General features: G+C 64.4%; 52 protein-coding genes and 1 tRNA gene (2 of these 53 cut by a window edge). 41 read left to right on the top strand and 12 right to left on the bottom strand.

Annotated features, from left to right (window positions below):
• The 3 genes in view from ACIPPQ_RS13575 to ACIPPQ_RS13565 are tightly spaced (at most 4 nt apart) and all read left to right on the top strand, a layout consistent with a single transcriptional unit that may run on beyond the window.
• Positions 1–403: the end of a thiamine pyrophosphate-dependent enzyme gene (locus tag ACIPPQ_RS13575; RefSeq protein ID WP_446544596.1), read on the top strand. It extends 908 nt beyond the left edge of the window; 403 of the gene's 1,311 nt are visible here — the last part of the coding sequence; its start codon lies off the left edge, out of view; the stop codon is at positions 401–403.
• On the top strand, positions 403–1,425 hold the full coding sequence (locus ACIPPQ_RS13570) for an alpha-ketoacid dehydrogenase subunit beta (RefSeq protein WP_446544595.1): 1,023 nt from the start codon (positions 403–405) through the stop codon (positions 1,423–1,425). Before ACIPPQ_RS13575 ends, ACIPPQ_RS13570 begins: the two co-directional genes overlap by 1 nt.
• Before the next feature lie 4 nt (positions 1,426–1,429).
• A complete protein-coding gene (locus ACIPPQ_RS13565) occupies positions 1,430–2,734 on the top strand; it encodes a dihydrolipoamide acetyltransferase family protein (protein ID WP_446544594.1) in 1,305 nt (434 codons plus the stop codon).
• 66 nt (positions 2,735–2,800) lie between these two features.
• Here the strand turns inward: ACIPPQ_RS13565 and ACIPPQ_RS13560 are convergent, their stop codons facing one another.
• From ACIPPQ_RS13560 to ACIPPQ_RS13545, 4 genes are all read right to left on the bottom strand, one after another.
• Positions 2,801–7,891, bottom strand: a complete 5,091-nt coding sequence (locus ACIPPQ_RS13560) for a hypothetical protein (RefSeq protein WP_446544593.1) — start codon at positions 7,889–7,891, stop codon at positions 2,801–2,803.
• Between the two features lie 67 nt (positions 7,892–7,958).
• Positions 7,959–9,041, bottom strand: a complete 1,083-nt coding sequence (locus tag ACIPPQ_RS13555) for a hypothetical protein (RefSeq protein ID WP_446544592.1) — start codon at positions 9,039–9,041, stop codon at positions 7,959–7,961.
• 75 nt (positions 9,042–9,116) lie between these two features.
• Entirely contained in the window at positions 9,117–9,581 is a 465-nt protein-coding gene (locus tag ACIPPQ_RS13550; protein ID WP_446544591.1) for a hypothetical protein, read from the bottom strand.
• Between the two features lie 11 nt (positions 9,582–9,592).
• Positions 9,593–10,594 (bottom strand): hypothetical protein, encoded by a 1,002-nt coding sequence (locus ACIPPQ_RS13545; RefSeq protein ID WP_446544590.1) that lies wholly within the window; start codon positions 10,592–10,594, stop codon positions 9,593–9,595.
• 196 nt (positions 10,595–10,790) lie between these two features.
• Between ACIPPQ_RS13545 and ACIPPQ_RS13540 the strand changes: the two genes are divergently transcribed.
• Together ACIPPQ_RS13540 and ACIPPQ_RS13535 are read left to right on the top strand one after the other, a co-directional pair.
• Positions 10,791–11,990, top strand: coding sequence for an AI-2E family transporter (locus ACIPPQ_RS13540; RefSeq protein ID WP_446544589.1), 1,200 nt, complete (start codon positions 10,791–10,793; stop codon positions 11,988–11,990).
• A gap of 43 nt (positions 11,991–12,033) precedes the next feature.
• Positions 12,034–12,110, top strand: a tRNA-Asp gene (locus ACIPPQ_RS13535).
• A 79-nt stretch (positions 12,111–12,189) separates the two neighbouring features.
• Here the strand turns inward: ACIPPQ_RS13535 and ACIPPQ_RS13530 are convergent.
• From ACIPPQ_RS13530 to ACIPPQ_RS13515, 4 genes are all read right to left on the bottom strand, one after another.
• Positions 12,190–12,420, bottom strand: coding sequence for a DUF2842 domain-containing protein (locus ACIPPQ_RS13530; protein WP_446544588.1), 231 nt, complete (start codon positions 12,418–12,420; stop codon positions 12,190–12,192).
• Positions 12,417–13,010 carry a 5-formyltetrahydrofolate cyclo-ligase gene (locus ACIPPQ_RS13525; protein ID WP_446544587.1) on the bottom strand — a complete coding sequence of 198 codons (594 nt, stop codon included), beginning with the start codon at positions 13,008–13,010 and terminating at the stop codon, positions 12,417–12,419. Before ACIPPQ_RS13525 ends, ACIPPQ_RS13530 begins: the two co-directional genes overlap by 4 nt.
• Before the next feature lie 233 nt (positions 13,011–13,243).
• Positions 13,244–13,690 carry a cell division protein ZapA gene (locus tag ACIPPQ_RS13520; protein WP_446544586.1) on the bottom strand — a complete coding sequence of 149 codons (447 nt, stop codon included), beginning with the start codon at positions 13,688–13,690 and terminating at the stop codon, positions 13,244–13,246.
• Complete coding sequence (locus ACIPPQ_RS13515) at positions 13,683–13,889, bottom strand: hypothetical protein (protein WP_327454983.1); 207 nt, start codon at positions 13,887–13,889, stop codon at positions 13,683–13,685. Before ACIPPQ_RS13515 ends, ACIPPQ_RS13520 begins: the two co-directional genes overlap by 8 nt.
• A gap of 168 nt (positions 13,890–14,057) precedes the next feature.
• Here ACIPPQ_RS13515 and tkt point away from each other — a divergent pair, with 168 nt between their 5' ends.
• The 5 genes from tkt (at position 14,058) to ACIPPQ_RS13490 (ending at position 19,914) form a co-directional block, all read left to right on the top strand.
• Entirely contained in the window at positions 14,058–16,025 is a 1,968-nt protein-coding gene (gene tkt / locus ACIPPQ_RS13510; RefSeq protein ID WP_446544585.1) for a transketolase, read from the top strand.
• A gap of 37 nt (positions 16,026–16,062) precedes the next feature.
• Positions 16,063–17,070 carry a type I glyceraldehyde-3-phosphate dehydrogenase gene (gap, locus tag ACIPPQ_RS13505; protein WP_327454979.1) on the top strand — a complete coding sequence of 336 codons (1,008 nt, stop codon included), beginning with the start codon at positions 16,063–16,065 and terminating at the stop codon, positions 17,068–17,070.
• Between the two features lie 17 nt (positions 17,071–17,087).
• Complete coding sequence (locus ACIPPQ_RS13500) at positions 17,088–18,284, top strand: phosphoglycerate kinase (RefSeq protein WP_446544584.1); 1,197 nt, start codon at positions 17,088–17,090, stop codon at positions 18,282–18,284.
• 100 nt (positions 18,285–18,384) lie between these two features.
• Positions 18,385–19,254 carry a fructose bisphosphate aldolase gene (locus ACIPPQ_RS13495; protein WP_446544718.1) on the top strand — a complete coding sequence of 290 codons (870 nt, stop codon included), beginning with the start codon at positions 18,385–18,387 and terminating at the stop codon, positions 19,252–19,254.
• A 3-nt stretch (positions 19,255–19,257) separates the two neighbouring features.
• Entirely contained in the window at positions 19,258–19,914 is a 657-nt protein-coding gene (locus tag ACIPPQ_RS13490; protein ID WP_446544583.1) for an O-methyltransferase, read from the top strand.
• On the opposite strand, the gene ACIPPQ_RS13485 is transcribed toward ACIPPQ_RS13490, so the two are convergent.
• The gene (locus ACIPPQ_RS13485) at positions 19,911–20,309 is read right to left on the bottom strand and encodes a hypothetical protein (protein WP_446544582.1); all 399 of its coding nucleotides are present in this window, start codon (positions 20,307–20,309) and stop codon (positions 19,911–19,913) included. The genes ACIPPQ_RS13490 and ACIPPQ_RS13485 overlap by 4 nt on opposite strands.
• Before the next feature lie 35 nt (positions 20,310–20,344).
• On the opposite strand from ACIPPQ_RS13485, the gene thiE reads away from it, so the two are divergent.
• From thiE to ACIPPQ_RS13465, 4 genes are all read left to right on the top strand, one after another.
• The gene (gene thiE / locus ACIPPQ_RS13480; protein ID WP_446544581.1) at positions 20,345–20,983 is read left to right on the top strand and encodes a thiamine phosphate synthase; all 639 of its coding nucleotides are present in this window, start codon (positions 20,345–20,347) and stop codon (positions 20,981–20,983) included.
• 324 nt (positions 20,984–21,307) lie between these two features.
• The gene (locus ACIPPQ_RS13475) at positions 21,308–23,266 is read left to right on the top strand and encodes an OPT family oligopeptide transporter (protein WP_446544580.1); all 1,959 of its coding nucleotides are present in this window, start codon (positions 21,308–21,310) and stop codon (positions 23,264–23,266) included.
• Positions 23,267–23,374: 108 nt separating this feature from the next.
• Entirely contained in the window at positions 23,375–23,938 is a 564-nt protein-coding gene (gene efp, locus ACIPPQ_RS13470; RefSeq protein WP_237837476.1) for an elongation factor P, read from the top strand.
• A 42-nt stretch (positions 23,939–23,980) separates the two neighbouring features.
• Positions 23,981–24,799 carry an inositol monophosphatase family protein gene (locus tag ACIPPQ_RS13465; protein ID WP_446544579.1) on the top strand — a complete coding sequence of 273 codons (819 nt, stop codon included), beginning with the start codon at positions 23,981–23,983 and terminating at the stop codon, positions 24,797–24,799.
• A 150-nt stretch (positions 24,800–24,949) separates the two neighbouring features.
• Here the strand turns inward: ACIPPQ_RS13465 and ACIPPQ_RS13460 are convergent, their stop codons facing one another.
• A complete protein-coding gene (locus tag ACIPPQ_RS13460) occupies positions 24,950–25,432 on the bottom strand; it encodes a YbjN domain-containing protein (RefSeq protein ID WP_446544578.1) in 483 nt (160 codons plus the stop codon).
• Between the two features lie 228 nt (positions 25,433–25,660).
• On the opposite strand from ACIPPQ_RS13460, the gene ACIPPQ_RS13455 reads away from it, so the two are divergent.
• The 21 genes from ACIPPQ_RS13455 to ACIPPQ_RS13355 are packed head-to-tail and all read left to right on the top strand — an operon-like array spanning position 25,661 to position 44,440.
• Positions 25,661–26,035 carry an NADH-quinone oxidoreductase subunit A gene (locus tag ACIPPQ_RS13455; protein WP_327454957.1) on the top strand — a complete coding sequence of 125 codons (375 nt, stop codon included), beginning with the start codon at positions 25,661–25,663 and terminating at the stop codon, positions 26,033–26,035.
• Positions 26,032–26,586, top strand: a complete 555-nt coding sequence (locus ACIPPQ_RS13450; protein ID WP_037510811.1) for a NuoB/complex I 20 kDa subunit family protein — start codon at positions 26,032–26,034, stop codon at positions 26,584–26,586. The genes ACIPPQ_RS13455 and ACIPPQ_RS13450 overlap by 4 nt, the downstream gene beginning before the upstream one ends.
• Complete coding sequence (locus tag ACIPPQ_RS13445; RefSeq protein ID WP_446544577.1) at positions 26,586–27,491, top strand: NADH-quinone oxidoreductase subunit C; 906 nt, start codon at positions 26,586–26,588, stop codon at positions 27,489–27,491. Before ACIPPQ_RS13450 ends, ACIPPQ_RS13445 begins: the two co-directional genes overlap by 1 nt.
• Positions 27,492–27,526: 35 nt before the next feature.
• Positions 27,527–28,744, top strand: coding sequence for an NADH-quinone oxidoreductase subunit D (locus ACIPPQ_RS13440; protein ID WP_446544717.1), 1,218 nt, complete (start codon positions 27,527–27,529; stop codon positions 28,742–28,744).
• Entirely contained in the window at positions 28,741–28,920 is a 180-nt protein-coding gene (locus tag ACIPPQ_RS13435; protein ID WP_327454952.1) for a hypothetical protein, read from the top strand. The genes ACIPPQ_RS13440 and ACIPPQ_RS13435 overlap by 4 nt, the downstream gene beginning before the upstream one ends.
• On the top strand, positions 28,913–29,581 hold the full coding sequence (locus tag ACIPPQ_RS13430; RefSeq protein WP_446544576.1) for a complex I 24 kDa subunit family protein: 669 nt from the start codon (positions 28,913–28,915) through the stop codon (positions 29,579–29,581). Before ACIPPQ_RS13435 ends, ACIPPQ_RS13430 begins: the two co-directional genes overlap by 8 nt.
• 3 nt (positions 29,582–29,584) lie before the next feature.
• Entirely contained in the window at positions 29,585–30,874 is a 1,290-nt protein-coding gene (gene nuoF, locus ACIPPQ_RS13425) for an NADH-quinone oxidoreductase subunit NuoF (protein ID WP_446544575.1), read from the top strand.
• Positions 30,874–32,886: an NADH-quinone oxidoreductase subunit NuoG gene (gene nuoG / locus ACIPPQ_RS13420; RefSeq protein ID WP_446544574.1), complete on the top strand. Its 2,013-nt coding sequence runs from the start codon at positions 30,874–30,876 to the stop codon at positions 32,884–32,886. Before nuoF ends, nuoG begins: the two co-directional genes overlap by 1 nt.
• Complete coding sequence (locus ACIPPQ_RS13415; RefSeq protein ID WP_156419661.1) at positions 32,883–33,020, top strand: hypothetical protein; 138 nt, start codon at positions 32,883–32,885, stop codon at positions 33,018–33,020. Before nuoG ends, ACIPPQ_RS13415 begins: the two co-directional genes overlap by 4 nt.
• A complete protein-coding gene (gene nuoH, locus ACIPPQ_RS13410; RefSeq protein ID WP_446544573.1) occupies positions 33,017–34,060 on the top strand; it encodes an NADH-quinone oxidoreductase subunit NuoH in 1,044 nt (347 codons plus the stop codon). Before ACIPPQ_RS13415 ends, nuoH begins: the two co-directional genes overlap by 4 nt.
• Positions 34,060–34,569, top strand: coding sequence for a hypothetical protein (locus ACIPPQ_RS13405; protein WP_446544572.1), 510 nt, complete (start codon positions 34,060–34,062; stop codon positions 34,567–34,569). Before nuoH ends, ACIPPQ_RS13405 begins: the two co-directional genes overlap by 1 nt.
• On the top strand, positions 34,566–35,054 hold the full coding sequence (gene nuoI, locus ACIPPQ_RS13400) for an NADH-quinone oxidoreductase subunit NuoI (protein ID WP_327470313.1): 489 nt from the start codon (positions 34,566–34,568) through the stop codon (positions 35,052–35,054). Before ACIPPQ_RS13405 ends, nuoI begins: the two co-directional genes overlap by 4 nt.
• Positions 35,055–35,066: 12 nt before the next feature.
• Positions 35,067–35,678, top strand: a complete 612-nt coding sequence (locus tag ACIPPQ_RS13395) for an NADH-quinone oxidoreductase subunit J (RefSeq protein WP_446544571.1) — start codon at positions 35,067–35,069, stop codon at positions 35,676–35,678.
• Entirely contained in the window at positions 35,675–35,980 is a 306-nt protein-coding gene (gene nuoK / locus ACIPPQ_RS13390) for an NADH-quinone oxidoreductase subunit NuoK (RefSeq protein WP_003051614.1), read from the top strand. The genes ACIPPQ_RS13395 and nuoK overlap by 4 nt, the downstream gene beginning before the upstream one ends.
• A gap of 4 nt (positions 35,981–35,984) precedes the next feature.
• On the top strand, positions 35,985–38,039 hold the full coding sequence (nuoL, locus tag ACIPPQ_RS13385; protein ID WP_446544570.1) for an NADH-quinone oxidoreductase subunit L: 2,055 nt from the start codon (positions 35,985–35,987) through the stop codon (positions 38,037–38,039).
• Complete coding sequence (locus ACIPPQ_RS13380; protein ID WP_446544569.1) at positions 38,036–39,589, top strand: NADH-quinone oxidoreductase subunit M; 1,554 nt, start codon at positions 38,036–38,038, stop codon at positions 39,587–39,589. The genes nuoL and ACIPPQ_RS13380 overlap by 4 nt, the downstream gene beginning before the upstream one ends.
• Positions 39,586–41,019, top strand: a complete 1,434-nt coding sequence (gene nuoN / locus ACIPPQ_RS13375) for an NADH-quinone oxidoreductase subunit NuoN (RefSeq protein ID WP_446544568.1) — start codon at positions 39,586–39,588, stop codon at positions 41,017–41,019. The genes ACIPPQ_RS13380 and nuoN overlap by 4 nt, the downstream gene beginning before the upstream one ends.
• Positions 40,941–41,744, top strand: a complete 804-nt coding sequence (locus ACIPPQ_RS13370; protein WP_446544567.1) for a biotin--[acetyl-CoA-carboxylase] ligase — start codon at positions 40,941–40,943, stop codon at positions 41,742–41,744. The genes nuoN and ACIPPQ_RS13370 overlap by 79 nt, the downstream gene beginning before the upstream one ends.
• Positions 41,745–41,746: 2 nt before the next feature.
• Positions 41,747–42,532: a type III pantothenate kinase gene (locus ACIPPQ_RS13365; RefSeq protein ID WP_446544716.1), complete on the top strand. Its 786-nt coding sequence runs from the start codon at positions 41,747–41,749 to the stop codon at positions 42,530–42,532.
• Positions 42,529–44,163: a ribonuclease J gene (locus ACIPPQ_RS13360; protein WP_446544566.1), complete on the top strand. Its 1,635-nt coding sequence runs from the start codon at positions 42,529–42,531 to the stop codon at positions 44,161–44,163. Before ACIPPQ_RS13365 ends, ACIPPQ_RS13360 begins: the two co-directional genes overlap by 4 nt.
• 16 nt (positions 44,164–44,179) lie before the next feature.
• Positions 44,180–44,440, top strand: coding sequence for a DUF1467 family protein (locus ACIPPQ_RS13355; protein WP_446544565.1), 261 nt, complete (start codon positions 44,180–44,182; stop codon positions 44,438–44,440).
• Positions 44,441–44,452: 12 nt separating this feature from the next.
• Here ACIPPQ_RS13355 and ACIPPQ_RS13350 read toward each other — a convergent pair whose 3' ends face one another.
• The gene (locus ACIPPQ_RS13350; protein WP_446544564.1) at positions 44,453–45,220 is read right to left on the bottom strand and encodes a cyclase family protein; all 768 of its coding nucleotides are present in this window, start codon (positions 45,218–45,220) and stop codon (positions 44,453–44,455) included.
• Between the two features lie 115 nt (positions 45,221–45,335).
• Between ACIPPQ_RS13350 and ACIPPQ_RS13345 the strand changes: the two genes are divergently transcribed.
• Together ACIPPQ_RS13345 and alr are read left to right on the top strand one after the other, a co-directional pair.
• Positions 45,336–46,976 carry an MFS transporter gene (locus tag ACIPPQ_RS13345; RefSeq protein ID WP_446544563.1) on the top strand — a complete coding sequence of 547 codons (1,641 nt, stop codon included), beginning with the start codon at positions 45,336–45,338 and terminating at the stop codon, positions 46,974–46,976.
• A 44-nt stretch (positions 46,977–47,020) separates the two neighbouring features.
• Positions 47,021–48,070, top strand: a complete 1,050-nt coding sequence (gene alr, locus ACIPPQ_RS13340) for an alanine racemase (RefSeq protein ID WP_446544562.1) — start codon at positions 47,021–47,023, stop codon at positions 48,068–48,070.
• Positions 48,071–48,176: 106 nt separating this feature from the next.
• Here alr and ACIPPQ_RS13335 read toward each other — a convergent pair whose 3' ends face one another.
• The gene (locus ACIPPQ_RS13335) at positions 48,177–51,545 is read right to left on the bottom strand and encodes a TonB-dependent receptor domain-containing protein (protein ID WP_446544561.1); all 3,369 of its coding nucleotides are present in this window, start codon (positions 51,543–51,545) and stop codon (positions 48,177–48,179) included.
• Between the two features lie 359 nt (positions 51,546–51,904).
• Here ACIPPQ_RS13335 and phaR point away from each other — a divergent pair, with 359 nt between their 5' ends.
• The 4 genes from phaR to ACIPPQ_RS13315 form a co-directional block, all read left to right on the top strand.
• Entirely contained in the window at positions 51,905–52,444 is a 540-nt protein-coding gene (gene phaR / locus ACIPPQ_RS13330; RefSeq protein ID WP_446544560.1) for a polyhydroxyalkanoate synthesis repressor PhaR, read from the top strand.
• Between the two features lie 43 nt (positions 52,445–52,487).
• On the top strand, positions 52,488–54,014 hold the full coding sequence (proS, locus tag ACIPPQ_RS13325) for a proline--tRNA ligase (RefSeq protein WP_446544559.1): 1,527 nt from the start codon (positions 52,488–52,490) through the stop codon (positions 54,012–54,014).
• 143 nt (positions 54,015–54,157) lie between these two features.
• Positions 54,158–54,886, top strand: a complete 729-nt coding sequence (locus ACIPPQ_RS13320; protein ID WP_446544558.1) for a hypothetical protein — start codon at positions 54,158–54,160, stop codon at positions 54,884–54,886.
• A 46-nt stretch (positions 54,887–54,932) separates the two neighbouring features.
• Positions 54,933–56,257: the 5' portion of a ribonuclease R family protein gene (locus ACIPPQ_RS13315; protein WP_446544557.1), read on the top strand. 994 nt of this gene lie beyond the right edge of the window; the window shows 1,325 of its 2,319 coding nt (coding positions 1–1,325); it begins with the start codon at positions 54,933–54,935; its stop codon lies off the right edge, out of view.

The following is a 56,257-nucleotide window of genomic DNA, read 5'->3' as shown; positions in this document are numbered from 1 at the left end:
GGATCGCGCGCGCACCAACAATGGCCCGACGTTGATCGAGCATTTCACGTACCGCAGCGAAGGTCATAGCACGTCGGACGACCCGAGCGCCTATCGCCCGGCCGACGAGGCGACCGCGTGGCCGCTCGGCGATCCGATCGCACGGCTGCGCCAGCATCTCGAAGTGCTTGGCGAATGGGATGCAGAGCGTCACGAGACCCAGGCGAAGGAGCTCGACGATCTGGTCAAGACGACCCAGAAGCAGTCGGAAAAGCTCGGTATTTTGGGCCACGGTATGCACCAGCCCTTCGAAACGATGTTCCAGGACGTGTTCGAAGAGATGCCCTGGCACCTCAAGGAACAATGCGATCAGATGCTCGCCGAGCAAGAGGCCAAGTTCGGCCCCAACTGGAAGCCCGAATAATGGCTGAAACCAAAACCATGAACATGATCGAGGCGATCAACAGCGCCATGGACGTCATGCTCGCGCGCGACCCGAACATGGTCGTGATGGGCGAGGACGTCGGCTTTTTCGGCGGCGTGTTCCGCGCGACCGCGGGCCTGCAGAAAAAGCATGGCAAGACGCGCGTGTTCGACACGCCGATCAACGAATGCGGCATCATCGGCGTCGCGGTCGGAATGGGGGCCTATGGCCTGCGCCCGGTCCCCGAAATCCAGTTCGCCGACTATATCTATCCGGGGCTCGACCAGCTCGTCAGCGAGGCGGCGCGCCTGCGCTACCGTTCGGCGAATGATTTCATCTGCCCGATGACGGTGCGTACACCCTTCGGCGGCGGCATTTTCGGCGGCCAGACGCACAGCCAGTCGCCCGAAAGCATCATGACGCATATCTGCGGCGTGAAGACGGTGATCCCCTCGAACCCCTATGACGCCAAGGGCCTGCTGATCGCGGCGATCGAGGATAATGATCCTGTTGTCTTCCTCGAACCCAAGCGCATCTACAACGGTCCGTTCAGCGGCTATTACGACCGCCCGGTCGAGCCCTGGTCGAAGCATGACGCGAGCGCGGTTCCCGAGGATTATTACCGCATCGAACTCGGCAAGGCCGCGACGGTGCGTTCGGGCGAAGCGCTCACCATCCTTGCCTATGGCACGATGGTCCATGTGACGAAGACGATCGTCGAGGAAATGGGCATCGATGCAGAAATCATCGATCTGCGCACGCTGCTCCCGCTCGATATCGACGCGATCGAGACGTCGGTCAAAAAGACCGGCCGCTGCCTGATCATCCACGAAGCGACGCGCACCTCGGGCTTCGGCGCCGAACTCGCCGCGCTGGTGCAGGAACGCTGCTTCTATCACCTCGAGGCGCCGGTCGAGCGCGTCACCGGTTTCGACACGCCTTATCCGCATAGCCTCGAATGGGCCTATTTCCCCGGCCCGGTGCGCATCGCGACCGCGCTGACCAAGATTTTGAAGGACTGACGCCATGGCCCGTTATTCATTCCGTCTGCCCGACATCGGCGAAGGCATCGCCGAGGCCGAAATCGTCGCCTGGCACGTCAAGATCGGTGAGCGCGTCGAGGAAGACGCGCAGCTTGCCGATATGATGACCGACAAGGCGACCGTCGAAATGGAATCGCCCGTTTCGGGGATCGTCGTCGAACTGGCGGGCGAGGTCGGCGACCTGATCCCGATCGGCTCGACGCTGGCGGTGATTGAAACCGACGGTGACGGTGACGTCGAAGCACCGCCGGCCGACACGCCGGTCGAACAGGAAATCGTCGCGGAAACGCCGGGCGCCGAAGAAATCTCGGTAGCGGAGGCGGCGCCAACCCCCGAAGCCGTTCGTGCTGAGCCTGTCGAAGCACCGTCCTTGCCTTCGGAAGAGAAGAGCAGCCCTTCGACAAGCTCAGGGCAAACGGGACATGGGAAGCAGGTTCTGGCTTCACCGGCCGTTCGTGCGCGCGCCAAGGACCTCGGTGTCGACCTGTCGCAAATTCAGGCCGAGGGCGACCGTATCCGCCACGCCGATCTCGACGCCTTCCTCCGCTACAGCGGCGGGCAGGGCTATCACGCCCCCGGCGCGAGCCGCGCGCGCGCCGACGAGCCGATCAAGGTCATCGGGATGCGCCGCAAGATCGCCGAGAATATGGCGGCATCGAAGCGCGCGATCCCGCACTTCACCTATGTCGAGGAAATGGATGTCACCGCGCTCGAAGAGATGCGTGCTGATTTGAACGCCAATCGCGGCGGCCGTCCGAAGCTGACGATGCTGCCCTTCCTGATCGTCGCGATCTGCCGCACCATTCCGCAATTCCCGATGCTCAACGCGCGCTACGACGATGAAGGCGGCGTGGTGACGCGCTATGGCGCGGTGCATCTCGGCATGGCCACGCAGACCGACGCGGGCCTGATGGTCCCCGTGATCCGCGACGCGCAGGACAAGAATGTGTGGCAACTCGCGAGCGAGATCACGCGCCTCGCCGAAGCCGCGCGTACCGGCAAGGCGAAGGTCGAGGAACTCACGGGCGGTACGCTGACCGTCACCTCGCTCGGCCCGCTCGGCGGCATCGCGACGACCCCGGTGATCAACCGGCCCGAGGTCGCGATCATCGGGCCGAACAAGATCGTCGAGCGTCCCGTCTTCGACGGCGACGAAATCCGCCGCGCGAAGCTGATGAACCTGTCGATCAGCTGCGACCACCGCGTCGTCGATGGCTGGGACGCTGCAAGCTATGTGCAGGCGCTCAAGAAGCTGATCGAAACGCCGGTTCTGCTGTTCGCCGATTGATAGGCACGAAGCAATCCGGGGCAGTGGACGCGCGCCCCGGATTGCTTCGCTACGCGCAGGGCAGGTCTACAGCCCGAGCCCCGCGAAACTCGTCTGGTCGAACTTCAGCTTGAAGGTCACATAGGCGCCCGAACGCGAGTAGCGCGCATCTTCGAAATCGCGATCGTGGAAGCCGGCGAAATTATAGCCGAAGGTGATGTTCGCATTCTTCATCGGTGCGAGAGTCAACGTCGGGCCGCCGGCCCAGCTCACGGTATCGGCGTCGGTCCCGATGCGCACCGTGCCCGACGCGCCGACATCGACATGCTCGCCGAGATTGAAGCGGAAGTCGGCGCCGATCAGGTTCGACCATCCCTTGACGTCGTCGGCGCCGAAGCGGTTGAAATTATAGCGCGTACCCCAGAAGACGCCGATTTCGGCGCGCTCGTACCACATGCCATCCGCGCCGCGCTCGCCGAGCGGGGTCCAGTTGACCGACAGGCTGTTGAGCAGGCGGCGGCTCGTCGCGTCGCCGTCGATCGTCAGCGCGCCGCCGCCGATCGGGCCCGGCTGACCAGCGACGGCATCGCGGACCTTGTCCGAACGGAATTCGCTCTTGTTGAGCCATGAGACCCGCGAATCTGCGGGGCGGTGCGCCCAGCTCATTTCGAAGTTGATCACTTCGGTCGTCGGCGTCGTGCCGCTGCCGCTCGCCTTGGCATAAGTGAACAGCGCGCCGAGTGCGCGACCTTCGCCGAGCTGGCGGAGGCCGCCGAGCGTCAGGCCGTAGCGATTGGCCAGTTCGCCATCGCGATATTCGGCGCGGCCGGTGAGTGTCCAGCGGTCGGCGCGATAGGTGGCGCCGGTGCTGATCGCGAGGAAATCTTCGGTCAATGTCCCATTGCCGCCGAGAAAGCCGCCCGATGCGACCGGATGCTCGGCGTTGAGCACATCCTTCGCGCGAATCCCGCCGATCGTGCGATTGCCGTCGACCGACACATCGACCGACCAGCGTGTCCCGAGCTTCAGGGACTGCGACAACCCATATGCCGCGAAGCTGCGCGGGCCATATTCGCCAATTTCCTGCTGGTTTGCGGTCGCGAGCAGCCGTGCGCCCGACCAGGGCGTCAGATCGAAGCCCAGTCGCGCGGTGCGCGCCTTGATCGTGTCGCCATCGGCAATTTCATAGCTGCCGACGAGGTTGACGTCGCGGTTGATCGCAAAGCGCGCGCCGAGGCGATGACGCGTCGGAAAATCGACGCTCGCGTCCTTGCCGCCGAGGGCAAATTCGGTCTGCGCGTCGAGTTCGAGCCGCTTGCCCATCAGGCGTTGCGTCGCGCCGAGCTGGACGATGTTCGAGCGATTGCGCGTGCCATCGGTCAGGCGATCGTCGGCGTGTGTCAGCCCGGCGCGCGCGACGCTGGTGCCATTGTCATATTCGATCAGCGCGCGGGCGGCGCGGCGACGTGCGCTCGTTTCGAGATAATCCTCCTGCCATGCGCTGCCGGTGACCGACAGCGTACGGCTGGTTTTCACGCGCGCGTCGAAGCCGAATTTGCGCGTGCCATTCTCGCCGCTGTTAAGCTGGCCGGTACCGAAGCCCGCCTCGCGCTCGCGGACATAGGCGAGGAAGTCGGCGTTGCTGCTGTGATGCTCGGCCTCGATCAGCCATGCCTTTGCGGTGCCGTTGGCGGTCGCACCGCCATTGCTGGCCTTGGCATCGCTGACCGCAAGTTCGGCGCGAACCTCGGTTTCGAGCGAAGGCCGATAGCGTGCATCGACCCCGCCGAGATTGGTTTTGGCATTCCCATCTTCGTCGTGGATGAAGGTCGCACCCACGCGCAGTTTCTCGTCGCTTGATTGATAACTGACGCGGCCGCCGGCGTTGAGCACGCGCTGGCCGATACCGTCGACTTCATATTCGGCGACGATGAATTGCGGATCGAGGTTCGATGAGCGGCTGAGCACCGGCTCGCGGAAACGAAGCGTGCCCGACAGATAGTCGATGTCGTAATCGACGTGACGCGACAGGTTCACGCGGTCGACGATGCGCTCGCTATGCAGCCGGTCGCGCGTTTCGATGACGATCCGCTCACTGTTCGGCAGGATATCCTTCGCACCAAGCTGGTACGGGCCGGTCAGGCCGTTACCCTGAATCTCGTCGCGGCGGAAACGGTACGGCGTGTCCGCGACGAAGGCGGTCGCCGCGACATTGCGGCCGCGATACTCGGCTTTGCCACCATTCAGAGCGCGCTGGTAGCGGGCGAGCTCGGGTTCCGAAATGCCGGTCTCGATATCGCCGAACATCGCATAGAATTGCGGGCGCTCGAGGCGGAGATAGAGTTTGCGCACCGACGCTGCGTCGTAACGCGTCTCGTTGCGGTCGGCATAGATGGTGTAATAGGCGCGCGGGTCGATCACGCCGCCGAACCGCGCGTCATCCTTGTCCCTGTCGCTGTCATAGGCGAGCGTCATCAGCCATTTGCCGCGCACGCGGCCCTTGGCATAGAGCGCGAGGCGCGCGTCGGCGTTGAGATCGTCGAGATCCTGCGCCACCGGCTCCATCCGGTCGTCGAGCGTATTGTAGCCGAGTGTGCCCGCGGCAAAGCCGACGACGGTCCACGGGCGGTTACCCGGATCGAGCCAGGTTTCGATCGTCTGCTGGCGCGTCACCCTGTCGTCGCGGAAGGTGAATTCCATCGCGAGCGTGCCCGACGCCGTCGTCGGTTCGAGTTCGATGTAAGCGATGCCGTCGTCGCCATCGATCTTCCACACCGGCTGTGCGCGTTCGAGGCCCGCGAGCTGGCGCGCCTGCTGCGCATCGGCTTCGACGGCGGGATAATAGGGCGCGGGGACGCTGAAATCGCCAGTCAGCCCGGCGCGGATCGGCTTGCCGTCGCGATCGGTCAGGCGCACCGCGATCACCGGGCGCGTCACGCCGTCGGCGACGAGCACCGACTTTTCGCGGATCAGCGACGCCCGCATCGGGGTGATCGAATAATGGACCGTGCGTTCAAGCGTTTCGACCGTCACGCCGTTCGCGTCCGTCACGTCGGCAACCAGGCGGTTTTCGCCCTCGCGGATTTCGAGCCCGCGCCACAGGCTGACCGCGACGCTGCCGTCGGCCGATTTGCTCACGCCTTCGAATGTGAGCGCGTCGGCGGGCTTGCCGTTGACGCGGAGCGTCACTTTCTGGCCCGGCGCGTGCTTGATCGCGGCGCGGATCGCTTTCGCGCGCGGGTTGTGGTCTGCGTCGGGGAAGAGCCAGCCGATGCCCGGCGTCTGACCCGCGGGCCAGTCACGACCGGCACCCGCGGCTTCGGGATCGCTCAGCACCTTCGGCGCTTCGATGGCCGCCTTGACCGGTGCGACGCGCGGTGCGCTCGCGACGGCGCGGAAGTCGGCACGCTTCAGGGCGCCGCCACGGCCTTCGACGAAGCGCGATATCGCGCTGCCGGCGCTCTGCGTCGAGCGCGCGCAGTCGATCGCTTCACGGTCGAGCGGCAGCGTCGATGGATCGATCTGTACGACGTGCAGGCCGGGGCGGACGCCCTCGAAGTGATAGCGGCCGTCTTCGTCGGTTACGGTATAGCTGCCGTCCTGCAGCATCACGCGCACGCCCATGATGCCATCGGCCTTGCCCGGATTTACGGCGCAGCCGCCGTCGGTAATCCGGCCGATGATCGTCATCCGGTCGCCGAGCTGGTCACGTTTGATCGAAATCGTCGCTTCGGCGACGTTACTCGTCGAACCGCGGTTATCGGTCGCGGTGGCGCGATTGAGGGCGTTGCCGGGCTGCGCCGACACGATGACCTCGGCCAGATAGGTGAGCAGGACCGAGCGCGACGCCGCAATACCGGGCAGGGTGACGGCAAACTCGCGGCCGTTGGCTTCGACCACGGGGGCAGCAAGGATGCCGTCGACACGCACCGTATCGGCGCGCAGGCGCATGCCCGCGGGCAGGACGTCGCGTACGGTCACCGCGCCGGTGCTGCGGCGTGTGTCGCGGTTCGCGACCTCGATGCGATACTGGATCACGTCGCCGGGCACCGCGACCTGCGTCGAGGTCGTCTTGCGCAGGATCAGCGGCAGTCCCGGCTGGTCGACGGGAATGTCGACACGCACGGGGGCGGGGCTGCTCAGCGTGAAGGGGTTGCCGTAGCTCGCACCCGTGATTTCGAACGGCTGTCCGTCATCGGGACGGCGCAGGCTGGCGAGCGCTGCTGGGCTGGACGTCGACGGCGCAGTATAAGGAGCCGGGGGGGCGACAATCAGGCGATACGTGCCCGGCGCGACAAAGGGGAAACGATAGTCGCCCGGCGGGAAATTATAGGTCGTGCCGCCAGCGTCGGTGACGCTCTGCCCGGTCACGACGCTCGACGGATAGGCCGAGACGCCATCGTCGCCGAACACCTGGGCAGGCTGGCCGGTCGCGGCATCGACGATTGTCACGCGGCTGCCGGGGACGGGCGCGCCGTCGCCGCTGTCGAACACGATGCCGAAGGGATCGACAAGGAAGTTGATCGTCGCGAGCGCGACGAGATTGGCCGTCGCCTGGTCGGTGACCCGCAGCGCGAGCGGCGCGCCGGGATTGACCGAAAGGCGGCAATCGCCTTGCGCGACCGCGGGCGGGACGCCGACGGTGTTTATGAAGCCGACGAATTCGCCGCTGTTATTCGCCGTTTCGGTCAGGGTGATCGACTCGCGGTCGCCATTTTCCAGCTCAAGGACGACGGGCAGGGTGTCGCGCTGCTGCGGATCGGCATTCGCCGATGCCAGCGTGACCCCGACGACCAGCACTTCGCCGGCACGGAAATTGTCGGTGCTTTGCAGCGATGCCGGGGCGGTCGAAATGCCTTCGTAAACGCCGCCGAGCGGGATTGTGCTGGTGGCGCTGCGCGCGGCTGGACGGTTGCACTGGGTCGGTGCGAGCGGCACCGATTTGTCGCCGCCGCCGCTCGTCAGGCGATAGGTTGCGATTGTCGGCGGCGGCGCCGGACGCGGCGTCACCGTCACGTCGACGCGGTTCGACAGCGCCTGACCGGGTTGCCCGTCATGCGTCCACTGCGCCGAAGCCGTGTTCGTGATCACCTGCGCGCGCGCCGGGGGTATCGCGGGCAGCAGGGCTGCCGCGACCAGCGCGGTCACAAGGCCGGAAAATGTCGAGCGGAGTGCCATGCAAGCCCCGAAAGGAGCAGCGGAAGGCGGTTTTTGGGCCGTACCCGCTGCTCCGTTCGTTACCCGATCAGTTGACGGTCGCGCGGAAGACGAGCGTGCTGGCGCCGCCGGCGGCGATCGAGGCGATCGTTCCCGATACGTTGGGCGCAGCATAGCTGCCGCCCGCGGCACCGTTGAAATCGCACGTTCCGCTGGTGACCGTGCCGCCCAGCAAAATTGTCCCCGCATTGAACGTCAGCTGGCCCGGAACCGGGTCGTTGATCACCACCGATGTCGCCGCGGCGCTGCCGGTGTTGGCGACCGCGATGCAATATTCGATGACCGCACCGGGAATCAGTTTCGGATTCGTCGTCGAATTGATCGGGTCCGAGATGATGCGGCTGGACTTGGTGACCGCCAGTGTCGCCGTCTGCACCGTATAGTCGTCGTTATCGCTGTGCGACCCGTCGCGCGCAGCATCGCCCGCGACGCCGGGGGTGACGTCGGCGAAAACCGTGTCCTTCACGGCGGTGTTCGCCCCCGTCGTTTCGGTGATCGCAGCGCCTTGCGTACCCGCAAGCCCGCCTTCGCGCGCGGTTGCGCGAAGCGTCACCCCGGCGACCGCGCCGTTGACGACAGCAGGAACGGTGCCCGTCGTCGGGATGTCGGCGACGACGAACAGGCGGATCGCCGTATCGACGACAAGTTCGTCGATATAGTTGGTGATCAGCGTATCGCCGGCGTCCCAACTGCCCACCGTGCCCGTCACCGTATTATCGCGATAGATACGGATATTGTTGACGTTGAACGTGTCGGTCCCGCCATGCGCAGCGGTGCCGCCCACGATCTGCGATGCCACGAGCGCGAAGTCGAGCGTCTCGTTCGAGCTGTTCGTCAGCTGGAACGTGGTGACGGCATTCGCCTGGCCCGGCACGACGGCGGTCGTGACGGTGCCGACTTCTTCGACGAGCAGGTTGATCTTGCGGTCGACGATGAAACTGTTCGCCGCCTGCTGCTGTCCCTGCGCGACGCCTCCGACCTGATAGTCGACGGTGGCGGTATTGGTGATCGTGGTGCCTGCGGTCGTCCCGGCGGCAAAAGCCGGCGCGGCAGCGACGCTCGAAAGCGCCGCCAGACCGATGGCACCCATATATGTCAGCTTGCTGGTCATAGCTGAGCTCCTGGGCTTTATGCTGGTTGCCGTTTCCCCACCGCTGGCAACCGTTAAGCGGCTTTATTCATTCAGTTATTTTACGACTCCCCGGAACATGAGCTTGCCAGTACCCCCGACCGGGATCGGGTTCTGGAAAGCCCAGCGGATGTGCGTGACGTCGGCCGCCTGCGCCGCGCGGCGCGTGCCGTCGGTCATCGGGACCGAGAGGTCGGCAAGCAGTCCCCACTGCTTGCCGCCATCGACCGAAACCTGCGGCCGGGTGTCGCCGGCGTCGGCGAAACGGACTGCGGCGGGCAGCGGGTTGGTGATCACGAACTTGTCCGCCGGTTGCGCACCGGCGTTGCGATAGTTCAGCACGAAAACGAGCCGGTCGCCGGGAACGACGACTTTCGGTTCTTCGAGCAGGATCCGCTGCTTGCCTTGTGCGTCGGTCGATACGCGTTCGACGAACACATGGTTGTCGAGTGCGACCTGGTTCGCGGCGAGCGCCTGCCCCGGCATCAGCGCGGCAAGCAAAAGGAAAAATAGGGTGCGCATGCGGATCTCCATCAATCGATCAGCGTCTGGAAGGTGACGGTGCGGGTCTGGCCGCCGGCAACCGTGCCGAGCGCGACGTTGATCCGCGTGCCGTTGTAATCGCCGGCATCGGCGTCGGCGGCGTCGGACAGCGTGCTGCCACCGAGCCGGATCGAGCCGGGAACATAGCTGGTGTCCGCCGGGATATTGTCGGTGATGGCGAGGCCGCTGACCGAACCGCTGCCTGCGACGGTCGCGACGATCGTATAGGTAATCGTCGCGCCGGGGATCGGATCGGCCGTGCCAAGCGAATTGGTAACGACCGCCGATTTGACGAGCGTCACCGTCGCGGCGGAAACGATGAACGCCCCCGCATCCTGCCCGTCGGCGCCGGTCGAGCCTACGACGGCGTCCCCGCCGCCTTCGCCCTGTCCCGCGAAGCTGTCGCCCGGATCGCCGGTTCCGGTTTTTGCCGCGGCGACGAGGCTGACGATGCCGCGATTGCCGTCGACGACCGTTCCCGGCGTCGTTGCGAGGACGAAGACGGTGATGCTCTGGTCGGGATTGAGCGACGGATCGTTCGCGCCCGGCGTATAAAGCGTGTCGGTACTGGCGTCGAAAAGGCCGTCGCCATTGTCGAGATAGATCTGGGTGACGGCGGGATCGTAATTGTCGCCGCCGGCATTGGCGATCGTGCTGAGCCCGAAGGCTTCGACGCCATTGCCGTTATTGGTGACCGAGAAGGTCAGCACCTGCCCCGTCGCGCCCGGCGTGGTCGGCACGTCGGCGGGATTGCTCGAATCGACCGTGACGTCGAGCAATTCATCGACGAGCAGGTCGACGCGGTTCGAATCGACCGTCGTCGTGCCGCCGCCCGTATCGAAGCTCGCGCTTGCGGTATTGCTGATTGTCGAGCCGGCGCGTGTACCGGCGGCATGAGCCTGCATCGGCAGCGCGAGCGCGGCCAGCAAGGCGATGGTCGAACAAGAGGGAAGAAGCCGATGCTTCGCGCCCCCCACAGGCGCTATCATCATCACTTTGACTCCGAATAGGTTGGTCCTTGGAGCCTTCAGTCGCCGATAAAGGGTAATTTCTGGTTAAAAAGCAGGTAGAAAGACGTGTTTTGCTCCAAATGGGGACAGGGAAGGGTATCGGTTCGTCGCAAAATGGGGCGGCTGGCGCGGCACGCCAAGCGCGCGTAAGGTGCGGCGACTGACGAGGAGAACAGGGGTGGCGGAGGACAGGGGCAGCAAGGAGGGTCGGCCGCCGCGCGTCAATCCGCTGCACCAGATCGAGATCGACGATTTCCGCCGCGACCGCCTTCTTGCGGCGCTGGCGCTTATCTTCGGCGCCGCCTTCTGTCTCGGCCTGCCTTTTGCCCTGCAGGCGGGGGCTGAATTCTTCCTGCCGCTCACCGCCGCGATCGTCATCGCGATCGCGCTCGTCCCGCTGCTCGAATGGCTCGAACGGCGGGGCGTGCCGTCGGCGCTCGCCGCCTTCCTGTCGCTCGCGGTGTTCCTTGCCATCATCAATGCCGCGCTGGCGATCATCGTCGTGCCCGCCACGGGCTGGTTCGCGCGGCTGCCCGATTCGATCCCGCGCATCCAGAGCAACCTGGCGCCGCTGATCGATTTCTATTCGACGCTGCAACGTTTCGTCGACCGGACATTGATGTCGGTGGCAAGCGGGACCGAAGCGACGGCGCAGGCGGTGGCGGCGACTGCGCCGACCTCGGTCGTCGACTATTTCATCACGTCGGCGCCCTCGGCAGCGATCCAGCTCTTCTTCGCCGTGCTCGTCATCTTCTTCTTCCTGTCCGGCTGGACGCGGCTGCGCAAAGGCACGATTCGGCGGCGCGGCAGCTTCGACGGCGCGATGCAGACCGCGCGCGTGATCCAGAATGTCGTCGATGCGACCGCCGACTATCTGGCGACGATCACGATGATCAACGCGATTCTCGGCCTGACGGTGTCGCTCCTGCTCTGGGCGCTCGGCATGCCGTCACCCTTCATGTGGGGCGGGATCGTCAGCATCTGCAATTTCGTGCCCTATCTGGGACCGATCGTCGCGGCGGTGCTGCTCGGGCTCGGCGGGCTGATGACCTTCGATGCGGTCGGGCTCGCGCTCTTGCCCGCGCTGATCTTCATCGGCGTCCATCTGGTCGAGGCGAATCTGATCACCCCGCTGGTGCTGGGCAAGCGCCTGACGATCAACCCGCTGCTGATTCTCGTGTCGCTGAGCTTCTGGGGATGGGTGTGGGGGACGCCGGGCGCCTTGCTGGCGGTGCCGTTGCTGCTGATCCTGCAGACCGTACTCGCGTCGACCGGAACGCCCGATCTCGCGGGTTTCCTTTTCGAACATGGCACGCTGACGACCACCGACGAGGTGCGCGATCGATTAAATCGCACGCAGGATGAAAGCGACGGTTGACAGGTCGGGGCGGGGGCCATATTGGCGCGGCTCCCAAGCACACGCGGGTGTAGCTCAGTTGGTTAGAGTGCCGGCCTGTCACGCCGGAGGTCGCGGGTTCGAGCCCCGTCACTCGCGCCATTCCTTCCATTTTCGGACGGAATGGCCACCGCGTCTTGGGACCTTCCATCACTGGAAATCGGGAATATGGCGCGGCGCTTCAGCCGCGCCATTTCCCCAATTCCATCCAGCGCAGCAGCGGCTTCAGCGGCAGGATCCAGACGATCCCTGCGGCAAGATAGAAGATCGCCTGCACCAGCACCGGCCAGGAACCGACCCATGGCGAGACGCCGACGACGATAGCCGTCCACACCGCGATCAGCGCGAGGATCAGGAACATGCCGGCGGGCTTGCGCCAGCTCGGCTGGGGCCCGGGGGGTATTTGGCTCACAAACGGTCTCCACAGAGGATGAATTCTTGTTCGGTCAGGATCGCATCGAGCGCGATGTCGGTCGATTCGCGCGGCGTCGCATCGATTTCCTGTACCGACCAGCCGACGCCGATTCGCAGCGCGGTGGGGTGCGCGGCAAAATAACGGTCATAGTGGCCGCCGCCCTGGCCGATCCGGCCGCCCCTGCGGTCGAATCCGACCAGCGGGCAGAAAATGAGGTTCGGGGTTGCGGTTACGGCATCATCGGCAGGTTGCCGGGTGCTCCATGGCCCCTTCGCCAGCGATTCGCCCGGCCGCCAGCGGCGAAAGGTCATGTCATCGACCCGCCCGGCATGGTGCGGCAGCGCGAGCGCGCCCGCTTCGGCGAGGCTCGCGAACATCGGCATGATATCGGGTTCGTCGCCCCACGCGGCATAGGCGCCGACAATGGCGTGATCGGCGAGAAGGTCGGAAAGTGGCGCGGGCAGGGCGCGAAACGCCGCGAGTTGCGCCATCCCGTCGAGATTCGCGGCGAAATGCTTGCGCCGAAAGCGCAGTTTTTCGCGCAGTTTCTGCTTTTGCTGGACGAGGTCGGCGGACAAGTCGGTCATCGCCTCCCCCGTGAGACCTGGGATATGGACTGGCTATAGGGTTGGCGGGACCGCCGAGGTCGTTTGCTGGAAGATCCTCTGACGCCAGTAACGTCAGGTGGGAACCATGTACGTCGGACCAGGGTCCGGGCAGGGACAGCTCCCTAGGATGATGTATCGCCTCAGGGATTTTCGCAAAAGCTCGTGCCGGGCAGTACCCGCCGACCCCTATGTAGGGGCGCGGGCGTGCTTGCTCAAGGGAGTTGCTCGACTTTCGCGGCCAGCGCCTCGATCCGGTCGGCAATTTGCAGCAGCGCGCGATCGTGCGCGGGCTTTGCGGAAGGCGCCGCGGCCGAGCTTGCCTGCCGCGCCGCCTCCAGTTCCTTGAGCGCGGCCTGTTCACGCGTCATCGCGGCGCGCAGTTCGTCGCGTGCCGCGGCCTCGCGGCTTTCGGCGAGCGCAACCGCCGCGCGCAGCGAATCGGATTGCGGCTCGGATTTCTCGATCTTGCCTTTCGCGTCCTGCGCATCGTCGGCCAGCATCAGCGCAGCGAAAAGAAGCTGGCGAACCTCGGTTCCCCCCGCCATCGCGCGCGCCTTTTCGTCGACGACGGCCGCGAGCTGGAGGAGCTGCGATTCCTGCCCGTCTTCGCAATGGAGGTCATAGGGGCGTCCCGCGATGGTCAGTTTGACGTCAGCCACGGTCGGCCTCCGCGATAAGCCGGTCGAGCTCGCCGATCACTGCGGCAACCTCGGCCTTGAGGGCCGACTGGTCGGCTGTCGGGGGCTGGACGGCTGCTGCGGGCCGGTTCGCGCGGTCGGTCAGGGCTTTTTCGATACGGCTCAATGCGCGTTCGATACGGCCGATGGCCAGACTGGATTCGTCGAGATCGAGTTCCATCCCCAAGGGTTAGCAGCGGCGGGGAGGCCGTGCAATTGCCCTCTCTGCCGAAAATGCGCGGATTTTCCGCTACGGGCGGTTGACTCCTGCCCCCGCCGCCGCAAAGGGCTGTCCGCATCCAGTCCGGGCGATGTGCCCGGCACCAGCCCAGCCATTTCCGGGGGACAAATGACACTGCCCGAACGTCAGCTCGCCAATGCCATCCGCGCGCTCGCGATGGATGCCGTACAGGCCGCAAACAGCGGCCATCCGGGGATGCCGATGGGCATGGCCGACGTCGCGACGGTGCTTTATTCGGACTATCTGAAATATGATGCGACCGACCCGCACTGGGCCGACCGCGACCGATTCGTCCTGTCGGCGGGCCACGGCTCGATGCTCGCTTACGCAACCTTGCACCTCGCCGGCTATGCGCGCCCGACGCTGGAGGATATCCGCAATTTCCGCCAGCTCCACAGCCCGTGCGCCGGCCATCCGGAGAATTTCGAGCTCGCGGGCGTCGAAACGACGACGGGCCCGCTGGGGCAGGGGCTTGCGACGTCGGTCGGCATGGCGATCGCTGAGCGCCACCTCAATGCCCTCTATGGCGACGATCTTGTCGATCATCGCACATGGGTGATCGCGGGCGATGGCTGCCTGATGGAAGGCATCAACCACGAAGCGATCGGGCTTGCCGGCCACCTCGGCCTCGGCCGCCTGACCGTGCTGTGGGACGACAACAAGATCACCATCGACGGGTCGACCGACCTGTCGACGAGCGAAGACATCCCGGCGCGCTATGCGGCGACCGGCTGGCATGTCGAAAGCTGCGACGGCCACGATCCCGCCGACATCCGCCGCGCGATCGACGCCGCGCTCGCCGATCCGCGCCCGTCGCTGATCGCGTGCCGCACGATCATCGGTTTCGGCGCGCCGAACAAGCAGGGTACCTCGGCGACACACGGCGCGCCGCTGGGCGCCGACGAGATCGCCGCCGCGCGTAAGGAACTCGGCTGGACCGCCGAACCCTTCGTCATTCCGGCCGATGTCGCCGATGCGTGGGCCGGCTTTGGCGCACGCGGCAAGGCACTTCATGCCGAATGGAATGATCGCCTTGCAAGCAACGAGAAGAAAAAGGAATTTGAGGATCGCCTGAGCGGCAAAGTAGTTCCGGGCGGTGCCTTCAAGGCCTATCTCGACGGCCTCGTTGCCGAACCGCCGAAGGTGGCAACGCGCAAGGCGTCGGAAAATGCGCTCGGCGCGCTCACGGCCGACATCGCATCGCTGATTGGCGGTAGCGCCGACCTTACGGGTTCGAACAATACCAAAACCTCGTCGACCAAGCCGCTGACTAAAGACGATTATTCGGGCCGTTACATCTATTACGGCATCCGCGAATTCGGAATGGCCGCCGCGATGAACGGCATGGCGCTGCACGGCGGCGTCGTGCCTTATGGCGGCACCTTCCTTGTCTTTGCCGACTATTGCCGCGCCGCGATCCGCCTGTCGGCGCTCCAGCAGCAGCGCGTCGTCTATGTGATGACGCACGACAGCATCGGCCTCGGCGAAGACGGCCCGACACACCAGCCGATCGAGCATCTTCAGTCGCTGCGTGCGATGCCGAACCTGCTCGTTCTGCGCCCCGCGGACGCGGTCGAAACCGCCGAATGCTGGGCGCTCGCGCTGGCGCAGGAAAGCCGGCCGTCGCTGCTCGCGCTCACCCGCCAGAATCTTCCCCCGCTGCGTCATGACGTCACGGAAAATCTTTGCTTGAAAGGCGGTTACCGTCTTCGCGATGCCTCGGCGTCGCGTAAGGTCGTCCTCGTCGCAACGGGCTCCGAAGTGTCGCTCGCGGTCGAAGTCGCGGAAAAGCTCGAGGCCGCCGGCCACGGCGCCGACGTCGTCTCGATGGTTTCGACCGAGCTTTTCGATGAACAGACGGCAGCTTATCAGGCCGATATCCTGCCCGACGATGCGCTGATCGTGTCGATCGAGGCGGGCACGACTTTCGGCTGGGAACGCTATACCGGCCGCCATGGCCTGCGCTTCGGCATCGACAGCTTCGGCGCTTCGGCTCCGATCGAAGACCTATTCAAGCATTTCGGCCTGACCGCAGATGCTATCACCCCCCAGATCCTGGCACGGCTCGGCGCATAAGGACCGACGGCCCACTACGCAGAAAGGTTATTTCGACATGGCAGTGAAAGTCGCAATCAACGGTTTCGGACGCATCGGTCGCAATGTCGCGCGCGCCATCCTGGAGCGCACCGACCATGATCTCGAGCTGGTGTCGATCAACGACCTTGGCGATGCCAAGGCGAATGCCCGCCTGCTCCGCCATGACTCGGTCCACGGCGCGTTCAACGGCACCGTCGAAATCGACGGCAGCGACCTGATCGTCAACGGCAAGCGCATCCAGGTCACCGCCGAGCGCGATCCCGCCGCACTGCCGCACGCCGCGAACGGCATCGACATCGTGATGGAATGCACCGGCTTCTTCACCAACAAGGCCGGCGGCCAGAAGCATCTCGACGCCGGCGCGAAGCGCGTGCTGATCTCCGCCCCCGCGAAGGAAGTCGACCTGACCGTCGTTTACGGCGTCAACGACGACCAGATCACCGCCGATCATCTGATCATCTCGAACGCGTCGTGCACGACCAACTGCCTCGCGCCCTTTGCCAAGGTGCTGCACGAGGCGTTCGGTATCGAGCGCGGCCTGATGACCACGATCCACGCCTATACCAACGACCAGAAGATCCTCGACCAGATCCACGACGATCCGCGCCGCGCGCGCGCCGCCGCGATGTCGATGATCCCGACCTCGACCGGTGCAGCGGTGGCCGTCGGCCTCGTCCTGCCCGAACTCAAGGGCAAGCTCGATGGCTCGTCGATCCGCGTTCCGACCCCGAATGTCTCGGTTGTCGACCTGACTTTCACGCCGCTGCGCGAAACGACGAAGGAAGAGGTCAACGCTGTACTCAAGGCCGCAGCCGAAGGCCCGCTGAAGGGCGTGCTCGGCTATACCGAAGAGCCGCTGGTTTCGATCGACTTCAACCATAATGCGGCCAGCTCGACCATCGACAGCCTCGAAACCGCGGTAATCGACGGCAAGCTGGTGCGCGTGCTCAGCTGGTACGACAATGAATGGGGTTTCTCGAACCGCATGATCGACACCGCGGGTGTGATCGCCAAGTTCCTCTGAGCCAAAGGAAAACGTCGATGACCGCGTTCAAGACCCTCGACGATATCGGTGACGTCACCGGCAAGCGCGTGCTCGTGCGCGTCGACCTCAACGTCCCGATGTTCGAAGGCGCGGTCAGCGACGCGACGCGGATCCAGGCCGCGATGCCGACGATCCGCGAACTGTCGGACAAGGGCGCGATCGTTCTGCTTCTCGCGCACTTCGGACGGCCGAAGGGCGCGAAGAACCCGACCCAGTCGCTCAGCCTCGTGATGGGCGGGGTCGAGGACGTGCTCGGCCATTCGGTCATGTTCATCCCCGAAGCCATCGGCGAGGGCGCGAAGGCGGGCATCGCGGTGCTCGCCGCGGGCGATGTCGCGGTGCTCGAAAACACGCGCTTCTATCCCGGTGAGGAAAAGAACGATCCGGCCTTTGCCGACGCATTGGCCGAGATCGGCGATCTTTACGTCAATGACGCCTTTTCTGCGGCGCACCGCGCGCACGGTTCGACCGAGGGCGTTGCGCGCCGCCTGCCGGCCTATGCGGGCCGCGCGATGGAAGCCGAACTCAAGGCGCTCGACGCCGCGCTCGGCAATCCCGCGCATCCGGTGGCGGCGGTCGTCGGCGGTGCCAAGGTGTCGTCCAAGATCGACGTGCTGCGCAACCTCGTCGGCAAGGTCGATCATCTGATCATCGGCGGCGGCATGGCGAACACCTTCCTCGCCGCGCGCGGGGTCGATGTCGGCAAGTCATTGTGCGAGCACGACCTCGTCGATACCGCCAACGCGATCTTCGACGCCGCCGATGCCGCAGGCTGCACGATCCATCTGCCCTATGACGTCGTGGTGGCAAAGGAGTTCGCGCCGAACCCGCCGACGCGCACCGTCAACGTGCATGAAGTCGCCGCCGACGAAATGATCCTCGACGTCGGCCCCGCCGCGGTCGAGGCGCTTGCCGATGTGCTCAAGAACTGCCGCACGCTCGTGTGGAACGGTCCGCTCGGCGCATTCGAGACCCCGCCGTTCGACACTGCGACCGTCGCGCTCGCCAAGACCGCGGCGGCGCTGACGCGCGAAGGCTCGCTGATCTCCGTCGCGGGCGGCGGCGATACCGTCGCGGCACTTAACCATGCCGGGGTTGCGGGCGACTTCACCTTCGTTTCGACCGCCGGCGGCGCCTTCCTCGAATGGATGGAAGGCAAGCCGCTTCCCGGCGTGGACGCGCTCAAAGCCTGATTTTTCTCGCACATTTGCATCCCGCTCAAGGGGTCGCTATGCGCACCGCAACATACGTATGCAAACCACCGGAGATCCTATGACCACCGCCAATGCCGCCATGCTCGACCAGATCAAATCGGGACAGGGCTTCATCGCCGCGCTCGACCAGAGCGGCGGTTCGACGCCCAAGGCATTGAAGGGCTATGGCATCGAAGCCGACGCTTTCTCGAACGACGAGGAAATGTTCGGTCTGATCCACGACATGCGCAGCCGCATCGTTACCGCGCCCTGCTTCAACGGCGACAAGGTGATCGGCGCGATTCTGTTCGAGCGCACGATGGACGGCGAAGCCGGCGGCAAGCCGGTACCGGCATTGCTTTGGGAGCGCGGCGTCGTTCCGTTCCTGAAGGTCGACAAGGGGCTCGAAGACGAAGCCGACGGCGTCCAGCTGATGAAGGCCAACCCTGGCCTCGATGACTTGTGCGCGCGCGCGGTAGCCATGGGCGTGTTCGGCACCAAGATGCGCAGCGTCGTCAACCTTGCCAACCCGGCGGGCGTCAAGGCGATCGTCGAACAGCAGTTCGCCGAAGCCGCGCGCATCGCGGCGCATGGCCTCGTCCCGATCATCGAACCCGAAGTGAACATCAAGAGCGCCGAGCGCGATGCCGCCGACCGCCTGCTGCTGAACGAACTGCTCGCGGCGCTCGACGCGTGGACCGGCGCGCCGGTGATGCTGAAGCTGTCGCTGCCGACCGAAGCGGGCCTGTTCCAGCCGCTCGTCGATCATCCGAAGGTGCTGCGCGTCGTCGCACTGTCGGGCGGCTTCGCGCGTCCCGAAGCCTGCGTCGAGCTGGCGAAGAACCCGGGCATCATCGCGAGCTTCAGCCGCGCCTTGCTTGAGGACCTGCGCCACCAGATGAGCGACGACGAGTTCAACAGCTCGCTCGGCGGCGCGATCAACGAAATTCACGCGGCCTCCGTGGCCTAGGTGATGGGAGAGCGGTGGCAAGCCGTCGACGATTATATCGCCGCCAGACTGCTTGGTGACGATGACGCGCTTGCCACCACCCTCGCGAACAATGCCGAACAGGGGCTGCCGCCGATCGATGTGTCGGCCGCGCAGGGCAAGATGCTCTCCCTGCTCGCGCAGATAGCCGGCGCGAAACGCATCCTCGAAATCGGGACGCTCGGCGGCTATTCGACAATCTGGCTGGCGCGCGCGTTGCCCGAAGACGGCGCGCTCGTAACGCTCGAACTCGAAGCGCATCATGCGCGCGTCGCGCGAACGAATCTGGAAAACGCCGGGCTGGGAGCCAAAGTCGATATCCGTATCGGGCCGGCGGTCGACAGCCTTGCCGCGATGACCGGCGAAGCGCCCTTCGATTTCGTCTTCATCGATGCCGACAAGCAAAGTAACGCCGCCTATGTCGAAGCGGCGATCCGGCTGGGGCGCCCCGGCACGACGATCATCGTCGACAACGTCGTGCGCGAAGGCGGCGTGCTCGATGCCGATAGCGCCGATGAACGCATCGTCGGCACACGCGCGCTGTTCGACATGCTTGGTGCGAACCCTGGCCTCGACGCAACCGCGATCCAGACCGTCGGCGCCAAGGGCTGGGACGGGTTCGTCCTCGCGCGGGTGCTCTAGAACCCGCCCGCGAAGCGGAGCGAGAAGCGATAGTCCCCCGGCTTGATCGTCACATCGGTGCGCTTCTCGGGACGGACAGATTCGAGCGTGAAATGCCCGTCGGCAAGCTGGACGGGTTGACCCAGCGTCGCCTCGAACGGCTGCTTCTCGCCATTGCCGCGAATCCAGATCATCTTCACCCGCACGCGTCCCGCCCAGACGCAGCGCGCGTTCATCGGGCAGCGGCTGTCCTCCAGCACTTCGACCGGCCGGACAATCGGGCCGTCGACATAGGCCTTCTGGCCGAGCGCGACATCGCTGCCGTCGGGAAGCGGCGTGCCGCGCGCCGTCGCGCAGGCGGAAAGAGCCACGGCGGCGGGAAGGGCGAAGATCGCGAGGCGGCATATGTTCTGCATTTGCCCGTCTGTGACCTCGCCGCTATGAACGCGCCATGAAAGCACCAACCTGCCAACTTTACCTGATTTCACCGCTCGATGTCGGCGGCGATTTTCCGGCCCGGCTCGCCAAAGCGCTGGGCGCCGGCCCCGTTGCGGCGTTCCAGTTTCGCGTCAAGGGTCTCGACCAGCACGAGGCGGTACGGCTCGCCGAACCGCTACAGGCGATCTGCGCCGCGCACGACGTGGCGTTCATCGTCAACGACGATGTGGCGCTCGCGAAGCGTCTCGACGCCGACGGCGTGCATCTGGGGCAGGGCGACGGCGATCCCAAGGAAGCGCGGCGCATCCTCGGCCCCGATATGCAGATCGGCGTGACCTGCCATGCGAGTCGCCACCTTGCGATGGAAGCCGGAGAAGCGGGCGCGGATTATGTCGCCTTCGGCGCCTTTTTCCCGACGACGACCAAGGCGGTCGAGCATCAGGCCGATCCGGAGATTCTCACATGGTGGCAGGGTATGTTCGAACTGCCCTGCGTCGCGATCGGCGGGATCACCGTTGATAACGCGCCGGCGCTGATCGAAGCCGGCGCCGACTTCCTGGCGGTATCCGCCGGGGTCTGGGCGCACCCCGAAGGGCCGGGCGCGGCGGTGCGCGCCTTTGCCTCGCTCCTGGGCGATCAGCCCGCGGGGTAATCGCGCGCCGGCAACTTGGGCGCATTTTGGGGCGCGCGCGGTTCCGCCGCCGCATCCTTGCGCCAGCCAAAAAGGCCGGCGCAAGGCGCCCTGCGCGACGAAGGTGCTGCGTTGCCGCGCGGGGGCGGCGGGGTAAGGTCGGAAAGATCGGTACTCATCATGGGCGCCGATTTCGCATCGATGCCGCGTCATATATTGGATCGATACGTCAAAAGGATATCGGCTCGTCGCTTTTGGCGTTTCGGTCCAACGGGCCTCGGTCCATGGCTTTTTGCTTGCGCTCGGCGCGGCGCCCCGCAAGACAGCGGGCGGGGAGATGTTTTGATGACCGACACGACGAAGGCTACGCCCCGCGGGCGCGAACTCACCATCCGCGCGATCCTGCTTGGCGGCTTGCTGACTTTGATGTTCACCGCGGCGAACGTCTATCTGGGGCTGAAGGTCGGGCTGACCTTTGCGACCTCGATCCCGGCGGCGGTGATCTCGATGGCGTTGCTGCGCTATATGGCCGGCTCGACGATCCTCGAGAATAATATCGTCCAGACGATCGCGAGCGCCGCGGGCACGCTGGCGGCGATCATCTTCGTGCTCCCGGGCCTCGTCATGGTCGGTTACTGGCAGGGCTTCCCGCTGCTCGAAACCACCGCGATCACAATGCTCGGCGGCATATTGGGCGTGCTCTTTTCGGTGCCGCTGCGCCGCGCACTCGTGGTCGATTCGGACCTGCCCTATCCCGAAGGGCGCGCCGCCGCCGAAGTGCTGCAGGTCGGCGCGGCGAGCGCCGAGGGGGCCGTCGAAAACAAGGCGGGCCTGTCGGCGCTGCTGTGGAACAGCCTTGTCGCTGCGGGCTTTACCCTCCTCACGCAAATGAAGCTCGCGGGCGCAGAGGTCGCGCGCTGGTTCACGGTCGGCAGCGGCGCGACCGGGATCTCGGGCGGGCTTGCCTTCGCCCTGTTCGGGGTCGGGCATCTCGTGGGTCTGTCGGTCGGCATGGCGCAACTCGTCGGCATGGTCACGGGCTGGTGGGTGCTCCTGCCGATCCTGACGCAAGGCGGGGCGGGCGATGCCGAGACGCTGGCGAATACGGTATTTCGCGCCGACGTTCGTTTCTTTGGCGCGGGCGTGATCGCCATCGCCGCCATCTGGACGCTGATCAAGATTGCCGGCCCCGTGCTCGGCGGCATCCGCTCGGCGATGGCGGCAAGCCGCGCGCGGCAGGGTGGGCAGGCGCTCGCCATCGAAGAACAGGATATGTCGATCAACTGGGTGTTCGGCGGGTCGCTTGCGCTCATGCTGCCGATCGGCTGGCTGCTCTGGTCCGAGCTTGCCGGCGGCCCCCTCGCGGGCGCATCGTTCGCGCTGGTCGCTGGCGCGATCCTCTTCATCATCATCGCCGGGCTGATGATCGCCTCGGTCACCGGCTATATGGCGGGCCTGATCGGCGCATCGAACTCGCCGGTATCGGGCATCGGCATCCTCGCGATCATTGCATCGTCGCTGCTTCTTCTCGGTCTGCTCGGCCGCGGCGGGGGTGAGGCCGAAATCAATGCGATGGTCGCCTATGCGCTGATCGTCACGGGGCTCGTCTTCGGGATCGCGACGATCTCGAACGACAATTTGCAGGACCTGAAGACCGGCCAGCTCGTCGGTGCGACGCCGTGGAAGCAGCAGGTCGCGCTGATCATCGGCGTGATCTTCGGCTCGCTCGTCGTTCCGCCGGTACTCAATGTGCTCAACGAAACGCTCGGCTTCGTCGGCGCACCGGGGGCGGGACCGAACGCACTTGCGGCGCCGCAGGCGGGGCTGATCTCGTCGCTCGCGCAGGGCGTGCTCGGCGGCGACCTTAACTGGACGATGCTGACCTATGGCGCGCTCGCGGGCATCGGTTTCATCATCGTCGACGCACTGCTTGGCCGCGCAGGCAAGCTGCGCCTCCCACCGCTCGCGATCGGCATCGGCATCTACCTGCCGATGGCGGTGATCCTGCCGGTGGTGATCGGCGCGGTCGGCGGCTGGTTCTATGACCGTTGGGCGGCGAAGCGCCCGAACGCGAGCTTTGCGCACCGCATGGGCGTGCTCACCGCGACGGGCATGATCGTCGGCGAAAGCCTGTTCGGAGTGCTCTATGCGGGCATCGTCGCGGGCAGCGGCAGCGATGCGCCGCTGGCCGTGGTCGGCGAGGGCTATGCGCCCTATGCGCCGTGGATCGGCCTGATCCTGTTCGTCGGGCTCGTCTGGCTCAGCTACAAGCGCACGCGCGCGATGGTCGTCGCGACGCCCTGACACGCGGCTTGCCCTTCGGCGCTGGCGCGGCTAAAGGCGCGCACCTGATAGCTGTGCCCCGGAGGGCGCCGCTTTGCTCTTTCCATCCTTGAACTGTGAGTGTGCGCGATGAAGATCACCGGCGTTGAAATCCGTCCCGGCAATATTATCGAATATGAAGGTGGCATCTGGAAGGTCACCAAGATTCAGCACACCCAGCCGGGCAAGGGCGGCGCCTATATGCAGGTCGAAGCCAAGAACCTGATCGACGGGCGCAAGCTCAACAACCGTTTCCGCAGCGCCGATACGGTCGAAAAGGTCCGCCTCGACACCAAGGATTTCCAGTTCCTCTACGCCGAGGGCGATGACCTCGTGTTCATGGATAAGGATACGTTCGAGCAGATCAACATCTCGAAGGACGTTGTCGGCGACGCGCACGAGTTCCTGCAGGACGGCATGGAGGTCGTGCTCGAACTTTGGGAAGAACGCCCGATTTCGGTCGAACTCCCCGAAACGATCGAAGCGACGATCGTCGAGGCCGACGCGGTGGTGAAGGGCCAGACGGCATCGTCGTCTTACAAGCCCGCGATCCTCGACAATGGCGTGCGCGTGATGGTGCCGCCGCACATCACGAGCGGAACGAAGATCGTCGTGCATGTGTACGACCGCGAATATGTCCGCCGCGCCGACTAACTGATATCACCGCCCGCACGATCGGGCGGGTGGAGATTTGATATGGCCGTATCCGGCATCATTACCGTCATGGAACGCGCCGCGCGCAAGGCCGGCACGAAGCTGCGCCGCGACTTCGGCGAGATCGAGCATCTGCAGGTCTCGCAGAAGGGGCCGGCGGACTTCGTATCGAAAGCCGACCAGGCGGCCGAGCGCACGCTGTATGACGAACTCGGCCGCGACCGTCCGGGCTGGGGCTTTGTGCTCGAAGAAGGTGGGATCATCGAAGGCGAGCCCGGCAAGCCGCGCTTCATCATCGATCCGCTCGACGGCACCTCGAACTTCCTCCACGCGATCCCGCATTTCGCGATTTCGATCGCGGTGCAGGAACCCAAGCCCGGCGGCGGCTGGGGCGACGTCACCGCTGCGCTCGTCTACCAGCCGGTCACCGACGAAAGCTATTGGGCCGAGCGCGGCCGTGGAGCCTGGCTGCACGACCGTCGCCTGCGCGTCGCGTCGCGCCGCCACCTCAACGAGTGCCTGATCTCGACCGGCATTCCGTACATGGGCCACGGCAATATGGCGCAGTGGAGCCGCATTTTCGGTGCGGTTGCGCCCGAAGTCGCCGGCATCCGCCGCTTCGGCGCCGCCAGCCTCGACCTCGCATGGGTCGCGGCGGGCCGCTACGACGGTTTCTGGGAAAGCGACCTGCAGGTCTGGGATGTCGCTGCGGGCATGTTGCTCGTTCGCGAAGCGGGCGGCTTCGTCAGCGACTTCCGCGGCGGCGACCGCGCGATCGAACGCAGCGAATTCATCGCCGGCAGCGCCGCGGTCCATTCGAAGCTTCAGAAGCTCGTCGCAGGCGCGCTGCGCAACGCCTGATTTACTTGCCCTCCCCCTTGATGGGGGAGGGTTTGGGTGGGGGTGAGTTCGCCTGCGTAAATGCACGCCAGCTAACTCACCCCCACCGCTGCGACTAGGCGGCAAGCCGCCAAGCCTCGCTGCCTCCCCGCGCAGGGGAGGGCGGCAACCTCATTTCTCGAAAACATACTCGCGAAAGCTGTCCATCAGCGACGACCAGGTGTTGAAGGTTTCGCCGACATTCTCGCGCGGGATGCCCGCGAAATCGAGGTCGACGTCCATTTCGAGTACCGGATCGCCCTCGTCATCCTTGTAGGCGCGGGCGAAGCGCTTGTCCTTGTTCCACTTGTTGAGCTTGTCGAGCGTGACGCCCTTCGCGTCGCTGAACCCCATATAATATTGCAGCGTCTTGCACTTCTTGCCCTCGTCGCAGTTCATGAACAGGACGAGGAACTTCAGGCCGTTGCGATTGCTCTCGATATAGGGGTCATCGCCATCCTTCGCCACGATCGTCGCGGGCCAGCCCTGCGACTCGACGATCGCCTTGATCGTTGCGGGATTCGTCGCGTTGATCAGTTCGGCGTGCGCCGGAGTCGCCGAAAAAAGCGCAGCGGCTCCCAACGCCAGCGCGGCGCGAACGGTAATTGGTCCCATATATGCTCCCTTCGTCGAAACTGCGCCCGAAAAGCGCGGCACTGCGGCCCTTTTCCGGTGGCGTATCACAGCGATAGGCCCGCTCGCCAGCGCGCATTATGCTTTTGGTCACACGGGATACGAAAATCCTGCCCGCAGTGCTTGCGAGGCGCGGCTTGCTGGCCTAAAGCGCCCGCAACAAAGGGTGCAAGACACCCCAAAATATGAACCACTCAACTGCGAGCTCCCATGGTCGATCTGACGCAATATTTGCCGATTCTGATCTTTCTGGTCATCGCCGTCGGCCTGTCTTCCGCCTTCGTATTCCTTCCGATGGGCGTCGCGCGGCTGACCGGGGCGCATAAGCCCGATCCGGCGAAGCTGACCGAATATGAATGCGGCTTTCCGGCATTCGAAGACGCGCGCAGCCAGTTCGACGTGCGCTTCTACCTCGTCGCCATTCTCTTCATCATCTTCGATCTCGAAGCCGCCTTCCTCTTTCCCTGGGCCGTGAGCCTCGAGAATATCGGTTGGGCCGGCTGGGCGACGATGATGGTTTTCCTTGCCGAGCTGACGCTCGGCCTTGTGTATGCGTGGAAGAAAGGGGCGTTGGACTGGGAATGAGCACTTCCAGCATCATCATGCCCGGCCAGATGCCGGTCGCCCCGGGGACGAACCCGGACCAGAGCTTTTTCGACGACCTCAACAGCGAAGTCGGCGACAAGGGCTTTCTCGTCACCTCGACCGAGGATCTGTTCAACTGGGCGCGCACGGGCTCGCTCTGGTGGATGACCTTCGGCCTCGCGTGCTGCGCGGTCGAGATGATCCACGTCAACATGCCGCGTTATGACATGGAGCGTTTCGGCGCCGCGCCGCGCGCGTCCCCGCGCCAGTCGGACGTGATGATCGTCGCGGGTACGCTCTGCAACAAGATGGCCCCGGCGCTGCGCCGCGTCTACGACCAGATGTCGAACCCGAAGTACGTCATCTCGATGGGTAGCTGCGCCAATGGCGGCGGCTATTATCACTACAGCTATTCGGTCGTGCGCGGCTGCGATCGCATCGTGCCCGTCGACATCTATGTGCCGGGTTGCCCGCCGACCGCCGAGGCCTTGCTTTATGGCGTGATGCAATTGCAGCGGAAGATCCGCCGCACGGGGACGATCGAACGCTGATGGCCAGTCCTGCTCCCCTCGTTGCGCCGCAGCCGGCGCTGGCGGCCGCGCTCAAGAAATTGATCGGTACCGACCTTCTCGCGCACGACTTCCTCGTCGGCGAAGACAGCATCACCGTGACGCGCGAAGCGGTCGCCGGGGTGATGGTCAGCCTGCGCGACAACCTTGAATATCAGCAGTTGATGGAGATCGCCGGGGTCGATTATCCCGACAGCGCCGAGCGGTTCGAGGTCGTCTATCACCTGCTCAGCGTGACGAAGAATCATCGCCTGCGCGTGCGCGTCTCGACCGACGAGGCGACGCCGGTGCCGACGATCGTTCCGGTCTGGCCGAACGCCGGCTGGCTCGAACGCGAAGTGTTCGACATGTACGGCGTGCTGTTCGCCGGAAATACCGACCTGCGCCGCATCCTGACCGACTATGGTTTCCAGGGGCATCCGCAGCGCAAGGACTTCCCGCTGACCGGTTATACCGAGCTGCGGTACAGCGAAGAAGACAAGCGCGTCGTCTATGAACCCGTGCGGCTCGCACAGGATTTCCGCAATTTCGACTTCCTCAGCCCGTGGGAAGGCGCCGATTATGTGCTGCCCGGCGACGAAAAGGCCGGCGGAACGGGCGAAGGCCCGGGCAAGGGCGCGCCGTCGCCGATGACCGCGGAAGCAGTCAAGAAGGCCGACGACAAGGCCGCGAAGGACAAGGCGCCGCCGCCGCCGACCCCGAAGACGACCGAAAAGCCCGAGCAGACCGGCGCGGGCGCCAAGGCCAATATCAAGGCCGCCAAGACGAGCCGCGACGGCGCGAAGGCGACCGCGACCGCAAAGGCGAAAACGCCCGCGACAAAGAAGGCCGAAAAGGCTCCGGCCAAACCGCGCGCGCCGCGCAAGCCTAAAGGAGGCGACGCATGACCGACTCCCCCCAGGTCAAGCACCATGGCAGCGACATGTTCGAAGGCTATCCGGTCGACACCGCCGATACCGCGGGCGATCAGGTCGTCACCAACTATACGATCAACTTCGGTCCGCAGCATCCCGCGGCGCACGGCGTGCTCCGCATGGTGATGGAGCTTGACGGCGAAATCATCGAGCGCGTCGATCCGCACGTCGGGCTGCTCCACCGCGGAACTGAAAAGCTGATCGAGTATAAGACCTATCTGCAGGCTTTGCCCTATTTCGACCGGCTCGACTATTGCTCGCCGCTCGGCATGGAGCACAGCTATGTCCTCGCGATCGAGAAGCTTCTCGACCTCGAAGTCCCGGCGCGCGCGCAGTACCTCCGTACGCTGTTCGCCGAGCTGACGCGCATCTGCAATCACATGCTCAACATCGGGTCGCACGTCATGGACGTCGGCGCGATGACGCCGAATCTCTGGGTGTTCGAGCTGCGCGAGGATTGCCTGAACTTCTTCGAGCGCGCTTCGGGTGCGCGGATGCACAGCGCCTATTTCCGCCCCGGCGGCGTCCATCAGGATGTCCCCGAACGGCTGCTCTACGACATCGGCGAATGGTGCGAAAAGCGCCTGCCGAAGCTGTTCGGCGACGCGATGAGCCTTGTCATCGACAACCGCATCTTCAAGCAGCGCAACGTCGACATCGCGACGGTGTCGAAGGAAGACGCGCTGGCATGGGGCTTTTCGGGCCCGATGATCCGCGGCAGCGGCATCGCATGGGATCTGCGCAAGTCGCAGCCCTATGACGCCTACGCATCGATGGACTTCGACATTCCGGTCGGCACGCGCGGCGACTGCTACGACCGCTTCATGGTCCGCGTGCAGGAAGTCTATCAGTCGGCGCGCATCATCCTCCAGTGCCTGCGCGACATGCCCACCGGCCCGATCGCGAGCCTCGACCGCAAGGTCGTCCCGCCGAAGCGCGGCGAGATGAAGCAGTCGATGGAATCGCTGATCCATCACTTCAAGCTCTACACCGAGGGCTTCCACGTCCCGGCGGGCGAAGTCTATGTGGCGACCGAAAGCCCCAAGGGCGAATTCGGCGTCTATCTGGTCAGCGACGGCACCAACAAGCCGTACCGCTGCAAGATCCGCCCGACGGCGTTCAGCCACCTCCAGGCGATGGATATGATGTCGAAGGGCCATATGCTCGCCGATACCACCGCGATTATCGGCGCGATCGACGTCGTGTTCGGGGAGTGCGACCGGTGATGCGGGAGCTTGCAATTCTCATACTCGCGCTCGCGGGATTTGCGTCCGCCGTCGCGGCCTATCTTGCTGCTTTTCATGGCGAAGCGCCGATAAAGGAAATCGTCTCTACGGCCGTCGCGGCGACGCTCGGCATGTATGTCGGACGATATATTGAACGAGGTTTGGCCCGTGGCTGACGCACCCCAAATTCCCGACGAAGCCGAAACCCGCGCGCGCTGGGGCGCTTTTGCGTGGACGAAAGAAAATGCAGAGAAGGCGAAGCAGGTCATCGCGCGCTACCCCGCGGGACGCCAGCGTTCGGCGGTGATGCCGTTGCTCGACCTCGCGCAGCGCCAGGTCGGTGCCGAGACGCAGACGCAGGGCTGGCTGCCCGTGCCGGTGATCGAATATGTGGCGGCTGAGCTCGATATGCCCTTCATCCGCGCCTATGAGGTCGCGACCTTCTACACCATGTACAACCTCGTCCCTGTCGGCCGCTATCATGTGCAGGTCTGCGGCACGACGCCGTGCCTGCTGCGCGGGTCGGACGACGTCATGGCCGCGTGCAAGAACCGCGGCATGGTGAAGGGCAAGACCACCCCCGACGGGCTGTTCACGCTGACCGAGGTCGAGTGCATGGGCACCTGCACCAACGCGCCGATGGTCCAGATCAACGACGATAATTACGAAGACCTCGATTACGACAGCACGGTCCGCCTGCTCGACGATCTCGCCGCGGGCAAGTCGCCCAAGGCGGGCACCCAGAACCCGAAGCGCCACACGAGCGAGCCCGAGGGCGGCCCGACGACGCTGAAGGAAATGGTCAAGGCCAACCACGACTATCGGAAGGAGTGGTAAGCCATGCTCGCCGATAAGGATCGCATCTTTACCAACATCTACGGCTTCCAGCCGTGGAACCTCAAATCGGCGCAAATGCGCGGCGATTGGGACAATACCAAGGATCTGATGAAGCGCGGCCAGGACGCAATCATCGAAGAGATCAAGGCGTCGGGCCTCCGCGGCCGCGGGGGCGCGGGCTTCCCGACGGGCCTCAAATGGTCGTTCATGCCGAAAGAGCCGCGCGCCGACCGCCCGAGCTTCCTCGTCATCAACGCCGACGAATCCGAACCCGGTTCGTGCAAGGACCGCGAGATCATCCGCCACGATCCGCACAAGCTGATCGAAGGCGCGCTGATCGCGGGCTTCGCGATGCGCGCGCGTGCGGCCTATATCTATATCCGCGGCGAGTTCATCCGCGAGGCCGAGACGCTCTTCGCCGCGGTGCAGGAGGCGTATGACGCCGGCCTGCTCGGCAAGAATGCGGCCAAGTCGGGCTATGATTTCGACGTCTTCGTCCATCGCGGCGCCGGCGCGTATATCTGCGGCGAAGAAACCGCGATGATCGAAAGCCTCGAAGGCAAGAAGGGCCAGCCGCGCCTCAAGCCGCCGTTCCCGGCGGGTGCGGGCCTCTATGGCTGCCCGACGACGGTGAACAATGTGGAGTCGATCGCGGTCGTCCCGACGATCCTGCGCCGCGGCGCGCCGTGGTTCTCGTCCTTCGGGCGCGAGAATAACAAAGGCACCAAGCTCTTCCAGATCAGCGGCCATGTGAACACGCCGTGCGTCGTCGAGGAAGAGATGAGCATCCCGTTCCGCGAGTTGATCGACAAGCATTGCGGCGGCATCCGTGGCGGCTGGGACAACCTCCTCGCCGTCATCCCCGGCGGTTCGTCGGTTCCGCTGGTTCCGGCGGCCGAGATCATGGACTGCCCGATGGACTTCGACGGGCTGAAGGCCGTCGGTTCGGGCCTCGGCACCGCCGCCGCCATCGTGATGGACAAGTCGACCGACGTCGTCCAGGCGATCAGCCGCATCAGCTATTTCTACAAGCATGAAAGCTGCGGCCAGTGCACGCCGTGCCGCGAAGGCACCGGCTGGATGTGGCGCGTGATGGAGCGGCTGCGCACCGGCGACGCCGACATCAGCGAGATCGACACGCTGTACGACGTCACGAAGCAGGTCGAAGGCCATACCATCTGCGCGCTCGGCGATGCCGCGGCGTGGCCGATCCAGGGCCTGATCAAGCATTTCCGCCCCGAAATCGAGCGCCGCATCCGCGAGAATGGCGGCGCGCTGGAGGCAGCCGAATAATGCCTAAAGTAACCGTAGATGGCGTAGAACTCGACGTCCCGCAGGGCGCGACCGTTCTGCAGGCGTGTGAGCTGGCGGGGAAGGAAATCCCGCGCTTTTGCTACCACGAACGCCTGTCGATCGCCGGCAATTGCCGCATGTGCCTCGTCGAAGTGTCGCCTGGCCCGCCGAAGCCGCAGGCATCGTGCGCGCTGCCGACCGCTGAAGGGCAGGTGATCAAGACCGACAGCCCGATGGTGAAGAAGGCGCGCGAAGGGGTGATGGAGTTCCTGCTCATCAACCACCCGCTCGACTGCCCGATCTGCGATCAGGGCGGCGAATGCGACCTGCAGGACCAGTCGGTCGCTTATGGCCGCGGCGCGACGCGCTATGACGAAAACAAGCGCGCGGTCACCGAGAAATATATGGGTCCGATCGTCAAGACGGTGATGACCCGCTGCATCCAGTGCACGCGCTGCGTCCGTTTTGCGGAGGAAGTCGCGGGCGTGGAAGACATCGGCGCGATCTATCGCGGCGAGAATATGCAGATCACGTCGTATCTCGAACGCGCCGTCGCGAGCGAGCTGTCGGGCAACGTCGTCGACCTCTGCCCGGTCGGTGCGCTGACGTCGAAGCCCTATGCGTTCGAAGCGCGTCCGTGGGAACTCACCAAGACGCTCGGCATCGACATGATGGACGCCGTCGGCACCAATGTGCGCATCGACGCGCGGGGCCGCCAGGTCCTTCGCGTGCTGCCGCGCGTCAACGATGACGTGAACGAGGAATGGGCGAACGACAAGACGCGCCACCACGTCGACGGCCTCGTCCGTCGCCGCCTCGACCGTCCGTTCGTGCGCAAGGACGGCCAGCTCGTCGAAGCGACATGGGCTGAGGCATTCGCCGCGATCAAGGCGGTGGGCGCCGGTTCGTCGGTCGCGGCGATCGCGGGCGACCTCGCCGATTGCGAAACGATGTTCGCGGCGAAGTCGCTGGTGAACGCGCTCGGCGGGACCCTGCTCGAAGGGCGCCAGACCGGGCTCGACTATGACGTCACCAGCCTGTCGGCGGTCAATTTCAACACCGGCATCGCCGAGGCCGAAAATGCCGACGTGATCCTGCTGGTCGGTACGAACCTGCGCTGGGAAGCGCCGCTGATCAACACGCGCGTCCGGAAGGCGGTGTGGAAGAAGGGCGCGAAGGTTTTCGCCATCGGCCCCGAAACCGACCTGACGTACAAGACCGAGTGGCTCGGTGACGATGCGTCGCTTGTCGCAAAGCTTCCCGCGCATGTGCTCGACGCGCTGAAGGGTGCCGAGCGCCCGATGCTGGTCTTCGGCGGCGGCGCCTTGTCGGTGCCCGGCGTCCACGGCGCGGGCCTCGCGCTCGCCAAGTCGGTGAACGCGGTCAAGGAAGGCTGGAACGGTTTCAACGTCGTGCATTTCTCGGCCGCGCGCATGGGGTCGCTCATGCTCGGCTACGGCCTGCCCGGCGGCATCAAGGATGTCATCGCGGCGAAGCCGAAGCTCGCTTTCTTCCTCGGCGCTGACGAGGTGGATTTCGCCGCGCTGCCCGATACGTTCAAAGTCTATGTCGGCCATCATGGCGACAAGGGCGCGCATGCTGCCGACGTCATCCTGCCCGCCGCGGCATGGACCGAAAAGGACTTCACGACGGTCAACACCGAAGGCCGTGTCCAGCGTAGCGAGAAAGCGGTGTTCGCACCCGGCGACGCGCGCGAGGACTGGAGCATTTTCCGCGCGCTCGCCGACGCGCTCGGCGTCTCGCTCGGTTTCGACAGCTTCGCGCAGTGCCGCGCAGCGATGATCGCGGCGGTGCCGGCGCTCGGCGTCGAAGCGATCGCCGATTATGGCTGGACGGTGCCGAAGCTGCCCGCGAAGCCCGAGGCGCGCGCGATCCCGTCGCCGATCAAGGATTTCTACCTCACCAACGCCATCTGCCGCGCGTCGCCGACGATGCAGCGCTGCTCGGAAGAGCTGATCCATGGCGTGGATTTTGCGGAGGCCGCGGAATGACCCCGGTGCATGCAATTGCCAGCATCCTGCTGGTCGGAATGGGCTATTCGGTGTGGCGCGGTTTCAATCCGCGCAAGTCGGAAAAGCCCGGGCCGCATAACGGCTGGCGCAACCAGGACGGGACCCGGAAATGACCGAGACCTTCATCTCCTGGGGCATGGACCCGAATTGGGCGTGGGGCGTCGCGACGATTTGCGGCATCCTGCTCATCGCGCTGCCGCTGATGCTCGCAGTCGCAATGATCATCTATGCCGACCGCAAGATCTGGGCGGCGATTGCGCTGCGCCGCGGTCCGAACGTCGTCGGTCCCTTCGGCCTGCTGCAGAGCTTTGCCGACGGCCTGAAAGTGTTCCTGCAGGAAACGATCATCCCGTCGGGCGCCAACCGGGGCCTGTTCCTGATCGCGCCGATCATCACCTTCACCGTCGCGCTGCTCGCGTGGGCGGTGATCCCGTTCAATTCGGGCGCGGTGCTCGCCGACATCAACGTCGGATTGCTTTACATCCTCGCGATTTCGTCGCTCGGCGTGTATGGCGTGATCCTGTCGGGCTGGGCGTCGAACTCGAAATATCCCTTCTTCTCGGCGATGCGCGCCTCGGCGCAGATGATCTCCTATGAAGTGTCGATCGGGTTCATCCTGATCGGCGTCGTGCTCTTCGCCGACAGCTTCAATATGAACGAGATCGTGAAAGCGCAGCAGGGCCACGGGCTCGGCATCGTCAACGCCTTCGGCTTCAACCTGCTGCTCTTCCCGCTCGCGGTGATGTTCCTCATCTCGTCGCTCGCCGAAACCGCGCGCGCGCCGTTCGACCTGACCGAGGCGGAATCCGAACTCGTCGCGGGTTACCAGACCGAATATTCGTCGATGAGCTTTGCGCTCTTCTGGCTCGGGGAATATGCCAACGTCCTGCTGATGTGCACGCTCAACGCCGTGCTCTTCTGGGGCGGCTGGCTGCCCCCGATCGACTGGGCGCCGCTCTATGCCGTTCCGGGCATTGTCTGGCTGTTCGCGAAGATCCTCTTCTTCTTCTTCGTCTTCAGCTGGGTCAAGGCGACTGTCCCGCGCTACCGTTATGACCAGCTCATGCGGCTCGGATGGAAGGTCTTCCTGCCGATCTCGCTTCTCTGGATCTTCCTGATCTCCGGCTATCTGATGCTGACGAGGTACGGGTAATGCGGAACACGCTTTTCCTTTTCCTCGGTGCAGCCCTGACAATGCCCATTGTGTCGAATGCGCAGGAACCTATGCCGGCGACAGCCTTCGCTTGCATGTTCGCCAAGCAGGGTCAGAAGAAGCCGGAAATGCCACTGACCGTGCTCCTGAAGAACAATCAGGAGGGCGCACAAATGACCTACGCTTTGTCTGCGAAGGACCCGGCAAATTTGATTGGAAGCCTTCCGTTGAGGTTTTTCGATTTCAAGCTGAACGACAAGACGAAGACACCGATTCTTGCAATGAGGTCGGACGACAAGCTCGGACGCGGCAGCTTGCTCGTCGTATCGTCTTTCGAACCGCGCAAATTCTCCAAGGTTGGCGATGAAAACAAGGAAGTTTTTCAAGCGAATCTTGGTTTTGTGTCCGGCGATAGGGACATGAAATCCGGTTGGTGCGGCGTGTTCGTCGGAGATGGAGCCGACGACTATTACAATAATTACGCGCCTAATGAGGTGACTACCAAATGAGCACCATCGCCCATCTCGTCAAAAGCTTCACCTTGTGGGAGTTTGTGAAGGCGCACGCCCTCACGCTGAAATATTTCTTCAAGCCGAAGGCGACGATCAACTATCCGTTCGAGAAGAACCCGCTGAGCCCGCGTTTCCGCGGCGAGCATGCGCTGCGCCGTTATCCGAACGGCGAGGAACGCTGCATCGCGTGCAAGCTTTGCGAAGCGGTGTGCCCGGCGCAGGCGATCACGATCGAGGCCGAGCCGCGCGAAGATGGTTCGCGCCGCACGACGCGTTACGACATCGATATGACCAAGTGCATTTACTGCGGCTTCTGCCAGGAAGCGTGCCCGGTCGATGCGGTGGTCGAGGGGCCGAACTTCGAATTCGCGACCGAAACGCGCGAGGAACTGCTCTATGACAAGGCCAAGCTGCTCGCCAATGGCGACAAATGGGAACGCGCGATCGCGGCGAATCTTGCCGCCGACGCGCCCTATCGGTAAGGGCGCGCGCACATGATCCAGCTTATCGCCTTTTACCTGTTCGCGACCATCGTCATCGCCTCCGCGGCGATGGTGATCTTCGCGCGCAACCCCGTCCACAGCGTCATGTGGCTGATCCTCGCGTTCTTCAACGCGGCGGGTCTGATGCTGCTCGCGGGCGCCGAATTCATCGCGATGCTGCTTGTCATCGTCTATGTCGGCGCGGTCGCGGTGCTGTTCCTCTTCGTTGTGATGATGCTCGACATCGATTTCGCCGAACTCCGCGCCGGTTTCGTGCGCTACTTGCCGCTCGGCGCGCTCGTTGCGATCATCCTTGCCGCTGAACTGGTGTTCGCGGTCGGCGCATGGAGCGCAGGCGGGGTCGACCTTGCGGCGCGTGCGGCTCCGGTCGTCAGCGACAAGAGCAATATCCAGCAGATCGGCGAGCTGCTCTACACGAAGTATATCTTCCTGTTCGAAGCGGCAGGCATCGTCCTCCTCGTCGCGATGATCGGCGCGATCGTGCTGACGCATCGCAAGCGCGGCGGGGTGCGCACCCAGAATATCTCGGCGCAGAACCGGCGCCGTCCCGAGGATGCGACGCGTCTCGTCGATCCGGGCGTCGGGCAGGGGATGGAACTGTGATTTCGGTCGGCCATTATCTCGCCGTTTCGGCGGTGCTCTTCACGCTCGGCGTGCTCGGCATCTTCATCAACCGCAAGAATATCATCGTCATCCTGATGGCGATCGAATTGATCTTGCTGGCGGTGAACATCAACCTTGTCGCGTTCAGCGCCGCGCTCGGCGATCTCGTCGGGCAGGTCTTCTCGATGTTCGTGCTGACCGTCGCTGCGGGTGAGGCCGCGATCGGTCTTGCCATTCTCGTTATCTACTTCCGCGGCCGCGGCACCATTGCCGTCGACGATGCCAACCGGATGAAGGGGTGAACCGGTGATCCAGGCGATCGTTTTCCTGCCGCTCTTGGCGGCGCTTGTCGCAGGCCTCGGGCAGCGCGTGATCGGCAATGTGCCGTCGAAAATCATAACCACGGGCGCGCTGTTCATCAGCTGCGCGCTCAGCTGGCCGATCTTCCTGTCTTTCGTGACGGGCAGCGGCGAAGCGAGCGTTGTGCCCGTACTGCACTGGGTTTCGTCGGGCGCGCTCCAGTTCAACTGGGAACTGCGCGTCGATACGCTGACCGCGGTGATGCTCGTCGTGATCACGACGGTGTCGGCGCTCGTCCACCTCTATAGCTGGGGCTATATGGAGGAAGACCCGGACCAGCCGCGCTTCTTCGCTTATCTCTCGCTCTTCACCTTCGCGATGCTGATGCTCGTGACCGCGAACAACCTCGTCCAGATGTTCTTCGGCTGGGAAGGCGTCGGTCTCGCGTCGTACCTGCTCATCGGTTTCTGGTACAAGAAGCCGAGCGCCAATGCCGCAGCGATCAAGGCGTTCGTCGTCAACCGCGTCGGCGATCTGGGCTTCATGCTCGGCATCTTCGGCACCTTCCTTGTCTTCGGCACGGTCTCGATCCCCGAGATCCTCGCCGCCGCACCGGGCATGGCGGGCAGCAGCATTACCTTCATGGGGATGCGCCTCGACACGATGACGATCCTCTGCCTGCTGCTGTTCATCGGCGCGATGGGCAAGTCGGCGCAGCTTGGCCTGCACACTTGGCTTCCCGACGCGATGGAAGGCCCGACCCCGGTGTCGGCGCTGATCCACGCCGCGACGATGGTCACCGCGGGCGTCTTCATGGTGTGCCGCCTGTCGCCGATGTTCGAAACCTCGGACGTCGCGCAGGGTGTCGTGATGTTCGTCGGCGCCGCGACCTGCTTCTTCGCCGCGACCGTCGCGACGACGCAGTGGGACATCAAGCGCGTCATCGCCTATTCGACCTGCTCGCAGCTCGGTTACATGTTCTTCGCCGCCGGCGCGGGGGCTTATGGCGCCGCGATGTTCCACCTGTTCACGCACGCCTTCTTCAAGGCTTTGCTGTTCCTCGGTGCCGGTTCGGTCATGCACGCGATGCACCATGAACAGGACATGCGTTATTACGGCAATCTGCGGAAATCGATCCCGATCACCTATTGGGCGATGATGCTCGGCACGCTGGCGATCACCGGTGTCGGTATTGCGGGCGTTGCAGGCTTTGCCGGCTTCTATTCGAAGGACGGCATCCTCGAGGCCGCTTATGCGAGCGGCGGCGGCGGCGTGATTGCTTTCTGGGTCGGCATCTTCGTCGCCTTCCTCACCAGCTTCTATTCGTGGCGCCTCGTCTTCCTGACCTTCTATGGCAAGCCGCGCTGGGAACAGAGCGAGCATATCCAGCACGCGGTCCACGACGATCACGGCCACGGCCATGACGATCATGCGCACGCCGCGCACGACGATCACCACCACCACCATCACGATGCGCACAGCGACGGCACCGCGGGCTATCACCCGCACGAAAGCCCGCTCTCGATGCTCATCCCGCTGGTCGTGCTGTCGATCGGTGCGGTGTTCGCGGGCATCGCGTTCCACCACCAGTTCATCTACCCCGAAGAGGGCATGGCGTTCTGGAACGGCAGCCTCGCGTTCGACGAGCATCTGATGCACGCCGCGCACGAAGTCCCGCTGTGGGTGAAGTGGACGCCGTTCACGGTGATGGCGATCGGCCTGTTCCTCGCGTGGAACAGCTATATCCGCAACACCACGCTGCCGGCGCGCTTCGTGGCGCAGTTCAAGCTGCTCCACCAGTTCCTGTACAACAAATGGTATTTCGACGAGCTCTACAACATCGTCTTCGTGAAGCCCGCCTTCGCGATCGGCCGCTTCTTCTGGAAGCGCGGCGATGAACAGACCATCGACCGCTTCGGTCCCGATGGTGCGGCAGCGCTCGTCGCTGGGGGGACCCGTCTCGCGGTCCGGCTGCAATCGGGTTATGTTTATGGATATGCGTTTGTGATGCTGCTCGGTCTTGTCGGCCTTGCCAGCTGGGCCATGGTGAATTTCCTGTGAGCGGCTTTCCGATCCTTTCGCTGATGCTGGCGGTCCCCGCGGTCGCCTCCATCCTCTGCCTGTTTACCGGCGACAAGACGGCGCGCTGGGTTGCGCTCGGCGCGACGTTGGTGACCTTTGTCCTCGGCTGTGTCCTGTGGGCGAATTTCGACATCGGCGGCGCGCAGTGGCAGTTCACCGAGCGGGCCGACCTGTTCGGGCGTTTCCAGTGGGCGCTCGGCATCGACGGCATGGCGCTCATGCTGATCATGCTCAGCGTCTTCCTGATGCCGCTGTGCATCCTCGCGAGCTGGGAATCGATCAAGCAGCGCGTCGGCCTCTACATGTCGATGTTCCTGATCATGGAAGTCGTGATGATCGGCGTCTTCATGGCGCAGGATCTGCTGCTCTTTTACATCTTCTTCGAAGCAGGCCTGATCCCGATGTACTTCATCATCGGCATCTGGGGCGGCGCGAACCGCAAATATGCAGCGTTCAAATTCTTCCTCTACACGTTGCTCGGATCGGTGCTGATGCTGATCGCGATGATCGCGATGATCGCAGAGGCCGGAACGACCGACATCCCGACGTTGCTGGTCTATAATTTCCCGCCGGAAATGCAGACCTGGCTGTGGCTCGCCTTCTTCGCCAGCCTTGCGGTCAAGATGCCGATGTGGCCCGTCCACACATGGCTTCCCGACGCGCACGTGCAGGCGCCGACCGCGGGCTCGATGATCCTGGCGGGCGTGCTGCTGAAGCTCGGCGCCTATGGCTTCATCCGCTTCATGATGCCGATGTTCCCCGATGCCTCGGCGCAGCTGATGTGGATCGTGTTCGGCCTGTCGATGATCGCGGTGGTCTACACCAGCCTCGTCGCGCTGGCGCAGAGCGACATGAAGAAGCTGATCGCTTACTCGTCGGTCGCGCACATGGCGATCGTCACCGCGGGCCTCTTCGCGTTCAACCAGCAGGGCATCGAAGGCGCGCTGATCATCATGCTCAGCCATGGTGTCGTCTCGGCCGCGCTCTTCTTCTGCGTCGGCGTGATCTATGACCGGCTCCACACGCGCGAGATCGACCGTTACGGCGGGCTCGCAGTGAACATGCCGGCCTATGCGCTCTTCTTCATGTTGTTCACCATGGCGTCGATCGGCCTTCCGGGGACCAGCGGCTTCGTCGGCGAATTCCTGAGCCTCGCGGGCATCTACGAAGCCTCGAGCTGGGTCGCCTTCGTGTGCACGACCGGGATCATCCTCGGCGCCGCATATATGCTTTATCTCTACCGCCGGATCGTGTTCGGCGAACTCACCAAGGACGATGTGAAGGCGATGCCCGATCTCAACCCCCGCGAATGGGCGATCCTGGCACCGCTCGCTGCTGTGGCGCTGTGGATGGGTGTCTATCCCGAAAGCTTCCTCGCGCCGATGCGCGGTGACGTGACCACCGTCGTCGCGCGTCTCGCTCCGGCGAAACCGGCGGGCGACGCGCATCTCGCTGCCGGCAAGCCGAAGCCCGCCAAGGCGCATGGTGAAACCGCCCACGGCTCGGCCCATGCAGGAGGCGCCCAATGACCGCCGACCTGATGCTCATCTGGCCCGAACTGATCCTGACGATCGGCGGGCTGATCACCTTGATGATCGGTACCTTCCTTGGTGACCGGCAGGTCGGCCTGTACCAGCTCAGCGCCTTGCTGACGCTCGCCGCCGCTGCGGCGGCCGTCGTCGCGCTGTTCGGCGTCGAAACGACCGTCTTCTCGGGCACGCTTTCGGTCGACGGCTTCGGCGGCTTTGCCAAGCTCTTGATCTATGCCGCGAGCTTCGTCAGCATCCTCATCGCGCCGCGCTTCTTCAGCGGTACGATGCGCGCCGAATATCCGGTGCTGATCCTGTTCGCCGCGCTCGGCATGGGCATCATGGCCTCGTCGCGCGACCTGATGACGCTCTATGTCGGGCTCGAGCTCAACAGCCTTGCCGCCTATGTGCTCGCCAGCTTCATGCGCACCGACGACCGGTCGAGCGAAGCCGGCCTCAAATATTTCGTCCTCGGCGCGCTCGCATCGGGCATGCTGCTCTACGGCATTTCGCTGCTCTACGGCTTCACCGGCACGACCGATTTCGCCGGTATTGCGAAGGTGCTCGGCGGCGAACTCAACATCGGGCTGATCTTCGGCATCGTGTTCGTGCTCGCGGGCCTTGGCTTCAAGGTCAGCGCCGTGCCGTTCCACATGTGGACCCCCGACGTGTACGAAGGCGCACCGACCCCGGTGACGACCTTCTTCGCGAGCGCGCCCAAGGTCGCGGCGATGGCGCTGATGACGCGCGTCGTGATCGACGCGATGGGCCCGGCGGTCGGCGCATGGCAGCAGATCATCATCTTCCTCGCGCTCGCATCGATCATTCTCGGCGCGGTCGGCGCGATCGGGCAGAAGAATATCAAGCGCCTGCTGGCCTATTCGTCGATCAACAATGTCGGCTTCATGCTCATCGGCCTCGCTGCGGGAACGCAGCAGGGGGTCGAAGGCGTGCTGACCTATCTGCTCGTCTATGTCGTGACCACGCTCGGCGCCTTCCTCGTCGTGCTGCAATTGCGCGACGCGGGCGGCAACCAGATCGAGAGCATCCCGGCGCTCGCCGGCCTGTCGCAGCGCCGTCCGGGTCTTGCCGCGGCGATGGCGGTGTTCATGTTCAGCCTGGCCGGCATCCCGCCGCTCTTCGGTTTCTGGCCGAAGTATCTGGTGTTCGAGGCCGCGGTGAACGCGAACCTCGTGCCGCTGGCGGTCGCGGGCATCGTCGCTTCGGTGATCGGCGCATTCTACTACATCGCGATCATCAAGATGATGTATTTCGATGACAAGTCGGACACCGAGATTCCGGCTGGCGGCGGCGTGATCGTCGAGGATGCGGTGATCACCGCGAGTGCGCTGTGGCTTTCGGTCATCGGCTATCTCTTCATCCCCGTGCTGGCGGTCGTTTCGGCCAGCGCCGCTGCGGTGCTGTTCTGATCCCGCCGATAGAGCGGATCGCGCAGACAGGTTCGACCAACGCCGACCTGCTGGCGCGGCTGGCAGGCGGCGAGCATGTCGGCGAGGGGCATTGGCTCGTCGCCGACCGGCAAACCGCCGGACGCGGACGCCTTGGCCGCGCATGGGGTGACGGGCTCGGCAATTTCATGGGATCGACCGTGGTGCACCTGACCGCGGGCGACCCGTCGCCGGCGGGCCTGTCGCTCGTCGCCGGCGTCGCGCTGGCAAAGGCGGTCGCGACCCTCGCGCCGGCCGTCGACGCCCGGTTGAAGTGGCCGAACGACCTGCTGATCGAGGGCGTAAAATGCACCGGCATCCTGCTCGAACGGGCAGGGGACAGCATCGTCATCGGTATGGGGGTCAATCTGGTTTCGGCACCCGAGCTGCCCGACCGGCCCACCGTCTGCTTTGCCGACAAGGGTGTGACGATCGATCGCGACCGCTTTGCCGAAGTGCTCGCGGTCGCGCTGACCGACGCGCTGTGGATCTGGCGGCACGAAGGCATCGACCGCATCACCGCCGCCTGGACCGCGCAGGCGCACCCGATCGGGACACCGCTGCGTGTGTCAGAGCAGGGCATCGACGGAACATTCGACGGCCTCGCGCCCGACGGGGCGCTGCGCTTGCGCCGTGCGGGCGGAGAGGTCATGCTGATCCATGCGGGCGATGTCGAACTGCAACGAGCCGTGAAGGAGGGGAATTGACCGTGCTGCTCGCGATCGATGTCGGCAACACCAACGCCAAATTCGCGCTGTTCCGCGGGGCGGAGTTGCTTGCGCGTTGGCGCATCGCGACCGACGACCGTCGCACCGCCGACGAATATATGGTGTGGCTCGACCAGCTGATGCGCATCGAGGGGCATGATCGCGCCGACGTCGAGGCGGTGATCATCTCGACGGTCGTCCCGCGCGCGCTTCACAATCTCCAGCTGCTGGCGGTGAAGTATTTTGGCGTCGAGGCGCTCGTCGCGGGGCGCGAGCCGGTAACCTGGGGCATCGCGCTCAAGGTCGACGAGCCGCAGTCCGTGGGCGCCGACCGCGCGGTCAACGCGATCTCGGCGCAGGCGGTCGAGCCCGGCAAGGACAAGCTCGTCATCAGCTTCGGCACCGCCACGACGCTCGACCATATCGGCCCAGACGGCGCCTACCTCGGCGGGATCATCGCCCCCGGCGTCAACCTGTCGCTCGAAGCGCTCGTCGCCGCCGCTGCGAAGCTGCCGCGCATCGCGATCGAAGCGCCCGCGACGACGAGCGTGATCGGCCGCACGACCGAAGGCCAGATGCTGATCGGCGTCTATTGGGGCTATGTCTCGATGATGGAAGGGTTGATCGCGCGGATGAAGGCCGAAATCGGCAAGCCGCTCACCGTCATCGCAACCGGCGGCCTCGCCACACTTTTTCAGGAACAGGGACACCTGTTCGATCGTATCGAACCCGACCTGACGCTCAACGGGTTGATGCACCTTTATCATCAATGGAAGCCAACGACATGACGACTCCGGGCAAGGAGCTTCTTTTCCTCGCATTGGGAGGATCGGGCGAGATCGGCATGAACGCCAATCTTTATGGCTGCGATGGCAAATGGATCATGGCCGACCTCGGCGTGACCTTTGGCAGCCACGATTATCCCGGCATCGACATCGTGATGCCCGACCTCGAATTCATCGAGGATCGCAAGAAGGACCTGCTCGGGATCGTGCTGACCCACGGGCACGAAGATCATATCGGCGCGCTGCCGTATCTCGCCGCCGACCTCGGCGTGCCGCTCTATGCCAACCGCTTTACCGCGGGGCTGATCGCGCACAAGCTCGCCGAAGAGGGGCTGGAGAAGGACGTCGACCTCCGGACCGTCGATATCGACGACAATTTCCAGCTCGGCCCCTTCGGTATCCGGCTGGTTCCGCTGGCGCACTCGATCCTCGAAATGAGCGCGGTGGTGATCGACACGCCTTACGGTCGGGTCTTCCACACCGGCGACTGGAAACTCGACGAGGAACCGATCCTTGGACAGCCCGCGACCGCCGCGGCGCTGACCGCGATCGGCGATGAAGGCGTCGACGTCCTCGTCTGCGATTCGACCAACGCCTTCAATCCCGAAGCCTCGGGCAGTGAAGGCGGCCTGCGCAAGGGGCTGGAGCAAGCGGTCGGCGCGGCGAAGGGCCGGGTGGTCGTCACCACCTTCGCGTCGAACGCCGCGCGTCTCGCAACGCTGGGCGCGGTGGCGAAGGCGACGGGACGCAGCCTGTGCGTCGCGGGCCGCTCGCTCGACCGCATTCTCGGCGTCGCGCGTTCGGTCGGCTATTTGAAGGATTTCCCGCCGACGGTCGATTTCGACGAGGCGATGCGCCTGCCGCGCAACAAGGTGATGGTCATCGCAACGGGCGGGCAGGGCGAACCCCGCGCCGCGCTTGCACGCATGGCGGCCGACATCCACCAGATCAAGCTCGAGGCCGGCGACACCGTCGTCTTCTCGTCAAAGCAGATCCCCGGTAACGAGGTTGCGATCGGGCGGATCATGAACCAGCTCGCCGCCAAGGACGTGCTGACGGTGACCGAAAAGCAGGCCCATATCCACGTCAGCGGCCATCCGGGGCAGCCCGAACTCGCGGCGCTCTATGGCTGGCTGCGGCCGAAACTCGTCCTGCCGGTTCATGGCGAAATCCGCCATATGCACGAACAGGCGCGCTTCGCGCTCGAAACGGGCGTGCCGCACGCGCTGGTGCAGGAAAATGGCGACCTGGTGAAGCTGGCGCCGGGCGCCGCGAAGATCGTCGAACGCGTGCATGCGGGACGGCTGATCCTCGACGGCGATGTCATTCTGCCTGCCGACGGCGAGACGATCAATGAGCGGCGCAAGCTGTCGCTCAACGGCCATATCACCGTCGCGGCGATCTTCTCCGACAAGCGCTTCGTCGAAAGCGCGGTCAGCTATCGCGGTGTGCCGGTCGAGGATGAGCGCGAGGCCTTCATCGACGAAATGCGCGAAGCCGCCGAGCAGGCCGCCACCGGGCCCGCGCGCGACGAGGACCGGCTACGCGAGGCGATCCGCCTCGGCGTGCGCCGCGTCGCGACCGACTGGACGGGGAAGAAACCCGTCGTCGACGTCATGCTCGTCGAAATCTGATCGGGGAACGACTGCGATGAAATGGACTTCGGCGCTCGCCATCTACCTGCTGTTCTGGGCGTTCAGTGCCTTTTTCGTGTTGCCCTTTCATGGCCGGCGCGCGAGCGACGATGCGACGCCGTTGGTCCGCGGACAGGAACCGGGTGCGCCCGCCACCTTTCGCCCCGGCCGCATCCTTCTGCAGATGACGATCGCAGCGACGGTCACCTTCGCCCTCTATTACATCGCCTATGTGAACGGCTGGGCCGACCCCGACGTGCTGACCGGGCGGGCGTAAAGGGCCCGACGTTCAATCGTCCACCAGCGCCACCGCACGGATCCAGCCCGCGCTGGCGCGCTCGATCTTCACCGGGAAGCAGCTGAAGGTGAACCCCGTTGCCGGGATCTCGGCAAGGTTGGTCAGCTTTTCGATCTGGTAATAGGGGCGGATGCGCCCCGCCTTGTGCCCTTCCCAGATGATCGACGGGTCGCGCGTCTCGGCCCAGCGCCGCGCGGTATGGCTGAACGGCGCATCCCAGCTCCACGCGTCGGTGCCGACGACCTGCACGCCGCGCTCTGTCAGATAGAGCGTCGCTTCGGCGCCCATGCCGCAGCCCTGATCGGTGAAATTGTCGGTGCCATAGATCGCGCCCGACTGGACGAGCACGATGTCGAGCGGCTGGAGGTCGTGCCCGATCCGCGCGAGTTCGGCTTCGACCTCGGCGCCGCTCACGACATGGCCGTGTGGACGATCCGAAAAGTCGAGTTTCACCCCGGGGCGGAAGAAGAGGTCGAGCGGCGCTTCGTCGATCGACGGCGCGGGCGACGCGCCGCTGTCGGTCGTCGAATGATAATGCCAGGGCGCGTCCATATGCGTGCCGTTATGCGTGCTCAGCGACAGCATCTCGACCGCCCAGCCTTCGCCGTCGGGCAGGTCTTCGCGCGTCAGCCCGGGAAAGAACATCGCGATCTGCTCCCACGTATTTTCATGGGTCATATAGGTGATGTTCGGGCGCATCACCGGCGGGTCGGAGACCACGTCGTTGGTGATCGGGATCGAAAGGTCGATGAACTGCATGGGCACCATCCTGCCACCGGAATGACGTTACGCCAAGAAGGCTTGCGCGGCGACACTTGCCCGGTAGAGAAGGGCGAAAGCCCCATGCAAAAGGCGATGGGGCGGGGGAGAGTATATGACCGAAAGTGCCGCCGCCGGACCCGGCGCCGTTTACGAACCGACCGCGAAAGATATTCGCATGGTCATCGCCGCGTCGTCGGCGGGTACGGTGTTCGAATGGTATGATTTCTTCATCTACGGGACCCTCGCGGCGATCATCGGCAAGGCTTTCTTTCCCAGTGACAATGCGACGCTCGAAACGCTGCTCGTGTGGGCCGGGTTCGCGGTCGGTTTCGGTTTTCGGCCCCTCGGCGCGGTGCTGTTCGGGTTCCTCGGCGACCGGTTGGGGCGTAAATATACCTTCCTCGTCACCGTGACGCTGATGGGCATCGCGACCGCCGGCGTCGGGTTGATCCCGTCCGCCGCGACGATCGGGATTGCCGCGCCGATCATCGTGATCCTGCTCCGCGTGTTGCAGGGCCTGGCGCTCGGCGGCGAATATGGCGGTGCTGCAGTCTATGTCGCCGAACATTCGCCGCCCGGAAAGCGCGGTTTCTATACCAGCTTCATCCAGGCGAGCGTCGTCGGCGGTTTCGTGCTCAGTCTGATCGTCGTGCTCGGGTGCAAGGCGCTGATGCCCGATGCCGTGTGGGAAAGCTGGGGCTGGCGCGTGCCTTTCCTGCTCTCGATCATCCTGCTCGCGATTTCGCTGTGGATGCGCCTCAAACTGTCCGAAAGCCCGGTGTTCCAGGCGATGAAGGCGGAGGGCGAGCTCGCGAAGAATCCGCTCAAGGAAAGCTTCACCTATCCGGGCAACCCGCGCCGTATCTTCATCGCGCTGTTCGGCATCGCCGCCGGGTTGACGGTGATCTGGTATACAGCGATGTTCTCGGGTCTCTCCTTCCTCAAAGGACCGATGAAGGTCGAGGATACCGCCGCCGAAATCATCGTCGGCTGTGCGGCCGCTGTCGGCATGGGCTTTTTCATCTGGGCTGGCCGCCTGTCCGATCGTGTCGGACGCAAGAAACCGATCGTCTGGGGCTATGCCGCGACGCTGGTGCTGCTCTTCCCGCTCTTCTGGTGGATGGGTAGCGTCGGCAATCCCGCACTGACCGCCGCCGCCGAACGCGCACCCGTGACGGTGACGGGGTCTCAGTGCAGTTTCGATCCGTTTGCCCAGAAACAGGAAACGGCGTGCGGACGCACGCTGGGCGAACTGACCAAGCTGGGCGTGCCCTACACGGTGGTCGCGACCGAAAGCGGCTTCGACAGCGTGAAGATCCGGATCGGCGACCGCGAGGTTGCAAGCGAGGATCCGGCGCTCTTGCAGCCCGCACTGGAAGCGAAGGGATATGATTTCGCGAAGCAGGTCCCCGGCGCTGGCAGTATCGCGGTGATCTTCCTTGCGCTGCTCGGCCTCAGCGCGCTGTCGGGTTTCACCTACGGCCCCGTCGCGGCGCTGCTGTCCGAAATGTTTCCGCCACACGTCCGCTATTCGTCACTGTCGATCCCCTATCACCTCGGCACCGGCTATTTCGGCGGTTTCCTGCCGCTGATCGCCAGCTTCATCATCGCGAAGACCGGCAATGCCTATGCCGGCCTGTGGTACACATGGGGCGTGGTGCTCGTCGCATTCCTCGTCACGGCCTTCATGCTCAAGGACCCGGTCGAGGGGCAGTGGGACAAAGCGGCAGCGGGGGCCGCCCCCGCGGCCTGATCACCCCATTGGCGCGGCCCGCGAACCCGTATAGTGGCGGGGGGATGATCGAAGTTCCGTCGCCGCTCCGCCTTCGCCTCGACCGCGATGCCCTCGTCGCCAACTGGCGCTGGCTTGCCGCGCGAAGCGGCCCTGCAGCGTGCGGCGCGGCGGTGAAGGCCGACGGCTATGGCCTCGGCGCGCGTGCGGTGATGCGCCATCTCGCCGCGGCGGGATGCCGCGACTTCTTCGTCGCAACCTGGGCCGAGGCCGCCGCGCTGATGCCTTTGCCCGAGGGCGTGTCGCTCTCGGTGCTCCATGGTGTTGGTGCGAGCGACATGGTCGCTGCACGCACGCTCCCCGTGCGCCCGGTGCTCGCCAGCCTCGCGCAGGTCGCGCGCTGGCGTGAGGCGGGGGAAGGGCGGCCGTGCGACGTGATGGTCGATACCGGGATGAACCGCCTTGGGCTCCGTGTCGAAGAGGCGATGTCCGGCGCGCTCGACGGCCTCCGCATCGAAACCTTGCTGAGCCATCTCGCTTCGGCCGATGAGGATAGCGACCAGAATGCCGGGCAACTTGCGGCATTTCGGGCGGTTCGCGAAGCGGTTCTCGCTCGGCGCTACAGCCTCGCCAACAGCGCGGGCATTTGTCTCGGCGCCGACTATGCCTTCGACCTGACGCGGCCCGGCATTGCCCTTTACGGTGGCACGCCGCGTGGCGAAGCGGAGGGGCATATCCGCCAGGTCGTCTATCCCGAAACGCGCATATTGCAGGTGCGGGACGTCCCCGCCGGCGAGAGCGTCGGTTATGGCGCGACATGGACCGCGCCGCGCGCCTCCCGCGTCGCCGTCGCGAACATGGGCTATGCCGACGGCTTCCTGCGCTGTCATGCCGCGGCGGGTGGCGGCGCAAGCTGGCAGGGGCGCTCGCTGCCGCTGATCGGCCGCGTGTCGATGGACCTGATTGCGTTCGATGCGAGCGATGCCGGTGCGATCAGCGAAGGCGACTGGCTGGCGCTCGACTATGACCTGCCGCAAACCGCCGTGCGTAGCGGATTGTCGCAATATGAGTTGCTGACCGGGCTGGGGAAGCGTTTCGCACGCATCTGGGACTAGGCCGCGGTCAAAAGGCTGGTCGCTGCTGCGGGCGGCGGTGCATCGGAAATAAAAAAAAGGGCGCCTCGCGAGGCGCCCTTTCCTTTTTCGATCGAGGACAGGTTCCTTAGAACTTGGCCTGGAAACCAGCGTAGTAGAACCGGCCGGTGTTCGGGTAGATCGAGTCGCCCGCAATCGAACCATTGCCGACGGTGTCGTACGGCGGCAGGTTGTTGAACAGATTGTCCACGCCCGTGTAGAACTCGAAATTCTCGTTAATGTCGAAGCCTGCGCGGATATTGTGGTAGGTCTGCGCCTTGTACTGCGCGAACGGACGCGCATCGGGGTTGGTCGGCGTCCGGTCCTGATGCGGGAAGAAGGTTTCCCAGGCCAGGCCCGACGTGACCATCTTGCCGACATAACGCATGTTATAGCCGAAGTTGAAGCTGCCGAAGTCAAGGTTCGCATTGAAGCTTGCAGCCCAAACCGGGTCACCCAGCGTGCCGTGCAGGCGCGTCGAGAAATCCGGGTTGGTGATCGACGTGAACTGTTCACGGCGGATCAGGTAGCTGACAATACCGCGGAGCGACAGGCGCGTGTCGGCGCCGAGCGTCCGGGTATAGCTGGCATCCACGTCGATACCCGACGTCTTCAGGGCCGCGAAGTTGAACGGCTGGTTGAAGAATGCCGAGCCACCCGAGGGCAGCGTGATGTCGGGCGTGTTCTGCAGACGGCGGCTCGACTGACCATCGAACGTGCCGTTGATGAGGTTGTCGCCCGACGTGCGGCGGGTAACCGCGTCACAGAAGACGTTGTTGATACCCGTCGGGTCGTCATAGCAGCGGTTGATGATCGCCTGGCCGGTCAGGCCCGAGATCACGTTTTCAACCTTGATGTCGTAATAGTCGATCGACACCGTCAGCCCCGGAATGAACCGCGGCTGGAGGATGACGCCGGCGGTCAGGCTCTTGCCGACTTCCGGAACCAGGTTGGGGTTGCCGCGGTTGATACCGGCGACGCCCGAACCCGGAACGTTGACCCACGGAATGGTCGTCGTCTGACCGCTACCATCGGTATAGGTGATGGTCGTGGGAATGCCGGCGTCCCTGCAGTTGCGCACACGGTTCGGGTTCGACGTGATGTTGTTGTTCGCGTTTGTCCCGCCCGCCTGGTCGCAGGGATCGGTCAGGCCGTTCTGGAACGTCACACCTGGCGTTGCGTAGAGGTTGTTGAGATTCGGCGCGCGCACCGATTTGGCATAGCTGACACGCAGGCGAATATCGGGAATCGGAGCCCAGATCGCGCCGGCGTTATACGCCCACACCGCTCCGGTGTTGCCGCCATAATCCGACACGCGGCCCGAACCTTCCACCGTCAATTCGTGCGCCAGCGGTGCGTCGGCGAGAAGCGGGATGCGGATTTCGCCAAACGCTTCCTTCACTTCGAGCGCAGGCGGCTCGAAGGGCTGGAAAGCGTTGAGGAAGGTCGCGCCGGACTGCGTCACCGAGTCATAGGCCGAATAGGCGTCTTCACGACGATATTCGACGCCGAGCGCAAAGCCGATCGGTCCACCCGGCAGCTCGAACGAACCCGAGTTGCCCGAGATAAACGCCTGTGCGTTGATCTGCTCGGCCCACTGCTTGCGCGACGAGGTGTGCAGGATGTAGTTCAGCGCTTCCTTCGAAGGTGCCCCGTTGCCGAACACGTTGAGCGGGATACAGCCGGCATCGTCGTTGGTCGTGCTAGCGTCGCCGTTGATGCGGCAAACCAGGCGCTGGCCTTGCGAGTTCAGCGCGAAATTCGTTCCGCCGAAACCGGCCGGCGCAATAACGGGGTCGATGGCATTGCGATAGCGCTGCAGATGAACGTTGCCGCCCGTTTCATAATAGGTCTCGGTACGACCATAGTTGAACGCTGCTTCGTACGACAGGTTGAACGCCGAGCCGAGATCGCCGCGGACGCCGGCCACGATGCGATAGGTATCGCGCTTGTGGTCTTCGGCGCGGGTGCCGAAGTCGTTGTTGAAGCGCTGCATCGTGAAGGTCGTCGCACCCGGGTTCAGGATCGACACCAGCGTTGCACGCGCCTGCGGCGTCAGGAACGGGTTGTTGATGCTGAAGGTCGCCGGCAGCGTAGACGCGATGAAGGTCGGCTGCGTCGACTGCTGCGTCGCGGTCACGCGAACATATTTCGCTTCAATGAACGGCTGGAAAGCGGGCGAAAGTTCCGCATTGAACATCAGGTTCGCCGCATAGCGTTCGAGACCCGGAAGCAGCATGGCGCCTTCGCCACCCGTGGCGCTGAGGCCGCCGAGGACGCCGCCGCCGATGGCGCGGTTGTCAACCAGACCACGCGACGGATCGTCGCGAACCAGCGTACCGTCGGCCTGGAACGCATAGTTATAGTTGATGCGGCCGCCGGTCGGCGTGAGCTGGCCGGTGCAGACCAGGTCGCGCTGGGCAGTATTGCCCGCAGCCGCCGCAGGGCAGCTGGTCAGGACATAACCGCCGAGCGAAATGTTGCCGAATGTGACGCCCGGATTGCCGTCGACGAATGACGTGTTCGGAATGCCGTCGAAATTGCGATTGGGGGCCGTCGTGATCTGCGAGGTGATGAAGCCCGGCGCGCCGGTGTAGGCACCCAGATAATCGCGGTCGGTGTAGAAGACCGGGTTGCTCTTGGCATATTCAAAGGCACCGGTAATGTTGAAGCGGCCATCACCGAAGTTCTTGCCCGCCACAACGCCGAGCGAATAGGAGCCGCGGTCACCATAGGTGGTGAGGCCGCCCTGGCCGCGCAGGCGGATGCCTTCATAGTCCTTCTTCATGATGAAGTTGACCACGCCGGCGACGGCGTCGGACCCGTAGATCGCGGAGTTGCCGCCGGTGACCACGTCAACGCGCTCCAGCAGTTCGCGCGGGATGGTGTTGACGTCGACGTTGTAGTTGCCTGGCTGCGCCGTGATGTGGCGACGACCGTTCACCAGAACGAGCGTGCGCTCGGTGCCGAGGCCGCGAAGGTCGAGCAGGTTCAGGCCCGCGGTGCCGATAAAGGCGGTCGAGTTGGCCTGGCTGAAGGTCGAGCGCATCGAGGGGAGCTGGTTCAGCGCATCGCCGAGCGACACTTCGCCGCGGTCCAGCAGTTCAGTAGCGCTGACCGACGTGACCGGTACCGGGCTGTCCAGATTGACGGGGCGCGCGATGCGCGAGCCAGTAACGACGATAATGCCCGATTCTTCGCTTTTGGTTTCGGTCGCGGCATCGTCGGCGGCTGCGACTTCAGTCTGGGCCATGACGGGCATGGCGCTGAACATGGCAAGCGTCAGGGCAGAGCCCCGCACTAGCAGGCTAGTCTTTTTCATGATGTATTCCCCGGTTAGCCGTTCAAAGAGTGGGATGAACGGATTACTTTCCAGAAAGACAGAAAATTTCGAAGGCACAAGCCCTTGATGAATTTTTTCTGACGGTCGCGAGACTCTGGTGCGGCGCTGTTGCATTTTCGCAACAGGTCCGGTGCGCCGATGTTCGGCCGCGCGTGGAATCAAAGTTCCGCCGCGCGAAAGGAACGGCCTTGTGCGGCGCTTTCAAGCAATGGAAATACCAGAAATCTGATTTCTTTTGAAACTAAGTTACGTTCATCGTCTTCGCGATTTCTCCGGCCTGGCGTTTGCGCACCGGGCCCCAGGTCGCCTCGACTAGCGGCATTACAAAGGTGACCGTAGCGAATCATCTCGCCGCGATGGCGGTCCGGGCGTGGCGCATGTTGCGGCGCATCATGGATTGATGCTAATGCGACGGCCATCAAATATCCGGCGCGGCGGGTCGTCGACACCGGAATGCAGGAGCGCGGGTCAAGATGGCGAAGTCCAAGGGGGCGACGGAGGATGACGTCGTCACGATCAAGAAATACGCCAACCGGCGGCTCTACGATACCGAGCGCAGCTGCTACATCACTCTCGAGGATCTCGGCACGATGGTCCGCGACGGCCGCGATTTCCGCGTCGTCGACGCCAAGAGCGGCGAGGATATCACGCATAATGTCCTGACGCAGATCATCATGGACGAGGAAACGCGCGGCGAAACCTTGCTGCCCGTCAATTTCCTTCGGCACCTGATCGGTATGTACGGCGACAAGATGCAGTCGATGGTGCCGCAATATCTCGAAGCCTCGATGACCGCGTTCCGCAAGAACCAACAGGATGTCCGCTCGGCGCTCGAAGGCGCTTTGGGGTCGAACCCGCTCGCCGAACTCACCCGCCGCAACATGGAGATGTTCCAGCAGGCGGCGGGCGCCTTTATTCCAGGCGCCGGCGGCGGCAAGTCCAAGGACGCCGAAATTGCGGCGCTCAAGGCCGAAATCGCCGAGCTCAAGTCCGAGCTCGCCAAAAAGAAATAATCGGGCCGCCACGGCGCCCCAGCTACGGAAAATACAAACTATCATGGTCAAACATGCGCTCAGCGTAACCCGGCAGGCCGACTTCGCGGCCTGGTATCAGGATGTCATTGCCGAAGCCGACCTCGCCGAGGAATCGGGCGTTCGCGGCTGCATGGTGATCAAGCCGTGGGGCTATGGCATCTGGGAACGCATCCAAAAGGTGATGGATACCGCGATTAAGGATGCGGGGGTCCAGAACGCCTATTTCCCGCTGTTCATCCCCTTGAGCTTCTTTGAGAAGGAAGCCGACCATGTCGATGGTTTTGCAAAGGAAATGGCAGTCGTCACCCACCACCGCCTGATCGCGGACGGCAAGGGCAAGCTCGTCCCCGATCCCGAAGCGAAGCTGGAAGAGCCGCTGATCGTTCGCCCGACGTCGGAAACGGTGATCGGCTCGGCGATGAGCCGCTGGGTGCAGAGCTGGCGCGACCTGCCGCTGAAGGTGAACCAGTGGGCGAACGTCGTGCGCTGGGAAATGCGCACGCGCATGTTCCTGCGCACCAGCGAATTCCTGTGGCAGGAAGGCCATACCGCGCACGCCGACCGCGACGATGCGATGGTCGAGACGCTGCGCGCGCTCGAAATGTACCGCGCGTTCGCCGAAGATGTGCTCGCGATGCCGGTGATTGCGGGCGAAAAGCCCGAGCATGAGCGCTTCCCGGGCGCCGTCGCGACCTATTCGATCGAGGCGATGATGCAGGATGGCAAGGCCTTGCAGGCCGGCACCTCGCACTATCTCGGCACCGGCTTCGCCGAGGCGGCGAACATTCGCTACCAGGACAAGGACGGTGGTCACAGCCTGTGCCACACGACGAGCTGGGGCACGTCGACGCGGATGATCGGCGGCGTCATCATGACGCATGGCGACGACGACGGGCTGCGCTGTCCGCCGCGCATCGCGCCGCACCAGCTCGTGATCGTGCCGATGCTGCGCGATAATGAGGAGGATCAGGCGATCCTCGATTATTGCCGCGACCTCGAAAGCCAGCTGAAGGCGCTCGACGCCTTCCGCGAGCCCGTCCGCGTGCTGCTCGATACCGGCGCGAACAAGGCGCAGACCAAGCGCTGGGGCTGGGTCAAGAAAGGCGCGCCGATCATCGTCGAAGTGGGGCCGCGCGACGTCGCGGGCGGCAATGTCGCGGTGATCCGCCGTGATCGGCTTTACAAGGATGATGGCAAGCTCAATTCGGCGTTCATCGCCAAGGGCGACTTCGTGGCCGACGCGGTCGCGACCCTTACGGATATCCAGTCGAACCTTCATGCCGAGGCGCACGCGCGGCTTCACGCCAATATTCGCCGCGACGTCACCGACCTCAAGGCGCATTTCGCCGGCGACGAGAAGTTTACCGGCTGGGTCGAGGTCCAGTGGGCGCGCCCGACGGGCGCTGGGCTCGACAAGATCGTCGAGCAATTGAAGGCGCTCAAGCTGACGATGCGTAACACGCCGCTCGACGCTGCGGCCGCCGACGGCGCCTGTTTCTTCACCGGCGAGCCGGCGGTCGAACGCGTGCTGATCGGGCGGACCTACTGACGAAAATTACAGGCAGTCCGGCGACAAAACCGGTTCGGCCTCTGTCATAAATCTGGTAGGATTGTGCCCGCAAGGCACGGGCGATGCACCCGGCCGCGGCGGGGCGCATCTCTATTTCAGGCGTTTTGACAGGGGAAAAGGTCATGAAGAGACAGATTGCCGGTTCGACGATCATTGCGGCCATGCTGTTCGGCAGCATCGCGCCCGCCGCCGCGAAGCCGCCGTCGGACGTCTCCGACCTCGTCGGCGCGCGTGCAGCAGGGGCGGAAACCGCGATGCAATCGCGTGGCTACGAAATGGCGAAGACCAGCGGCGGCGCCCAATATTGGTGGAACCGCGGCACGAACACCTGCGTGAGCGTGGTCGTTTCTAACGGGCGTTACGCCAACGTCGACAAGACCGATTCCAGCAATTGCGGCCATGGCGGCGGCGGAAATGCCGCCGCAGCCGTCGGCGCGATTGCCGCGGTCGGCCTGATCGCGGCGCTCGCCAGTCACAAAAAGAAGCATGGCGATGGCGACGCCAACCACGACAGCGACTATTCGCGCGGCTATAATGACGGCCTCTACGGCGCCCAATATGATCGCAACGACAGTGAAGGCTATCACGACGGCTTCATGGCCGGCGAACAGGAAGCGTCGAACCGCCGTATGGCAAATCGCAATTATGCGCGGGGTGGTCCCGATGCGGCGCGCGCTGCGTGCGAGCGGCGTGCCGATCAGTATCAGAATGCGCCGGGCGGTAGCAGCGTCGCGGTCAGCCAGCGTACCACGGGTGGCGGCAATTATGAGTTCACCATGGCGACCGGCCATTATCGCTCGACCTGCAAAGCGAGCCCTTCGGGTCAGGTGATCGACATTTCGCCCTATTGATCCGGATGGGGGTGACGGGCCGCCCGTTACCCCCTATCCGCGGGTGATGGCCCGCAAACAATATACCGGACTGCCGACGCCCCAGCAGATCCTTCGCTTCATCGAAGAGAGCAAGGACGCCGTCGGCAAACGCGAGATCGCGAAGCATTTCGCGCTCCACGGCAACGACAAGATCGCGCTGAAGGCGCTGCTCAAGGATATGACCGACGAGGGGCTCGTCGACCTGGCCCCCGGGCGCGCGTTTCACAAACATGGCGGACTGCCGCGCGTCACCGCACTGCGCGTCGTCGCGATCGAAGGCAGCAACGTCTGGGCTGTGCCCGACCGCTGGGAAGCCGCCGGGCCGGCGCCGCGGCTACGCGTGATGGAACAGGGGCGAAAGGGCGCGCTCGGCGTCGGTGATCGCATCCTCGCGCGCACCGAAGAACGTGGGAACGGCCATGTCGCGCACCCGATGAAGCGCCTCGCGGCGAGCGCCGAGATGGTGATCGGGGTGCTCGTCGAGGATGTGGGACCCGGCGGCAAGCCGATGATCTGGCTCCGTCCCGCCGACAAGCGCGCGCGCTATGACTTTGCTGTCGCCGACAAGGGAAGCGCCGATATCGGCGACCTCGTGCGTGCGGAGCTGACGGGACGGGGACCCGCGATCAAGGCGAAGGTCGTCGACCGCATCGGCGACCCGTTCGCGCCGAAATCGCTGAGCATGATCGCGATCGCCCGGCACGAAATCCCGCATGTCTTTGGCGCCGAAACCATTGCCGAGGCCGAAAAGGCCGCGAAACTGCCGCTCACCCCCGACGGGCGCGAGGATCTGCGCGATTTGCCGATCGTCGCGATCGATCCGATCGACGCGCGTGACCATGACGATGCCGTCTGGGCCGTCCCCGACGACGAGTCGGGCAACAAGGGCGGTTTCCGCGCGATCGTCGCGATCGCCGACGTCAGCTACTATGTCCGCCCCGACGGCGAACTCGACCGTGAGGCGCGGCGGCGCGGCAACAGCGTCTATTTTCCCGACCAGGTTGTCCCGATGCTTCCCGAAACGCTGTCGGCGGGCGTTTGTTCGCTGAAAGCGGGGCAGGACCGCGCGGCGATGGCGTGCCATCTCGTCATCGACAAACATGGCAAGGTGACGTCATGGCGCTTCAATCGCGCTTTGGTGCGGTTGCGCGCGAACATCGCCTATGAACATGCGCAGGCGGCCTATGATGCCGATGCGTCGCGCGACGAATGGGACGCCGATGTGCTCCCGACGCTCCGGAACCTGTGGGCCTGCTGGGCACTTCTCGCCAAGGCGCGCGCAGCCCGCGCGCCGCTCGATCTCGACCTTCCCGAACGCCAGGTGATCCTCGACGAGGCGGGGAGCATCGC

The organism is Sphingopyxis sp. LARHCG72 (assembly GCF_052871675.1).
Note: the sequence above shows the minus strand (reverse complement) of the source record. Positions and strands in the feature narration are given on the sequence as shown.

What these genes read in the sequence shown, in the direction of transcription:
- ACIPPQ_RS13570 (WP_446544595.1), top strand. Translation starts at nt 403, where the DNA reads ATGGCTGAAACCAAAACCATGAACATGATCGAGGCGATCAACAGCGCC.
- ACIPPQ_RS13565 (WP_446544594.1), top strand. Translation starts at nt 1,430, where the DNA reads ATGGCCCGTTATTCATTCCGTCTGCCCGACATCGGCGAAGGCATCGCC.
- ACIPPQ_RS13560 (WP_446544593.1), bottom strand. Translation starts at nt 7,891, where the DNA reads ATGGCACTCCGCTCGACATTTTCCGGCCTTGTGACCGCGCTGGTCGCG.
- ACIPPQ_RS13555 (WP_446544592.1), bottom strand. Translation starts at nt 9,041, where the DNA reads ATGACCAGCAAGCTGACATATATGGGTGCCATCGGTCTGGCGGCGCTT.
- ACIPPQ_RS13550 (WP_446544591.1), bottom strand. Translation starts at nt 9,581, where the DNA reads ATGCGCACCCTATTTTTCCTTTTGCTTGCCGCGCTGATGCCGGGGCAG.
- ACIPPQ_RS13545 (WP_446544590.1), bottom strand. Translation starts at nt 10,594, where the DNA reads ATGATGATAGCGCCTGTGGGGGGCGCGAAGCATCGGCTTCTTCCCTCT.
- ACIPPQ_RS13525 (WP_446544587.1), bottom strand. Translation starts at nt 13,010, where the DNA reads ATGACCGACTTGTCCGCCGACCTCGTCCAGCAAAAGCAGAAACTGCGC.
- ACIPPQ_RS13515 (WP_327454983.1), bottom strand. Translation starts at nt 13,889, where the DNA reads ATGGAACTCGATCTCGACGAATCCAGTCTGGCCATCGGCCGTATCGAA.
- tkt (WP_446544585.1), top strand. Translation starts at nt 14,058, where the DNA reads ATGACACTGCCCGAACGTCAGCTCGCCAATGCCATCCGCGCGCTCGCG.
- gap (WP_327454979.1), top strand. Translation starts at nt 16,063, where the DNA reads ATGGCAGTGAAAGTCGCAATCAACGGTTTCGGACGCATCGGTCGCAAT.
- ACIPPQ_RS13500 (WP_446544584.1), top strand. Translation starts at nt 17,088, where the DNA reads ATGACCGCGTTCAAGACCCTCGACGATATCGGTGACGTCACCGGCAAG.
- ACIPPQ_RS13495 (WP_446544718.1), top strand. Translation starts at nt 18,385, where the DNA reads ATGCTCGACCAGATCAAATCGGGACAGGGCTTCATCGCCGCGCTCGAC.
- ACIPPQ_RS13490 (WP_446544583.1), top strand. Translation starts at nt 19,258, where the DNA reads ATGGGAGAGCGGTGGCAAGCCGTCGACGATTATATCGCCGCCAGACTG.
- ACIPPQ_RS13485 (WP_446544582.1), bottom strand. Translation starts at nt 20,309, where the DNA reads ATGCAGAACATATGCCGCCTCGCGATCTTCGCCCTTCCCGCCGCCGTG.
- thiE (WP_446544581.1), top strand. Translation starts at nt 20,345, where the DNA reads ATGAAAGCACCAACCTGCCAACTTTACCTGATTTCACCGCTCGATGTC.
- ACIPPQ_RS13475 (WP_446544580.1), top strand. Translation starts at nt 21,308, where the DNA reads ATGACCGACACGACGAAGGCTACGCCCCGCGGGCGCGAACTCACCATC.
- efp (WP_237837476.1), top strand. Translation starts at nt 23,375, where the DNA reads ATGAAGATCACCGGCGTTGAAATCCGTCCCGGCAATATTATCGAATAT.
- ACIPPQ_RS13465 (WP_446544579.1), top strand. Translation starts at nt 23,981, where the DNA reads ATGGCCGTATCCGGCATCATTACCGTCATGGAACGCGCCGCGCGCAAG.
- ACIPPQ_RS13460 (WP_446544578.1), bottom strand. Translation starts at nt 25,432, where the DNA reads ATGGGACCAATTACCGTTCGCGCCGCGCTGGCGTTGGGAGCCGCTGCG.
- ACIPPQ_RS13455 (WP_327454957.1), top strand. Translation starts at nt 25,661, where the DNA reads ATGGTCGATCTGACGCAATATTTGCCGATTCTGATCTTTCTGGTCATC.
- ACIPPQ_RS13450 (WP_037510811.1), top strand. Translation starts at nt 26,032, where the DNA reads ATGAGCACTTCCAGCATCATCATGCCCGGCCAGATGCCGGTCGCCCCG.
- ACIPPQ_RS13445 (WP_446544577.1), top strand. Translation starts at nt 26,586, where the DNA reads ATGGCCAGTCCTGCTCCCCTCGTTGCGCCGCAGCCGGCGCTGGCGGCC.
- ACIPPQ_RS13440 (WP_446544717.1), top strand. Translation starts at nt 27,527, where the DNA reads ATGTTCGAAGGCTATCCGGTCGACACCGCCGATACCGCGGGCGATCAG.
- nuoF (WP_446544575.1), top strand. Translation starts at nt 29,585, where the DNA reads ATGCTCGCCGATAAGGATCGCATCTTTACCAACATCTACGGCTTCCAG.
- nuoG (WP_446544574.1), top strand. Translation starts at nt 30,874, where the DNA reads ATGCCTAAAGTAACCGTAGATGGCGTAGAACTCGACGTCCCGCAGGGC.
- ACIPPQ_RS13415 (WP_156419661.1), top strand. Translation starts at nt 32,883, where the DNA reads ATGACCCCGGTGCATGCAATTGCCAGCATCCTGCTGGTCGGAATGGGC.
- nuoH (WP_446544573.1), top strand. Translation starts at nt 33,017, where the DNA reads ATGACCGAGACCTTCATCTCCTGGGGCATGGACCCGAATTGGGCGTGG.
- ACIPPQ_RS13405 (WP_446544572.1), top strand. Translation starts at nt 34,060, where the DNA reads ATGCGGAACACGCTTTTCCTTTTCCTCGGTGCAGCCCTGACAATGCCC.
- nuoI (WP_327470313.1), top strand. Translation starts at nt 34,566, where the DNA reads ATGAGCACCATCGCCCATCTCGTCAAAAGCTTCACCTTGTGGGAGTTT.
- ACIPPQ_RS13395 (WP_446544571.1), top strand. Translation starts at nt 35,067, where the DNA reads ATGATCCAGCTTATCGCCTTTTACCTGTTCGCGACCATCGTCATCGCC.
- nuoN (WP_446544568.1), top strand. Translation starts at nt 39,586, where the DNA reads ATGACCGCCGACCTGATGCTCATCTGGCCCGAACTGATCCTGACGATC.
- ACIPPQ_RS13360 (WP_446544566.1), top strand. Translation starts at nt 42,529, where the DNA reads ATGACGACTCCGGGCAAGGAGCTTCTTTTCCTCGCATTGGGAGGATCG.
- ACIPPQ_RS13355 (WP_446544565.1), top strand. Translation starts at nt 44,180, where the DNA reads ATGAAATGGACTTCGGCGCTCGCCATCTACCTGCTGTTCTGGGCGTTC.
- ACIPPQ_RS13350 (WP_446544564.1), bottom strand. Translation starts at nt 45,220, where the DNA reads ATGCAGTTCATCGACCTTTCGATCCCGATCACCAACGACGTGGTCTCC.
- ACIPPQ_RS13345 (WP_446544563.1), top strand. Translation starts at nt 45,336, where the DNA reads ATGACCGAAAGTGCCGCCGCCGGACCCGGCGCCGTTTACGAACCGACC.
- alr (WP_446544562.1), top strand. Translation starts at nt 47,021, where the DNA reads ATGATCGAAGTTCCGTCGCCGCTCCGCCTTCGCCTCGACCGCGATGCC.
- ACIPPQ_RS13335 (WP_446544561.1), bottom strand. Translation starts at nt 51,545, where the DNA reads ATGCAACAGCGCCGCACCAGAGTCTCGCGACCGTCAGAAAAAATTCAT.
- phaR (WP_446544560.1), top strand. Translation starts at nt 51,905, where the DNA reads ATGGCGAAGTCCAAGGGGGCGACGGAGGATGACGTCGTCACGATCAAG.
- proS (WP_446544559.1), top strand. Translation starts at nt 52,488, where the DNA reads ATGGTCAAACATGCGCTCAGCGTAACCCGGCAGGCCGACTTCGCGGCC.
- ACIPPQ_RS13320 (WP_446544558.1), top strand. Translation starts at nt 54,158, where the DNA reads ATGAAGAGACAGATTGCCGGTTCGACGATCATTGCGGCCATGCTGTTC.